Genomic DNA, 52,274 nt, shown 5'->3' on the forward strand with positions numbered 1-52,274 from the left:
CCCGCTGGAAGCGCTCGTCGTCCATCACCCCGACCGCGGTGTCGTGATAGCCCGTCACCACCACGCCCGCCTCCGCGCACAGGTGCAGATACCAGAGCATGTGGCAGTCCGACAGCGCCCCCACCAGCAGCTGCTCCGGATTCCAGCGCTCCTTGCTCCCGCGGAACTTCGGGTCGGAGGTAGCGGGAATCGGCGGCCGTCCCGCCGCGAGCACCTCGTGATCCCGCGAATAGGACCGATACCCGGTGGTCTCGCCCGACCACGTCACCTCGACCTCGTACACATGCTCTCCCATACGGCGACCATGTCACATCCGTCACCCGGCCGCGCGCCGTTTTTCGCACTCGCCCAGGTCCCCGCCGATCGAATGTCCAGCATGCGGTGGGGTTGGGCAATGCGGGCTCGCCGGGCGGGTACGGTGGGAGTCTTGAACCGTCCATAGCGTCCAGGAGACCTTCCGCGTTGAATGCCGAACCATCGATCCAGGCCAAGCTGCTCGACCTCGCCGCTGTCGACGCCGAGCTGACGAGGATCGAGCATCGCCGCAAGGTGCTGCCCGAGGAGCAGGAGGTGCGGCAGCTGGAGGCGGAACGGACGACCCGCAAGGATGCCGCGGTCAAGGTGGAGATCCTCATCGACGATCTCGACCGCGATATCCGCAAGCTCGAGGGTGAGATCGACGCCGTCCGCAAGCGCGAGGAGCGCGACAAGGGCATGCTGACCGCCGGTTCGGTCGGCGCCAAGCAGCTTTCCGAGCTGCAGCACGAGCTCACCAGCCTGGAACGCCGCCGCAATGTCCTCGAGGACGACCTCATCGAGGTCATGGAGCGCCGCGAGGCCGCCGCCGCCGATCACGACCACGCCGGCGCCAACCTGGACAAGGCCGAACAGGACCTCGTCGACGCCGAACGCCGCCGCGACGACGCCCTGGCCGACCTGACCGTCGCCCAGCAGCGCTGCGATTCCGACCGCGCCGCCCTCGCCAAGACCTTCCCCGCCGACCTGCTCGCTGCCTACGACAAGCAGCGCGCCGGTTACGGCGTCGGCGCCGGCCTGCTACAGGCCCGCCGCTGCGGCGCCTGCCGCATGGAACTCGACCGCGGCGAGATCGCCCGCATTGCCAAGACCGCCCCCGACGTGGTCGTCCGCTGCCCGGAATGCAACGCGATCCTGGTGCGCACCAAGCAATCAGGACTGTGAATCACCGCGCGCTCCGCGCGGTACAGGAATCGACAGCAGGTCGGAATGCACTGGCGGCCCGCGAGTTCCGGGTCGCCCGCCGGCATGGAGGGTGAGCGGTGACGGACAAGGTGATCGTCGAAGCGGACGGCGGCTCGCGCGGTAATCCCGGGCCGGCCGGCTACGGCGCGGTGGTGTGGGATGCCGACCGAACGCAAGTGCTGGCCGAGCGCAAGGAGTTCCTCGGCGTCACCACCAACAATGTGGCCGAATACCGTGGCCTGATCGCGGGTTTGGAGGCGGCGGCCGAGTTGGGGGCGCGCGAGGTGTCGGTGCGCATGGACTCCAAGCTGGTGGTCGAGCAGATGTCCGGGCGCTGGAAGATCAAGCACGAGGCCATGATTCCGCTCGCCGAGCGGGCCCGGCAGCTGGTGGCCGGGTTCGACCGGGTGAGTTACGCGTGGATTCCGCGCAAGGAGAACTCGTACGCCGACCGCCTGGCCAACGAGGCCATGGACGACGCGCATCTCGTCGACGAGGTGCGGACCGCCCTGTCGACGCAGGAGTCGTCCGCGGCCGCCGGCGCGCCGACGGTGGTGGGCTCGGCACCCGGCAGTGCGGACTCGACAGGCTCCGAAGGCAACTCGGCGGTCGGCGCGGGTGGCGTGGAGAGCAGCTCGACCGGGATCCCTTCGGCAGGCGGTGCGGCGACGGTTTCCGTAGGAGCTGGGGCCCCCGCCGATCAGCGTGCCGCCGCGCCGGGATGGACCGGGGCGGTCGGGCGGCCCACCCGATTGCTGCTGCTGCGGCACGGGCAGACCGAACTCTCGGTGCAGCGGCGGTATTCGGGGCGGGGAAACCCGGCTCTGACCGCGCTGGGCCGGGAGCAGGCGGCGCGCGCCGCGAAAATGCTTGCCGCCAAGGGCGGTATCGAGGCGATCGTATGCTCGCCGCTGGGCCGGGCCCGGGAGACGGCCGAGGCCGCGGGGCAGGCGCTCGGGTTGCCCGTGCGCGTGCTGGACGGGTTGATCGAGACGGATTTCGGGGAGTGGGAAGGGCTTACGTTCCTGGAGGCGCGGGAGCGGGATCCGGAGCTGCACACGCGGTGGCTGGGGGATCCGTCGCTGCCGGCGCCGGGCGGGGAGAGCTTCGATCAGGTGCGGGAGCGCGTCGAAGGGGTGCGGCGGGATCTGGTGGCGTTGTATCCGGGCGCGAATGTGCTTGTGGTCAGCCATGTCACGCCGATCAAGACGCTGCTGCAACTGGCTCTCGGTGTGGGGCCGTCGCTGCTGTATCGGCTGCACCTGGACCTGGCGTCGCTGTCGATCGCGGAGTTCTACCCGGACGGCGGGTCCTCGGTGCGGCTGGTGAACGACACCTCCTACCTGTGATCACCGCCTGACGCCGGTGTTTGCGGCCGGCGCCGCCGGGTATGTCGGCGGCGTCGGAGGTGACGCACATGCGGGAAGCGGTTGTGGGCGAGTCCGGAGCGCCGCACGGTCCGTCGGATCTGAGCGGGCGGTCGTGGTGGGGTGTGCTGCGGCGCACCGCCGCCGAGTTCCAGAAGGACAACATCACCGATTGGGCGGCGGCGCTGACGTATTACAGTGTGCTGTCGATCTTCCCGGGACTGCTGGTGCTCATCGCCGTGCTCGGGCTGCTCGGGCCGGAGCCGACGCAATCGCTGGTCGACACCGTGCGGGGTGTCGGGCCGGGTAGCGGCACCGATCTGGTCGTGTCTTCCATCGAGGAACTGCAGCAGGCGAAGCCGCTGGCCGGACCGCTCGCCATCGCCGGGGTGTTCATCGCCCTGTGGACGGCCTCCGGGTACATCGGCGCGTTCATGCGCGCGAGCAACGCCATCTACGAGATGCCCGAGGGCCGTCCGCTGTGGAAGCTGCTGCCCCTGCGGGTCGGATTGACGGCGCTGCTGGTCCTGCTGCTCGCCACGACCCTGGTGGGCGTGGTGGTGACGGGCGGGCTCGCCGACCGCATCGGCGACTGGCTGGGGCTGGGGGAGACGGCGGTCACGGTGTGGGGCATCGTGAAATGGCCGGTGCTCGCGGTCCTGATCAGCCTCGTCTTCGCCCTCTTGTACTGGGCCGCACCGAATGCCAGGCAGCTGGGCTTCCGCTGGCTGACGCCCGGCAGCGTGCTGGCGGTGCTGGTGTGGGTGGTCGCCTCGGCCGGATTCACCGTCTACATCGCGAATTTCGGCTCCTACAACAAGACCTACGGCTCGCTGGCGGGCGTGGTGGTGTTCCTGATCTGGTTGTGGCTCACCAATATCGCCGTCCTGCTCGGCGCGGAATTCGACGCCGAGCTGGCGCGGGCCCGCGGCATCGAGCGCGGCCTGCCGCCGGAGGAGGAACCGTTCCTACCGCCTCGCGATCCCGCCGATGACGAGAAATCCTGAGGCGCGGGCGATCACGGCCGCAGGACGGCGCTCAGGAATTCGGTCTGGTCGAAGACGGCCTTCTCGAACCAGTCGTCGAAGTAGATGTCGAAGTGCCCGATGGGGTATCGCTTCACGACGGCGTGCTTGGTGCGTTCGGCGGCCTTCAGCGTCGGGCCCGCCGGGGCGACGGTGTCGTTGTCGCAGATGGCGTAGAACACCGGCGCCTTGATGTCCTTGGTGCGCCGCGCGGGGGAGTCGAAGATCGTCGACACACCCACCCGGGCAGCGACTTTCGGCCGGTACTGACTGCTCTCCTCGGCCAGCCGGCCGAACCCCTCGGGCACGTCGGCGGCGCTCATGAGCGCGGCGGAATGCTTCTTGCCCGCCAGCCGCGCCTTGATCGGCTTGCGGATGATCGGCCCGATGATCAGGTCGGTCAGCGCGATCGTGCCCGTCTTGGTGAGGCTGATCGGCCCCTTCGCCATGGCCGAGGACCACCCGCTGGTGAACGGGCACTGCGCCACCACCGCGGCGATGTAATGATCGTCCGGCGCCACCGACAGCACGTGCCCGCCCCCGAAGGAACTGCCCCACAGCGCGATTCGCGTCGCGTCGATGCCCCGGACGGTGCGCGCGTAGGCGATGGCCGCATGCCAGTCCTCGCGCTGCCGCGCGATATTGATCACCTGCCGCGGCTCCCCGCCGCTCGCCCCGAACCCCCGATAGTCGAAGACCAGCACCGCCATTCCCGCCATGGCGAACCGGCGCGCGTAGCGGTCCAAGCCCATTTCCCGGTCGGCTCCTAGGCCGTGTCCCATGACGACGAGCGGGCGGGGTCTGGGCGGGCCGTCCGGGAGATACAGCCAGCCCGCACATTCATCACCACCGGAGGGGAACCCCACCTCGACACGCTCCATGGCCCATTACGGTACCTTGGGTCCCGCGGACGAGTCGGTCGGGCGGCCGCGGCGAAGGGAACGGGCATGCCAATGCCGCCGCCCGTCGCCGAGGAAAGTCCGGACTCCACAGAGCAGGGCGGTTGCTAACGGCAACCCGGGGCAACCCGCGGGACAGTGCCACAGAAAACAAACCGCTGGTGGTGACACCAGTAAGGGTGAAACGGTGCGGTAAGAGCGCACCAGCGCGCCGGGTGACCGGCGCGGCTCGGTAAACCCCGCCCGGAGCAAGGTCGAAGGTCGCATTCGCGAGAGTGCGGCTGCGCAGGCGTTCGAGGGCTGCTCGCCCGAGCCTGCGGGTGGACTGCTCGAGGCACCCGGCAACGGTGTGTCCAGATGGATGGTCGCCACCCGGTGCTCGCACCGGGGACAGGATCCGGCTTACAGACCGACTCGTCCGCCCCTTTCCGGGGGCCCCGCCCGGGTGCATGATGGATGGTGGGCCGCGGTCCGATATCCGTGGCACTGCGGGAAATTCGCGGGGCACGCGATGGAAATACTCATACTTATCGCATCCGGAGCGCTGGCCGGGGCGGCGGCGGCAATCGGCGCGGGCATGCGGGTGGTCACCCAATATGAGCGTGGCGTGGTGTTCCGGCTCGGCCGGGTCCGCGCCGTGCGGGATCCGGGACTGCGGCTGCTGATCCCGGCGGTGGACAAGATGCGCAAGGTGTCGATGCAGGTCGTCACCATGCCGGTGCCCGCGCAGGAGGGCATCACCCGCGACAATGTGACCGTGCGGGTCGACGCCGTCGTCTACTTCCGCGTCATCGACCCGCTGCGCGCCATCGTCGAGGTGGAGAACTATCTGTACGCCGTCGGCCAGGTCGCGCAGACCTCGCTGCGGTCGGTGATCGGCAAGAGCGATCTCGATGATCTGCTCTCCAATCGCGAACAGCTCAACAAGGGCCTGGAATTGATGATCGATTCGCCCGCCCTGGGCTGGGGCGTGCACATCGATCGCGTCGAGATCAAGGATGTGGCGCTGCCGGATTCGATGAAGCGCTCCATGTCGCGGCAGGCCGAGGCCGAACGCGAGCGGCGCGCCCGGGTCATCTCCGCCGACGGCGAATACCAGGCCTCGCAGAAGCTGGCCGATGCCGCCGCCCGCATGTCGCAGTCCCCGGCCGCGCTGCAGCTGCGGCTGCTGGAGACGGTCGTACAGGTTGCGGCCGAAAAGAATTCGACGCTGGTGCTGCCCTTCCCGGTGGAGTTGCTGCGGTTCCTGGAGCGGGCGACGCCGGGCCCCTCGGCGGGCGCGCAGGGTGCTGCCGAGCCGGAGACGGGCACAGCCGAATCGGTCACGGGCGCGGAATTCCCGGCCGTGGCAAACGATCCTGGGCGCGCGGGTTCCCCGGCCGCGCTCGGCGAATCTACTCCGGCGGAACTGCCCTCCGGAGCCAAACCGGACGGGCGGGACACCCAGCCGGTAATAGCCAATTCGAATGACAAAGCGGCGCCGCCGCGGGCAGCGGATCCCGGCGCGTCCGGCAATGAAGGATGAGGTGCGGATCGATGTCGGTGTCCATGTTGATCCAGCCGCTGGCGGTGCTCGTGCTGTTCGGCATCGCGTATCTGTTCAAGTGGCTGTCGGCGGTGCTGCCGGACGGGATTCGCGGCAGATAGGCGGGCCGCGAAGGGTTTAGCGGCGCGCGGCGGTGGGTAAGGCGCGCCGCCGCGGGCGCCTGTGCGGGCGGCGTGAGCGACGCCGCTCCCGTAACGATGTGCACAAACCGCCGGGTTGGACGACAATGGCGACGCGCCACATGATTCGTATCGGCGCGGCTCGGCGTGTCGAGCGGGCGATCTGCTCGGAACTGGCCCCGGACGTGATCGTCGTCATAAAGTGTTGCGCGTTGGAAAGTTCCGTTGCGAAGGGCAACGGGCAAGGGTGTCAACGAACGTCGGAAAGCAGGTCTCGTCTATATGCGAATTGCTCGCAAACTGGCAGCGGGTGCGCTCCTCGCCGCTGCTGCTTCCGTTTCGGTTGTGCTGGGCGCCGGATCCGCTTCGGCGGTCGCGGTGACCCCGCTGCCGGGTGGATGGCAGGTTGATCTCAGCCCCGCGGATACGCAGTGGGTGGCGAACAACCACCTCGGTATGGCTATCGCGGGCCTGCCGCATCCCTCGGCCGCATCGTTCGGCGCCTCGCTGGATTCGGCGGCGATCCTGTCGTCGCAGTATCCGGCCGGCCGGGTGGTGTTCACCGTGTACGGTCCGTTCGATCAGCTGAACGGGACCATGCTGGCCCTGCAGTAAGGGACAGCGACAGCGCAGTGGAACTGCATCAGAGGATCGTGTCGGCGCCGGTCGATTTCGGCGCCGTCCGAACCGAATTCGGATTGGCCTCGGACTACCCGTCCGAGGCCGTCTCGGAGGCCCGCGACGCGGTGGACGCGTTCGCGGGGTCCCGAACGGACCGGCGTGACATTCCGCTGGTCACCATCGACCCGCCCGGCGCCATGGATCTGGATCAGGCGCTGTATCTGGAGCGCACCGCCACCGGGTTCCTGCTGCACTACGCGATCGCCGACGTCGCCGCGTTCGTGACACCCGACGGGCCGCTCGCCCGTGAATCCCTGGCCCGCGGCCAGACCTTCTACTTCCCCGACGGCACCGTGCCGCTGCATCCCCGGGTCCTGTCCGAGGATCGCGCCAGCCTGCTGCCCGACGTCGACCGCGCCGCCGCCCTGTGGACCATCGAACTCGACGAGAACGCCGAGCCGCGCCGGTATTCGGTCGAGCGCGCCCTGGTGCGCTCCCGCGCCCGCCTCGACTACACCACCGTGCAGGCCGACGCCGACGCCGGCCGCCTGCACCCGTCCATCACCGCCCTGCCGGAGTTCGGCCGGCTGCGCATCGAGGCGGGATTGCAGCGCGGCGCCATCAGCCTGCGCCTGCCCGCCCAGAGCGTCGTCCGCCACGACGAGGACGGCAAGGACAACCACTGGCAGCTGGTGATCGAACCCCGCACCGCCGCCGACGACTGGAACGAACAGGTCTCCCTGCTCACCGGCATCTGCGCCGCCCGAATCATGCTCGACGGCAATGGTTCCGACCACCTCGGCCTGCTGCGCACCATGCCCCCGCCCGCCCCCGCCACCATCGAATCCATGCGCCGCACCGCCGCCGCCGTCGGCGTCGACTGGCCCGCCGACGTCCCCGTAGGCCGCATGCTCGCCGGCCTCGACCCGAACACCCCACCGGCCCTCGTCCTCATGTCCGAGGCCACCGGCCTGCTCCGCGGCGCCTCCTACACCCTCCTCAACGGCCAGGAACCGGACACGGTGCAACACAGCGGAATCGGCGCTCCCTACGCCCACGTCACCGCCCCCCTCCGCCGCCTGTCCGACCGCTACGCCACCGAAATCTGCCTCTCCCACTGCGCGAAAACCCCCGTCCCCCAATGGGTCCGCGACGGCCTGACCACCGCCGCCGAAACCATGCGCCGCAGCGACGCCACCGCCGGCAAGGTCGAACGCGCCTGCCTCGACCTCACCGAATCCACCGTCCTGGCCCAACGCCTCGGCACCGACTTCGACGCCGTAGTCCTCCGCGAAGCCAACGGCACCCGCCCCGCCGAAATCTTCGTCTCCGACCCGCCCGTGCTGTCCAAGTGCACCGGCTCCCCGCCCGAAGGCAAACAGGTCCGAGTCCGCCTCACCGTCTCCGACCCCACCACCCGCACCGTCACCTTCGCCTTCCCAGCCGAGCCCGGCGGGGGCTCGGTGCCATACTCGAAGCCATGACCGTCGAACCGTTTCCGCAGTGGCTGCGCCCGCCGCCCGGGGGGGTTCGTTGCCGAGGATCTAGACCGACTGCCCGATCTGCCGCCGCACACTGAGCTGATCGACGGGAGTCTCGTTTTCGTGAGTCCGCAGGCGCAGTTCCGCGTATTGGCGGTGAGCATGTTCGAATCCGCGCTGCGCCGCCGGGCGCCGGAATCAATGCGAATTCGTCGCGAAATGACCGTCACACTTGGCCGGGATCAACGGCCGGAACCAGATGTCATCGCCGTACGCGCCGATCGGGTGGGTGGTCCCGACCTGACGACCTACACGGCCGATGATGTTCTGCTGGCGGTCGAAGTGGTGTCACCCGAGTCCCGCTACCGGGACCGGGAACGCAAGCCGCAACTGTATGCGAAGGCCGGGATCCCCCACTTCTGGCGAGTGGAGAATGCCCACGGTCGGGCGGTGGTCTATGTCTACGAGCTCGATCCCGCGACCGGCTGCTATGCCCTCACCGGGATTCACCACGACAGGTTGCTGCTGGGCGTCCCCTTCGAAATCGATATCGATCTCGCGGAAATCGACAGCATGTGATCGGCGGAGGTCAGAGCGGGCGGTGGCGAAGGAATTCGATGGCCGCCGGGTACTGCTCCAAGGCCTTGGCGGCGGCCGCCTCCTCCGCGTCGCAGAGGCGTTGGTAGCCGGCTTCGTCGGCGTCGGCGGCGTGGGTGCGGAGGGTTTCCAGGGCTTCGATGGCGTCGCGGTGGTCGCCGAGGACGGTTTGCAGGCGTTTGGCGTTCTTGGACAGGGTGGTGGCCGGATCGCCGAGGATTTTGGCGGCGGCGTCCGCGGAGTAGCGCAATCGTTTGGCGGCCTTGCGGATGTCGTGCAGGTGTTCCACGCGCTCGGCTTCGGAGAGGGCGGGTTCGGCGCGGACCAGGCGGCGTAGGTCGCGGAAGTCGTGTTTGAGGACGCTGGTGAAGAAATCGGCGGCGGGTTTGTCGGCGTGGGCGGGGCGCAGGGTGGGGTCGTCGACCATGGTGTGGAGGCGGTCGGTGAGGGTGCGGTAGCGGCGACTGTCGAAGGCCCGCACCGCTTCCCGGTGTCCCTCGGCGTAGCGGGCCCGCTGCTCGGCGATCAGCTGGGCGCCGAAATCGGGGTGGGGTGCGGACTTCTCGCCCAGGGGGACCGTCTTCTCGTCGAACGGGACGCCGTTCTGGCCGAGCAGGGCGGCGAAACGGTCGGCGCGCACCTCGGCGTCCCGGGCGACGCCGAGCAGCCCGGCCAGCCAGCGCAATTCGTCGCGGATCTCGGTGACCTGCTTGCGGTGGAACAGCTGCCGGTAGGAGCGCAGCACGCTGCGCAGGCGCCGGGTCGCCACGCGCATCTGGTGCACCGAGTCCGGAAGGTCCGCGCGCACATCGGGTTCGGCATCGCACAGCCGGTCCACATCGTCGTTGAGGGCGGCGATCAGGGCGGGACCGGCTGTGGTGCTCATCTATGTCCTGTACTTGTCCGTGGCTTCCACCAGGTGGTGGGTGATACCGGGTTCGGCGGCGGCGTGGCCGGCGTCGGGGACCAGGTGCAGTTCCGAATTCGGCCAGGCCCGGTGCAGGTCCCAGGCGCTCACGGCCGGGCACACCATGTCGTGGCGGCCCTGCACGATGACGCCGGGAATGTGGGCGATGCGGTCGATATCGCGCAGCAGCTGGCCCTCGTCGAGGAAGCCGCGATGCTGGAAGTAGTGGTTCTCGATGCGGGCGAAGGCCAGCGCGAAGCGCGGATCGGCCGATTCCGCGACCCGATCCGGTTGGGGCAGCAGGGAACTCGTCGCGCCCTCCCAGGTTGACCACGCGACCGCCGCGTCGGTGGCGAGTTTCTCGTCGGAGGAATGTAGCAAGCGGTGGTAGACCTCGACCAGATCCTTGCCGCGCTCGGATTCCGGCACCGGCGCCAGGAACTTCTCCCACTCGTCGGGATACACGAATCCCGCGGCACCATTGTAGTACCAGTCGATTTCCTTGCGCCGCAACAGGAATATGCCGCGCAGGATCAGCTCGGTGACACGGTCGGGATGGGTCTGCGCATAGGACAGCGCCAGCGTCGAACCCCAGGAGCCGCCGAACACCTGCCAGCGCTCCACACCCAGATGCGTGCGCAGCGCCTCGATATCGCGCACCAGATGCCAGGTGGTGTTGGCCTCCAGCGTCGCCCCGTCGGCAATGTGCGGCACCGACCGCCCGCAGCCGCGCTGATCGAACAGCACGATCCGGTACGCCTCGGGATCGAAGAACTGCCGATGGAACGGCGCGGTGCCGCCGCCCGGCCCGCCGTGCAGGAACACCACCGGCTTGCCGGCCGGATTCCCGCTGACCTCCCAATAGATCTGCTGGCCGTCGCCGACATCGAGCAGGCCCTGCTCGTACGGTTCGATCGGCGGATACAGGGTGCGCATCAGAACGCGATTCCCGAGGCCATGGTCTGCAGGTTCAACGCCGACAGCGCCTGATCCCGCACGTCCGGGCAGTTGGCGATCATGAGGCGATCCACCACGTCCTTGTCACCCAGCACCTGCACATTGATGCCGCCATTGCGCAGCGCCCACTCGTGCACGGTGGTGTTGAGCGCGATGGAGCCCAGGGTCGGGCCCTGCACCCGCCAATCCGAGAGCTGCGGGCGGATCAGATCGCAGAGCTGCACGGCGGCCGCATCGGAGACGCTGACCTTGCCGCCCTCGGTGGTGGGCGCGCCCGATGTGCTGCCGGTGGTCGGCGCCTTCGAGGTGCTGGGCGCGCTCGACCCGCTCGGCTGCCCGGACCCGGTGGTCGTACCGCCTCCACAGCCGGCGGTCAGGGCGACGGCCGCCGCCGTGGCCACCAGCAACAACGGCGTACGCCGGTTCCGGAGGATGCTCGTCCAACGGGTTTTCGACATTGGTTCCCTTTGATCGATCGACGACTCTGTGGAATCGAGTCTGCCACCGATTTCTCGCCGGAGCCCGGGTATGCACGCCGAACGCCCGCGTTCATAGCGAGAGGCTATGAAAGCGGGCGCTCGGGTTCGATCAGAAGCTGTGTTCCGGTCCCGGGAACACGCCGCGCCGCACCTCGTCGGCGTAAGTGGCTGCGGCGCTGCGCAATTCGCCACCCACATTGCCGAACTGCTTGACGAACTTGGCGGTCTTGCCGCTGGTGTAGCCGACCATGTCCTGCCAGACCAGCACCTGCGCGTCGCAGTCCGCGCCCGCGCCGATGCCGACGGTCGGGATGGTGAGCTTGCGGGTGACCTGACCGGCCAGCTCGGCCGGGACCATCTCCATCACGACCGAGAAGGCGCCCGCCTCCTGCACCGCGATGGCATCGGCGATGAGCTGCTCGGCGCCGTCGCCGCGGCCCTGCACCCGGAAGCCGCCCAGGGTGTTGACGCTCTGCGGGGTGAAGCCGATGTGCGCCATGACCGGGATGCCGGCGGCGGTGATCTTGTGGATGTGGTCGGCGACGCGTTCGCCGCCCTCCAGCTTCACCGCGTGCGCGCCGCCCTCCTTCATGAAGCGCACGGCCGTCGCGAGCGCCTGCTCCGGAGAGGACTCGTAGGAGCCGAACGGCAGATCGGCCACCACCAGCGCGTGCGGCGCGCCCTTGACCACGCCGCGCACCAGCGGAATGAGCTCGTCGACCGACACCGCGACCGTGGTGTCGTAGCCGTAGACGACATTGGCGGCCGAATCGCCGACCAGCAGCACCGGAATGCCGGCCTCTTCGAACAGCCGGGCCGTGGAGTAGTCGTAGGCGGTGAGCATGGACCACTTCTCACCGGCCTGCTTCATCTGCTGCAGATGATGCACGCGCGTCTTGCGCTTCGCGGGAGTCTTGGTCGGTGCGGCGCCGTAGGCAGGGGTTTCCGCATCGGATACGGACATCATCGTCCCTCTTTCGTCGTTCCTCGAGGCCCATGCGCGGGTCCCCGGGTTTGTCTGACGTTCCTCAGTGTGCCACCGGCAGCGCCCTGCTCGAGGATGGATTTCCTCACACTTCGCGGGGTTCGCCGGGGTGGGACAGCCGGGCCGGGTCCGGCTTCGAACTCCTTCCGTTATGTCCCGCTCGTTGCGGGTATGTGGAGCGGGCGCGATCTATCAGGAGACGTGCGCGGTAACCGGAGGGATGCAGGGGTGCGAAACGTGGGATGGCACGATCGGGGCATGGCGTTGATGCGAACCGGCCGGGCCGCGCTCCTTGCGCTGGCACTGGCGCTGGCGGCGACATCCTGCTCCCTTGCAGTGGACGGGAACCCGACAGCCACCTCACCCGCGGGACTCGGGCAGTACTACAGCCAGAAACTGGATTGGGGGAGTTGCGCCGATTTCGTCGAGGAGGAGATGCCCGCCGACGCCCTGTGCACGCGCGTGAAAGTGCCGGTGGATTACGAGAATCCGGACGGGGCGCAGGCGCAGATCGCCATCTCGCGAATCAAGGCCACCGGCAGCAAGATCGGCTCGCTGCTGTTCAACCCCGGCGGTCCGGGCGTGCCCGGCCTGTCCATGGCCGGCATCGCCGACGGCACCGAACTGTCCGAGCGCTTCGACCGGATCGGCTTCGACCCGCGCGGCATCGGCGCCTCGCTGCCCGCCATCACCTGCCTGACCGCCACCGAGAACGACGCCGAACGCGCCGAACCGAACACCGACAATTCACCCGCCGGCATCGCCGCCGCCGAGGCCGACAACAAGCAGTACGCCGACAAATGCGTCGAGCGCACCGGCAAGGACTTCCTCGCCCACGTCGGCACCCGCGAGGTCGTGCAGGACATGGACGTGATCCGCGCCGCCCTCGGCGACGAGAAGCTGAGCTACGTCGGCTACTCCTACGGCACCCGCCTCGGCTACTCCTACGCCGAGAAGTTTCCGGACAAGGTGCGCGCCATGGTGCTCGACGGCGCGCTCGACCCGGAGCAGGACCCGGTCGAGGAATCGGTGCTGCAGGCCGCCAGCTTCCAGAAGGCCTTCGACGCCTACGCCGCCGAATGCACCACCAAGCCCGCCTGCCCCCTCGGCCAGGACCCCACCCAGGCCGTCGCCAAATTCCGCGAACTCGTGAACCCGCTGTGGGACAAGCCCGTTCCCACCGAGGACGGCCGCGGCCTGCACTACGGCGACGCCATCACCGGCGTCCAGCAGACCCTCTACTCCACCCGCTTCTGGCCCGCCCTCACCAAGGGCCTGAACGAACTCGCCCAGGGCCGCGGCGAAACCCTGCTCGCCCTCGCCGACATGTACGACGGCCGCCGCGAGGACGGCACCTACGACAACAGCGGCGACGCCTTCAACGCCATCCGCTGCGTCGACGACCCGCCCGTCACCGACCGCGCCGTCGCCGCCAAACAGGATGCCGAATACCGCCGCGTGGCCCCCTTCATCGACGACGGCCACGGCAGCGACGCGGCCCCCCTGGAACTCTGCGCCACCTGGCCGGTCCCCAATACGAGCACCCCCCACCGCATCTCGATCCCCGGCCTCCCCAAACTGGTCGTGATCTCCACCACGGAGGACCCGGCCACCCCCTACCAGGCCGGCGTCGACCTGGCCGACCAACTCGGCGCCTCGCTGATCACCTACAAGGGCACCCGCCACACCATCGCCCTCTCGGGCGAGTCGTGCGTAGACGACCCGGTGATCGCCTACCTCGTAGACCTGAAAGAACCCGCCCAGGGCCTCACCTGCTGAGGCGGCCCCGGGTCCGCTCCGCCCGTGCTCGCGGGCGGAGCGACGATTCGGGAGCGTGGCGCTTGGGGGCGGAGCGACGAGTTCGAGGGGTTCGGGAGCGTGACGCTCGCGGGCGGAGCGACGGGTTCGGCGGGGTTCGGGGGCGCAGCCCCCGAGAGCGCAGCGACTGGTTCTTGGGGGTTCGGGGGCGAAGCCCCTGAGAGTCCCGAGAGTTGGTCCTCCCATGTAACACGGATTTAACTCCGGTTCCCTACGCTCGCGGTCATGGACCGTCAGAAGGAATTCGTCCTCCGCACGCTCGAAGAGCGCGACATCCGATTCGTGCGGCTGTGGTTCACCGATGTGCTGGGCTATCTGAAGTCCGTCGCCATCGCGCCCGCCGAGCTGGAGGGCGCGTTCGAGGAGGGCATCGGCTTCGACGGTTCCGCCATCGAGGGGTTTGCCCGGGTGTCCGAGGCGGACATGGTGGCCAAGCCGGACCCGTCCACCTTCCAGGTGCTGCCGTGGTCCACCTCCAAGGGCCACCAGCACTCCGCGCGCATGTTCTGCGATATCGCCATGCCCGACGGCTCCCCGTCCTGGGCCGATCCGCGGCACGTGCTGCGCCGTCAGCTGAACAAGGCCGCCGATCTCGGCTTCAGCTGCTACGTGCACCCGGAGATCGAGTTCTTCCTGCTCAAGCCCGGCCCGCTGGACGGCTCCACCCCCATCCCGGTGGATCAGGGCGGCTTCTTCGACCAGGCCGTGCACGACGAGGCCCCGAACTTCCGCCGCCACGCCATCGACGCGCTGGAGTCCATGGGCATCTCGGTGGAGTTCAGCCATCACGAGGGCGCACCCGGCCAGCAGGAGATCGACCTGCGCTACGCCGACGCGCTGTCCATGGCCGACAATGTCATGACCTTCCGCTACCTGATCAAGGAAGTGGCCATCGACGAGAACGTGCGCGCCACGTTCATGCCGAAGCCCTTCGCCGAGCACCCCGGCTCGGCCATGCACACCCACATGAGCCTGTTCGAGGGCGAGCAGAACGCCTTCCACGATCCCGACGATCCGATCAACCTGTCGGAGACCGCGCGCGCCTTCATCGCCGGCATTCTCGAGCACGCGCACGAGATCAGCGCCGTCACCAACCAGTGGGTGAACTCCTACAAGCGACTCGTGCACGGCGGCGAAGCCCCGACGGCCGCATCCTGGGGCCGCTCCAACCGCTCCGCGCTGGTCCGCGTCCCGATGTACACCCCGAACAAGGCGTCCTCGCGCCGCGTCGAGATCCGCAGCCCCGACAGCGCCTGCAACCCGTACCTCGCGTTCGCGGTCCTGCTGGCCGCCGGCCTGCGCGGTATCGAAAAGGGCTACACCCTGCCCCCGGAGGCCGAGGACGACGTCTGGTCGCTCACCGCCGCCGAGCGCCGCGCCATGGGCTTCCGCGAACTCCCCGCCAGCCTGGACGAGGCCCTGAAGAACATGGAGAAGTCCGAACTGGTCGCCGAAACCCTCGGCGAACACGTCTTCGACTTCTTCCTCCGCAACAAGCGCCGCGAATGGGCGGGCTACCGCAACCAGGTGACCCCCTACGAGCTCAAGGAGTACCTGGGCCTGTAGCCCTCCCCGTCCCCGGATTCCCCTAGAAGGGGGTTCCGGGGCGCAGCCCCGGCGGGGGTGCGGGGGCGGCGCCCCTGCGGGGGTGTGGGGGTGTCCCCCACAGATCAAACACAGCCCCAACACCTCTTGCGAAGCAAACCGCCGCAGCCTCCTCCTCCGCCCCACCCCAGCGAAGTTCCCTCCGCCGCATCAACCCGGCGGCGAACCGGCAACGATGTCCCATATGAGAGGGTTGCCCAGGACGCTCCCAGTAGGTGACATGTAATTTGATGGACATGGTCCGGCCACCGACTGCCCGTTCCGCTGTCCCAGGTGTTGGAAGGCTCGGCCTGCTCGAGCCGACTGCCGCCGACTCGCTGCGAGAGTTGGCCTGGGACAACGTAGAGAGCGTTCCGCTGCTGTGGGCGCTGTCGCGCTCGCCAGACGCCGATCTGGCATTGCTGACGCTCATCCGTTTACGGGAACGGCTCGGAAACGACTGGAAGGCCCTGGATTCCGCACTCCGCACCGATGCCGCGCTGCGCGGCCGGCTGCTGGCGCTGATCGGATCCTCCAGCGCGTTCGCCGATCATCTGGTGGCCGACCCCGGGGCCTGGCATTCGCTGCGGCACGATCTGCCCTCGCGCGAGGAGTTGCTGGCGGACCTGCTGGCCGCGGTGCAGGCGGAACCGGAGACCGGGCCCAATGCCGGGCCCATGATGTTCCGCGCCGGGATCTCCGGGCCGGAGGCTATCGCGCTGTTGCGCAAGCAGTATCGCGATCAGCTCATGCTGCTGGCCGCCATCGATCTGGCGGCCACCGTCGAGAACGAACCGGTACTGCCGTACCAGCGGGTGGGCCGGCATCTCACCGATCTGGCCGACGCGGCGCTGACCGCCGCGCTGTCGGTGGCCGTTTCCCGGGTCTGCGCGGAGCGGCCGGTGCCGTCGCAGCTGGCGGTCATCGCCATGGGCAAATGCGGTGCGCGGGAACTGAATTACGTCTCCGACGTGGATGTCATCTTCGTCGCCGAACCGGCCGACACCACCGCCACCCGGCTGGCCGCGGAAATGATGACCGTGGCGAGCTCGGCCTTCTTCGAGGTCGATGCGGCACTGCGCCCGGAGGGCAAGGCCGGCGCCCTGGTGCGCACCCTCGACTCGCACATCGCCTACTACAAGCGCTGGGCCCGCACCTGGGAATTCCAGGCGCTGCTCAAGATGCGGCCCGCCACCGGCGATCTCGAACTCGGCGAGAAGTACCGCGACGCTCTCATGCCGATGGTGTGGGCGGCCTCCGAACGCCCGGACTTCGTCGCCGACGTGCAGGCCATGCGCCGCCGCGTCGAGGATCTGGTGCCCGCCGATCTGCGCGAGCGGGAGCTGAAACTCGGGCACGGCAGCCTGCGCGATGTCGAATTCGCCGTGCAGCTCCTGCAATTGGTGCACGGCAAGGCCGATGAATCGCTGCACGTGCAGGGGACCGTGGAGGCGCTGACCGCGCTGGCCGCGGGCGGTTACGTCGGCCGCGACGATGCCGCCAACCTCACCGCCTCCTACGAATTCCTGCGCCTGCTCGAACACCGCTTGCAGTTGCAGCGGCTCAAGCGCACCCACACCCTGCCCGCCCCCGAGGACGAGGAGGGCATGCGCTGGCTGGCGCGCGCCGCGCACATGCGGCCCGACGGGCGGCAGGACGCCGTCGGGGTGCTCACCAGCGAGATCAAGCGCAATGCCATGCGGGTGCGGCGGCTGCACGCCAAACTCTTCTACCGGCCGCTGCTGGAATCGGTTGCGCGCCTTGATGCCGACAATCTGCGGCTCAGCCCGCAGGCGGCGGTGCGGCAGCTGGCGGCGCTGGGATATGTCGCGCCGGAGAACGCGCTCGGTCATCTGAAGGCGCTCACCGGTGAGGTCGGGCGCAAGGGCCGCATCCAGGCGCTGCTGCTGCCCACCCTGCTCGAATGGCTCGGTGAGACACCGAATCCCGATGCGGGTCTGCTCGCCTACCGGCGCGTCTCGGAGGGGCTCGACAACGAGATCTGGTTCCTGCGCGAACTCCGCGACGAGGGCGCGATCGCGCAGCGGCTGATGATCGTGCTCGGCTCCTCGGCGTACCTGCCGGATCTGCTCATCAATGCGCCCGAGACCATCCGCATGTACGCCGACGGACCGGACGGTCCGCTGCTGCTGGCGCCCGCGCCCAGCGATGTGGCGCGCGGAATCCTTTCCGGCACCGGTCGTTACAACGATCCCAAACGCGCCGTCGCGACCGCCCGCTCACTGCGCCGCCACGAACTGGCGCGCGTGGCCTCCGCCGACGTGCTCGGCATGCTCGACGTCCCGCAGGTCTGCGCGGCGCTGTCCTCGGTGTGGATCGCGACCCTCGAGGCCGCGCTGCAGGCCGCCATCCGCGCCAGCGAGGTGGAGCTCGGCAAGCCCGCGCCCGCCGATTTCGCGGTCATCGGCATGGGCCGCCTGGGCGGTATGGAACTCGGCTACGGCTCCGACGCCGACGTCCTGTTCGTTTGCGACCCGCGCCCCGGGCAGGACGAAACCGTCGCCGTCAAATGGGCCATCGGCATTGCCGAACAAGTCCAGCGGCTGCTCGGCGCACCCAGCACCGACCCGCCGCTGCAGGTCGACGCCGCCCTGCGCCCCGAGGGCCGCAACGGCGCACTCGTCCGCACCCTCGCCGCCTACGCCGCCTACTACGAGCAATGGGCCCAGCCCTGGGAGGTCCAGGCCCTGCTGCGCGCCCACCAGGTGGCGGGCGACCGTGACCTCGGCGTGCGCTTCCTGCACACCATCGATCCCATCCGCTACCCCGCGGGCGGCATGTCCCCCGAAGGGGTCCGCGAGATCCGCCGCATCAAGGCCCGTGTCGATTCCGAACGCCTACCCCGCGGCGCCAATCCGGCCACCCACACCAAACTCGGCCGCGGCGGCCTGGCAGATATCGAATGGACCGTGCAACTGCTGCAACTCCAGCACGCCCACGAGGTCCCGGCCCTGCACAACACCTCGACCCTGGAATCCCTCGACGCCATCGAAGCGGCCGAACTCATCGACTCCGCCGACGCCGAATTGCTCCGCGACGCCTGGCTCACCGCCACCAAGGCCCGCAATGCCCTGGTCCTGGTCCGTGGCAAACCCGCCGACCAGCTACCCGGTCCGGGCCGCCTGCTCTCGGCCATCGCCCGGGTGGCCGGCTGGCCCAATGACGACGGCAGCGAATTCCTGGACCACTACATGCGCGTCACCCGCCGCGCGAAAACGGTGGTGGAGCGGGTCTTCGGCGGCGAGAACTAACCCTCCGCCAGTCCCGCCCCGGCCGCGACGAGCACCGCCGGCAGCGCGAAAGCCCATGCCGGCGCAACCTTGTGCAGCGCGATCCCGCCGATCGCCCCGGCCACCAGCGCCGCCAGCCGCGCCGCCGCCGACCGGTCGAGGCTGCGCACGGCGACCATATCGCTGACGAAGCCAGTGAGCGTACTGGTCAAATACGTTGTCGGCGCGCCGTGCCCGCCGGCCAGCAAGGCAGCGGACTGCATCCCCATGGCCACGGCGGCCACCGGGACGAGCACCGACTGCCACCCGCCCGTGAGCTCGCCTCCGGCGATGCCCCAGCCAATGGCGATTGCCGCGACGAGGACGGCCTCCGCCGCAAGGCACACCCGCACCCGTCCGGCCCGCACCCGCCCCGTCGAGTCCGGCCGCCGACACCATGCGGCGGCCACCAGTATCCCGACGAGATAACCGCCCAACCCGAGCGCCGGCAGCCGAATCTCGCTGGCCCCCAACTCCGCCGCTGCAATGCCGAGCAACACCAGATTCCCGGTCACCACACTCGCGAAGACCTGCCCGAGCTGGGTGAACACCAGCGCATCCAGCGCACCCGCCCCACCGGCCAGTACCACCAGCCACGCCAGCCGATTCGTGGACGGGATATCGGCCGGGACGACAACGTCATCGGGGGTCACAGCGTCGAACCGTACCCAACGCCCTCGGTCCGGCCACGGACCTGCGCTGTCGTGCCTGTCACCCCGGCCTTCGATTCGCGGTCGGCCGGTGCACCGGTGAGCTTGCGTCGAGAGAAGACTTCGTTCTCTTGCGTGCGCAGAGCTACAAGGAAGAGGGGTCACCTCGCCTGCCGTACCCGGCGCCGGCTCCCCGGTCGGGAGCCGTATCGCACCTTTCGTACGGGGAGACCGGCCGTGGTTACGTTCAAAGATCAAACCCCGAGAACGAGACGTGAAACGCTCCAGCGGGGTAATGACGTCGCGGCACGCCCTGCGGGGGTGAGGCTGATCGACGGTCAGCGCGCGGCCGCGGGTGGAGTGCACAGGCGGGTGAGTTCCTCCGTGAGAGTTGTTGGGGTACACGGGGATATAGCGAAGCGCTGGCCGTTGTAGCGGTAGGTGTAGCGGCCGTCGGCGGTGACGTCGAACCAGCTCAGATATTCGGGCGGGGCGGGGGTCGGGGTTCGGAGGGCGTGGTGGACTGCGATGTGGCCGGTTGCGCCTCGCGGGGCGGTGAGCAGTTTTCGAAGCCCGGCTGCGGGTGGCTTGGAGGCAGGGTGGATTCGAGGAGGCGGCGGAGGGATTCGCGGCTTTCGGTGTGAGCGGGCAGGCGCCCTGCGGGAGTGGGACCCGCTACGGCCGTGAACACTTTCGGCACGAGGACAGGGGTACCCGCCTCGATGACAATGTTCGCGCCGATGTCGGTGTCCCGACTGGGACGCTGGACCAACGTAACAGCGGCATTCCTGTCGATGGCGGCGTAGGCGCGCAGCGGGTGGCGGCGGGTGCCGGTGAGGGACAGCGAGATTGCGGGGTTGGCCGCGAGGTGCAAGGCGGTGGTGAGGTCGCGGTCTGCGCCGACGGGGTGGCGGGCGGACAAGGCACGAGTGAGGTGATCGTGGTCGTCCTGCCAGACGCAGGACGAGCGCAGGCGCAGGGGAAACGGGTAGCGGTCGGTGCGGGTTTCCTGCCAGAGGTGGATGAATTCGTCGGGGGTGAGTTCCCATTTCACGCTGGTTCTTCCTCGGTGGTGTGATTGGTTCGGGCGAGGGGATACCGCCGGGTGGCGGAGAGGTATAGGGAGAGTGTGGTTTTGCTGCGAGGTTCGCGAAGGTGACGAGGCTGCGGCGAGCTGAGGGGAAGGGCTGTGGTCGGTGCGGGCTTCTTGCCCGAGATGGATGAAGTCGTTAGGGGGGAGGTGCGATTTCATACTGGTTCGTCCTCGGTGGTGAGGTCGGTTCGGGCGCAGGGGATGTCGGCGCCGAGGACGGTGGGGACGGCTGAGGGAGGGGTGCCGAGGAGCTCCTGTTCGCGGTTGCGGATGAGCCAGGCGGGGGTGGTGTGGGCGGTGTCGGAGTCGGTGGTGGGGCGGGCCGCGGGTGGGTACATGCCGGGCATCCAGCCCATGGCGGGGTTTGCGGTGCGTGGGGGAGTGCTGGAAAGGGGTGGGGTGGAGGGCGTTCCGGGGTTGGCGGGGCCGGGGAGGCTGCGGCCGGGGTCGCGTGGGGACGGAGTGCCGCCGGGGGATCCGGGGGTGGACGGAGTGCCCGTCGGGACCGGGGTGAGTGGGGAAAGCGGGCGGCCGCCGTCGGCGATGCTTGCGGGTTTGGTGGTCGCTTCGCGATCGCGCGATGGGGAGTAGGAGTCCATATCGGCATGGCTTGCGCGGGGAATCGACTGCGCGGGGGCCGGTTCCGGGGCGGCGGCCGTTGCGGCGGTGGGGCTGGTGGCCGAGCCGTTCGTGCCGTCGTAGCCGATCGGTTCGGAGGGGTCGAGGCGCGGCCGAACGGGGCTCACGAATGCGGGTGAGGTGGCGAGGCTTCCGGAGGAGTCGGGCGCAGAGCCTGCGGAGTCGTCACCGTTCGCTCCGGGCATCTCTATGGGTGAGAACGCGGGGACGCCTGACCCGGCGGGTGGGTAGATCGGGACGTAGTTGGATTCCAGGGCGGCGAGGGCGAGGCGATACTGCTCCTCGCGGGCGGCTTCGAAGGTGTGGGTGTCGCCGGGTGAGCCGAGGATCAGGGCGAGATAGGTTGCGGTGGGGTCGGATTGGTCGCCTTGCAGGGGGGCCGGGGGTGGGGGAACGGTTTTTCGTAAGGCTTCGGCTCCGTAGGCGGCGGCTGTCATGCGATGGCCGGTGCTGTGCAGGATCTCCGCCACGTCCATGGCTTGGCTCGCGAATTGGCGGGCCGCGATTTCGGCCGCGTCGGCGATGCGGCCCGTGAGACCGTCGGCGAGTGCGCCCTGCACGGTGATGATCAGGCCGTGGATGTCACCGCAGAGGTTGTCCGCGATATCCACCCACTGCTCGGCGGCGGCGTGCATGTCGCCTGGATTCATGGCTTGGACGCAGGCGTAGATACGCTCGTGCGAGAGGCCGCCGAAATGTTCCAGGCGCTGCACGTAATCCGGGTCCACCGCGCTGCCCGATATCCGCCGCTGTTCTTGTTCCGCCCCGCGCTGGCTCTGTTGTGCGGTGCGGCGCAATGCCTCCGGATCCATCGGCGTCCTCCCGTCGCCTCGGCCATTCACCGGAATTGGACGCGCGGAATCGGCACCCGGTTCCGGTGCGCGCCCGGATCGGTGGTGATTCGTTCGGGAGGCGGGTGCGGATGCCTAGTCGGTCGGCGTGCCGATGCGCAGCCGGTTCCCGTCGATATCCTTCAGCTCGATCTCCCGCGCCCACGGCATCTCTTCGGGTTCGACGCCGAATTCCTTTGCGATGGCGTCGATATCGCGGACGCGCAGGTACACCAGGGTGTCCGGACGGGCGTCGCCGGTGTGCTCGGAGAGGAACAGCGCCACCTTGCCCCGGGCGACCTCGACGAATGCGGGGAATCCGGGTTCGAAGCGGTGCTCCCACTGCTTGGTGAAACCGAGACGCTCGTACCAGCGGACTGCTTCCGCCGCATCGGCGACGCGCAGGATCGGGATGACGGCCTCGTTCACGGTGTGTCCTTTCACGGTGGCGGTTCTGGCGAGCGGCGTCGGTCTGCGCCCACGCGATCGACTCTGCCACGACCGCCGCCGGGCGTGCAGGGGCATTGCCCGGCAGGTCGTGAGCGGACCGGCGAGGCGCCGCGCTCCAGGTAGGGTGGTCGGCGATCAGGTGGAGGTGGCGAGTGGTTCGAGTGCTGGCGCAGGGTCAGCTTTTCGCCGGCTATCGAATCGAGCGGTTGCTCGGGGCGGGTGGGATGGGGGAGGTCTATCTCGCGCAGGACCGGGATCTGCCGCGCATGATCGCCCTGAAGGTGCTCGGGCGCGGGGTCTCCGATGATGCGCACGTGCGGATGCGGTTCCTGCGCGAGGCGGACACCGTGGCGCGGCTGGCACACCCGAATATCGTCGACGTGTACGCCCGCGGCGAGGAGCACGGGCAGTTGTGGATGGCCATGCAGTACGTCGACGGGACGGATCTGTCGGCGGTCCTGCGGGACGGGCCCGTCCAGCCGGATCGGGCGGTGCACGTCATTGCGCAGGTCGCGCGTGCGCTGGATCACGCGCATGCCGCCGGGGTGCTGCATCGTGATGTGAAACCCGCGAACATCCTGCTGGCGCGCAGCGCCGGGGAGCAGGTCTTTCTCGCCGATTTCGGTATCGCCAAGGTGCTCGATCAAGTCGGCGACGCCACCCGGACCGGGCAGCTGTACGCCAGCTTCCGGTATGCCGCACCGGAACAGTTCGACACCACGCGCGGCGTGGACCGGCGAGCCGATGTGTACGCCCTCGGCGGCACCCTCTATCACCTGCTGACCGGCACGCCGCCGTATCCGGGCGACAATGCGGGGCAGCTGCTGCACGGGCATCTGAATCTTCCTGTGCCACAGCCGAGTTCCCTGCGCTCCGGTCTGCCCGCCGGTTTCGATGCCGTCATTGCCGCGGCGCTGGCCAAGAACCCGGATCACCGCTTCGCCTCCTGCGCCGATCTCGCCATCGCCGCGCAGCAGGCCCTTGCGGGCCACCCGGTGCACACCCCGCTCGCTGCCCAACAGGGTGCCGGGACCGCCGGCCCGATGAACGGCACTGCCGCACACAGTGGTTCGTTCCCGGGCGGTCGAGACGGCCAAGCTGGGGTCGCGCATCAATCGTTCTCCGGCGGCGGAGTAGCCGTCGGAGATCCACCCGCGGGAGGCCCGCCCGGCGCGGGAAGCGGTGCGCCCGAAAAGCATCCGGCCCGCAGCTGGCCCCGGCGGATCCTGGCGTTCTTCGCCTGGATCGCACTGCTGACCGGCATTGCCGGTGTCGCACTGCATTACGGTTCGTGGCCGTACATGACCTTCGTGCTGGCCGCGTCCTTCGCCTCCTACCTCATGGTCGCCGCCCCGATCGCCGGTGTGCTGTTCGCCTTCGCCCGGCGCTGGCGCGGCGCCCTGGCCGCACTGCTGGTGACGGCCGCCGCCGTCTGGTCGCAACTGCCCATGGCCCTGCCGGACGGTTCCGCGCCGCCCGGCGTGGATGTGGCTGTCATGCAGTCGAATCTGCTCTTCGGCGGCGCGGATGTGGACGCCGTCGTACAGACCGTCCGGGACAATGAGATCGACGTCCTGACCCTGGAGGAACTCACATCGGAGGCTTTCCCGCGCCTGCAAGCGGCCGGGCTCCTCGACGAACTGCCGTACTACTACGTGGAGACCGCCGGCGGCGGCGCGGGCGGCGGCATCTTCAGCCGCTACGAGCTGACCGGCGCCGAGAACCTCACGGGCTTCCTGAACCGGAACGTGCGCGTCACCATGATCCATCCCGACCTCGGCCCGGTCACCGTCTTCCAATTCCACCCCATGCCACCGAATCTGGACTTCGACGCCTGGCGCCGCGAGCTCCGCACCATCCGCGATCTGCTTGACCAGACGCCGGGCAAGGTCATCGTCGGCGGCGATTTCAATGCCACCTACGACCATGCCCCCTACCGTGACCTGCTGCGCGGCCGCTACGCCGATTCCGCCGAACTGCTCGGCGTCGGCGCGCTGCCGACCTGGCCGGACGGCGACTCCATGGGCGCGCTGACCGATTCCGGCCCGTTCATCGGCATCGACCGGGTGCTGGTCGCGGGCGGGCACGCCACCGAAATCCGATCGATCACCATCCCCGGCACCGATCATCGCGCCGTCGTTGCGAGACTGCGACTTTGAGCGATAAACCGGGGGATACTCGAAGACGCCGGGTTTGCTGAGTCCGCCGTCCCGAGTTCCCGGGCCGGTGCGGGGCCTGCCCGGAGCGGTACTCGGGAGGCGAGATGCGGATTTCGCGACTGCGGGCCGGGCTGGTCGCGTTTCTGCTGGTGGCGGGGGTTGCCCTCACCGGTTGTGACGCGATAAAGCAAGGCGCCGAGAATCTTTCGGGCGGGATGGACAATCCGTTCGATATCAACGGTGCCTCCTCGGCGACCGGACCGAGCGGTCTACGCCCCGATGTTCCGGACACCACGCTCACCGCGGTGAATGCCGACGGCGGCCTGGAAGACCGGCTGGCCCTCAATGCCATGGCCGATCTCCAGGAGTTCTGGAGCGCGGAGTATTCGAAGTTCTTCCCCGGCAGCTTCGAACCGCCCAGCGGATTCATCTCCTGGGATGCCACCGCCGCGCGCGGCCGGGCCCCGGACTTCTGCCGCGAGACCACCTTCGAGCAGATCAATGCCGCCTACTGCACCCTGGACCGGTCCATCGGCTGGGACCGCGGCGTGCTGCTGCCGGAACTGGTGAGCAAGTTCGGCCAGATGGCGGTGGTCATGGTCATGGCCCACGAATACGGTCACGCCCTGCAGGCCATGGCCCGGCTCAATGGCATGCTCACCCCGACGGTGGTGCTCGAACAACAGGCCGACTGCTTCGAAGGCGTGTTCCTCCGCCATGTGGCGGAAGGGAATTCGCGGCACTTCACCATCAACACCACCGATGGTTTGAACGGCGTGCTCGGCGCGACCATCGCGGTGCGCGATCAGGAGCCGGGCGCTTCGGAGAACGAGCACGGCACCGCCTTCGAGCGCGTGACAGCTGTGCAGATCGGCTACACCGACGGCGCTCAGGCGTGCATCGAGATCGACCGCGCCGAACTGGAACAGCGCCGCGGCACGCTGCCCACCAGCTTCCTGCCGGGCGAGGAATCCGCGCAGCTGCTGGTGGACCGCCAGTCCCTGGATCTGGTCGGCCAGTCCCTGGCGCGCGCCTATCCGATCCAGTCGCAACTGCTGTTCGACTACGGCGGCGTCGACCGCTGCGCGAATGTGACTGCCACGAACCCGGTTTCGTACTGCCCGGCCACCGGAACGATCGGCATGGACGTGCCCGATTTGGCCAGGCTCTCCCGGGGCAATGACAGCGGGGAGATCCTGTCCGCCGAGGTCTCCGGCGACTACACCGCCTTCATCCTGCTCATCTCCCGGTACATGCTTGCGGTACAACAGGATCGGAACCTGGGCGTCACCGGCGCGGACACCGCGGGCCTGCGCGCCGCCTGCATGTCCGGGGCGTTCACCACCAAACTCAGTGAGCCCGGCAGCGATATCCGGCTCTCCGCAGACGATCTCGATGAGGCGGTGTCCGGATTGCTGTCGGATGGCCTGGCCGCCAGCGACGTCAACGGCGAAGTCGTCTCCAGCGGATTCGTGCGCCTGGAAGCCTTCCGCACGGGTGTGCTCGATGGTGAGCAGACGTGCCTCAGCACCTTCAACTGAGGCACGTGTAGCGGAGGCGAATCCTCCTGTGCCGCAATCTCACCCGGCGGCGGGAATGTGCGCGTCCAGCCAGTTGACGAGATCGGTGAGCACCTTGTCCTGCTCGGGCTCGTTGTAGATCTCGTGGTAAAGCCCGTCATAGCGCAGCACGGTCTTGTCCTTGGACCCCGCGCCCTGTTCGAGCACATCGCTGCTCGTGATCGACACCAGCCCGTCGGCGGTGCCCTGCTGCACCAGCAGCGGCGCCGTCAGCTGACTCGCGTGCGCCTTGACGAAGTCGCCCGCCTTCAGCATCTCGGTGGCCGTGCGCGCCGGCGCCCCGCCGTGATAGTTCAGCGGATCCGCATCGTAGGCGCGCACCACCTCGGGATCCCGGCTCACCAGCTTCGAATCGATCTTCAGCACGGGCAGATTCGGCGTGAACCGGGACAGCAGCGGCGCGACGAGCTTCTGCACGGCATTGCCGGTGTCGATATCGACCGCCGGCGCCGACAGCGCGATACCGGTCACGTCGAGCGGCGCCCGCGTGGCCAGGTACGCGGTGATCAGCCCGCCCATGCTGTGCGCGATGAGGAACTTCGGCAGTCCGGGATGCCGCCGCGCCGCCGTCGACAGCATGGTCGCCACATTGTCGGCCGCCGCATCCGCCGACTCGATATTGGCGTTCACCCCGCCGTCCGAGCGCCCGTGCCCGATGTGGTCCAGCGCGTACGCCGCGATCCCGGCGTCGTTCAATCGCCCGGCCACATGGGCGTACCGCCCCGAATGCTCCGCGTACCCGTGCACGATCACCGCCACCGCGCGCGGCTCCCCCTCGGGCAGCCACGCCTGCCAGAACACGCGCCCCCCGTTGCCCTGGAATTCGCCGGTCTCGGTCCGGGTCATCGTCGCTCCCTTTCGTCGCGCGTCCGCCAAGCAAGTGCCGCCCGAATTGTCGCACTATTGCGGATCAGGAGTGGGCGAGGCGGTCGATGAGACGGCGGTTGAAGGTGATCAGCCGGGCGTAGTTGGCGCGGGAGATGCGTTCATCGGTGCCGTGAATGCGCTCGAGATCGGCCGCGGTGAGAATGATCGGCGCGAAATTGCAGCGGGTCAGGGCCAGGCCGTCGTAGTGGCGGGAGTCGGTGGCGCCGGGGACGATGCCGACCGTGACCGCGATACCGGGCACGACCTCGCGCGCCAGCTCGGCCACCAGATCGAAGGCGGGCCCGGCCGACGGGGCGGGGGAGGGCTCGGAGGCGGAGCCGAGCAGCTCGATCGCCACCTGCTTGTCGCGAATCACGCGGCGGCAGTGCGCCAGCACATCCGCGACCGAATCACCCGGCAGGATGCGGAAATTCACGAAGGCCTCGGCCTGCTGCGGCAGCACATTGGGTTTGACGCCGCCGTGGATCACGGTGGGTGCGGTGGTGGTGCGGACCATGGCCTCGGTCTGCGGTCGCATGGCGAGAATGCGGGTGATGGCGGGCCCGGCCACCTTCGCCAGCCCGAGCAGGGTGCGCTGCGGCTCGGACATCACCTGCCGCAGACGCGTGACCATATCGACCGTCACGGGCGTCAATCGCAGCGGGAACGGGTTGTCCTGAATCCGCGCGACGGCCCGAGCCAGCCGGCCGACGGCGGTCTGGCGTCCCGGCATGGAGGAGTGCCCGCCGACCGCCGACACCGACAGCCGCACGGTCGCGAAACCCTTCTCGCCCACCATGATCGTGGCCACCGGGCGCTCGATGCCGACCGCGACGCCCGTGGTGATCACGCCGCCCTCGTCGAGCAGCAGTTCGGCCTGCACGCCCGTCTCCCGCAGCCGCTCGGCCATGCGCGCGGCGCCGCCGTCGCCGACGACCTCCTCGTCGTGGCCGAAGGCCAGGTAGATGGTGCGCTCCGGCTGCACGCCGTCGGCCAGCGCCGCTTCGACGGCCTCCAGGATCGCCAGCACGCGACTCTTGTCGTCGATCGCCCCACGGCCCCAGATGAATTCGTCGTCCACGGTTCCGGCGAACGGCGGATGCGTCCAGCCCTGTTCGTCGTCGACCGGCACCACGTCCATATGCGCCAGCAGGATCGCCGCCACCTTGCTGGTGTCGGGCGTGCCCGCCCACCGGTACAACCGGCTGTGGCCGAAGGTCTCCCAGGTCAGATGGGTGTGCACCAGCGGGAACGCGGTTTCGAGATGTTCGGCGAGCCGGTCGAACTCGACCAGGTTGGTCTCCGCCGGATCCTCGCGCGAAATGGTGACGCAGCGCAGGGCCGTGGCCAGGCGTTCGGCGACGGCGTCGTCGACGGTGGGGGTGGCGGGTGCGGTTCGGGTCATCGGTCACCGGTCCTCGGCGGGAAGTTGACGGTCACCGTTGCATTGTCGATCAGATTCGGCGCGAGCGTGGTCGACCGCTCGGCGCGCCACTTGGTAATGCCCTCGGTGAGACCGCCCTGCAGATCCGGCGTGCGCACCTCGGACAGCAGCGGCAGCCGCAGCTGGGCCGAGGTCACGGTGACGCGGGCGAAGGCCGGGGTGTGCGACCAGACGTCGTCCACCACGTCGGTGATCCGGAATCCGAGGCGATGCCCGGCGGCGACCGGCCAGTCCTGCGCCAGCAGCCGCACCTGGGTGGTGGCCGTCGCGGGCGCGATACCGCGGGTGATATTGGTGGCCCGGCCGTCCGGGGCGATGTCGTACACCTCGACCGTGACCGTGGCGGCCTGCGGGGGATTGTCCAGGGTCAGGGTCGCCGAGGCCGCGCCGGAGATGTGCTGGTCCGTTTCCAGCGGCTGCGAGACGGTCCAGATCTCCCGATCGGCTCCGGGCACCAGGCCGCGGTCCATGTAGTCACCGGGGCGCAGGTCGACGGTCAGCTCGCGGCTGTCGGCCGGCGGCCACGCCTGTTCCGAGCGCCAGCCGCCGTCGAACTGGCTGACCGTGATGCGCGGTCCGGGGATCGTCACATCCTTGCCGGCCACGTGCTTGTCGAAGAACGCCAGCAGTTCGGTGTCGAAATGCGGTGTGCCGCACTTGGTGTGGCAGGTGCGATGCCCCCACTGCCCGAACCACGCCTTGTGATCGCCCGCGCCGAGGCCGTTCCACACCTGGAAGACTCGGTCCGCGCGGGTGTTGTAGTCCACGAATCCCTGGCCGAGGAACAGCGGAATCGTATTGCCGCGCAGGCGATCCACCAGGTCGCGGTCACGCCAGAACGCGGAGGACCCGTCGTGATTGGTGGTGTCGTTCAGGTACTTCGAGTAGCAGGCGGTGTCGAAGTTGATCGCATTCGCCTGGTACTCGGCCGAATCCGCCCAATGCGCGGGCGTCGTCGCGATCAGCAGATGCTCCAAGCCCGCGAAATCACCCGGCCGCACACCGTATTCGGTGATCGGCTTCCCGGAGAACTTCCACGACACGCCCTGCATGTACAGGTAGGCGTACGGATCCACCACCGGCTCGAACGAGCCCACCGCCGCCAGGCCCTTCGGCTTCTCGGCCAGCCCCATGAGGCCGGTCCAGCCCTCGTACGAGACCCCGAACATGCCGACCTTGCCGGTCGACCACGGTTGCTCCGCCGCCCACTCCACGGCCGTCTTCACATCCGACCGCTCGCCCGGGCCGCCGAAGTCCGGGCAGCCATTGGATCCGCCGAAGCCGCGCAGGTCCACGATCACGAAGGTGTAGCCTGCGGCGAGGAACATCCCCACTTCGAGGTTCTCCGTCGACGGCCCGCCCTTCGGCCGCGGGTCGCTCAGATACGCCAGATGCGCCCGGTACGGACTCACGGTCATGATCACCGGAGTCCGCACGTCGTCGGCGATCCCCGCCGGCCGCAGCACATCGGCGTGCAGCCGGGTTCCGTCGGCCGCGGTGATGTACTCCTGCCGCCACTGATAGCCGCTCTCGGCGGCCGCCTGCCCCGGTACCGTCACAACCCCCGCCACCAGCAACAGGCCAACCAGGGCCCGCCACAACACCATCCGCATGCTCACCATAGTGACCTTGGTGGGTATCGCCCCCGCAGGCCAGCCCCCGGAACCAGGGTGTAACGCCCGCTAGACCGGCCGCAGGTCGATCATCTTGCGCAGGCGGGCGCGGTCACGCTCCAGGCGGCGGGCCTCGTAGGCGATGGGGAAGTAGCGGACGCGCTCGGGCAGCAGCGGCACGGTGTGGCCGATCAGCCGGCCGAGGGCGCGCAGCGTGCGTTCGTCGTTGTCGGTCCACTCCAGGCCGAGCTTTTCGCGGATGACCTCGGGAGTCGTGCCGACGGTGAAGAAGTACTGGAGCCGGCCGACCGGGCGGGCGGCGGCGCGCCAGACCGGGCGCAGGGGAGCGGGGATCTGCTTGGGCGGGGCCAGGGTCCGGGCCGTCTTCAAGTAGTCGTAGGCCACGTTCGTGGGAACGAGATGGTTCTCCAGCTGATCCTCGAACCATGGCAGCCACTCGGCGTACGTGGCGGGAATCTCCTTGGGCGCCACCGAGAAATTGCGCATGAGCTGCACCACTTCCTGGTAGTACGCCTCGATCTCGGCCTCGGTCAGCTTCTCGCTGGAGAAGTAGCGGTTGCCCTCGGTGAAGGCGAAGACGGCGGTGTGCAGCACCCACGCCCACGGACCGGAGGCCAGCGCGCGGTGCTTGACGCCGTGCGCGTCGGTGGAGTTCAGGGTGGCGTGCATCGTGCGCAGCCGGTCGGCTTCGGCGAGCGCCTCCTCACCGCCGTAGATCCACATCATGACCGAGGCGATGCTGCGCGCCGCGCGGCCCATGGCGTCGGTGCGGAAGGTCGAGTGCTCGTCCACCACCGCGGCGATGGTCGGCTCCATGGTCTGCAACAGGAAGGCGGACCCGGCGGTGAGCGAGAACGTGATGAGGCCGGTGTCCTGCCACATCCGGGAGTCCGGGCCGAACGGGCGGCGTTCCGGGCGGGTTGCCCGGGTCTCATGATCGGTCTGCGCGAGTGCGGCGGTCACGGTGAGCTCCTTTGATCACTGTCCTGGCGGGCGCCATCCCGACAGGCTGAGAGAGTTACGTTCAAATCTTCTCACTCTATCGACGCGGTGGCAACCGTCACAGCGTGGCGAGGGCTCCCCGGGCATGCGCGCGAGCTCGGTGCAGTGCCCCCGGGGCGGAAACCGAAAAGGAAACGTAAATCCGGCGGCGCGAATCTTGCGCGCCCGCCGCCCACTCCGGTTCGGTGTAGACATGGCCCACACATGCGCAGCGTCCGTCGCGCTGAACCGCGCCTCCGGAATATCCGGACGCCGCGGCGCATGGCCTGTTTCCCGGGACGTCGTGCCATCGGAGTTGGAACGCACCGGATTCGGCAGCGAGGACGAGCCTCCTCGATCCGGTTTCCGGCTCCTCTGATTTCCGCGCACTCCCGCATCGCCTGACCCGGTTCGCCATTCGGCGATTTCCGCAATTCCTTGCGCGTGGCCGCGGGCCGCATTCTCGTGCGGTTCGCTGCGCCGTGCGCCGACCCCTCATGGATGGAGTCATGTCCGAATTCCCGCACCCGACCCGCACGGTGCTCGTCACCGGCGCCACCTCCGGCATCGGCTTCGCCCTCGCGCGCCGCCTGGTCGACGACGGCGCCACCGTCCTCGTGCACGCCCGCAGCCAGGCCGAGGGCGATCTGGCCCTGGAAGAACTGGTCAAGGACGGCGCCGAACCGCTGCGCCTGCGCCTGGTGGTCGCCGACTTCGCGCGGCTGAGCGAGGTGCGCGAGCTGGCCGACACCGTGATCAAGACGACCGAGCGGCTCGATACGCTCGTCAACAATGCCGCCATGGCGGGCCCGCAGGGCCGCACCCTCACCGAGGACGGTCACGAGATCACCCTGCAGGTCGGCTATCTCGCGCCGGTGCTGCTGAGCACCCTGCTCGCGCCCCTGCTGGCGGAGGTAGGCGGCCGCATCGTGAACGTGTCCTCCGACATGCACAAGGCCGGCAGCATCGGCTGGAACGACCTGGCGCGCAACAAGTTCTACCTGCCGCTGCCGGTGTACACCCAGGCCAAGCTGGCGCTGACCATGTTCGGCCGCACCTTCGCCGAGCAGCGCAATGGCGAGATCAGCGTGGTCAGCGTGAATCCGGGCACGGTGCGCACACCGCTGCTGCGGATCTACGACACGCGAGGCACGGCGCCCGCGGAGGCCGCCGAGATCCTGGCCGAGTACTGCCCGCCGGAGCGTCCGGTGATCAGCGGCGGCTACTACGACCGCCGCGAACCGGCGAAACCGGCTGCGCTGGTGGACAACGCGACCGCGCGGACCCGGCTCGCCAAACTCACCGGCCAGCTGCTCGGCTGAAACCGAGCGGCAGCTCATACGACTGAACGGAGTGGAACAACCATGTCCAAGCGTGCCTCCAAGAAGCGGGCCCGCCGCAAGAAGAAGGCCAACCACGGCAAACGGCCCGGTGCCTGACGGTGCGCTGATTTTCACGAGAGATTTACGGCCACCGGATCGCTTCGTTGGAAGAATGGTTGGCCAGATGTCGTGAAATCACAATTGGGAGAGTGCAATGAGCGGAATGTCTGTTGTCGTTCGCACTGCGCCGGCGTCCTCGGTGTTCGAGACGCTGCGCCGTGAGATTCGGGAATTCGCTGCGCGCCATACCCTCACCCGGGAGGAACGCGACGCACGGCTGGCCGGATACGCGCCGACCGCGATCCTCGGCGCCGCGCGACGGTAGCCGATCATGCGGGAGCCGCGGCTGCACAGTCGACGCAGCCGCGGCTCCCGCTTTGTGATTTACTCCAGAACTCGCAGTGACCCAGACGATTTGACGGCGTAGGATCGGCCCCGATGGGCATCATGCGGGGGCAGAGCGAGCGGGCAGTGACAACGGAATGGGATAGGTTCGTCCAGGCACTGGCTCGATTACTCGCTGAATTACCCTCGCGGGCGACGGTGGTCATCGCCGCGACGGGCAACCGCTACGTGCAGTTTCAGCAGTTCGACATCAAGCTATCGGCCGAGTTGACCGGCAATTACTATCTCGCGGAACCGATTCCGGAATCCGCAGCGCAGCGATTACGCGATCTGGGCTGGTCCGCCCCGGTTATGAACCGGGAAATCGAGAATTGGCGCCGCACCCTGCTGTGGCCCCGCCCGCCCAGCAGCCTGATCGACCTGGCCCGCTCCGCCGCCATCGGCCTGCACGACGCGCTCGGCGTCGGCTCCCCGGACGAGCTGCACGCCACCGGATGGACCGAGGCCGCAGGCGATCTCGACCTCAGCATCCTCGGGCCCATAGCCCGCCCGGGGTTCGGCTGATTCAGCCGACCAGGTTCTTCCGCAGCTTCAGAATGGTCCAGGCGTCCAGGCCCAGTCCGTCGGTGAGGAAATCCCCGAAGTCGCCGTACTCCTGCTCCACTTGCTGGACCGCGATATCGAGGTACTCGTCGCGCACCTCCTGCAAGGGGATGAGCAGATCCGGATTCTGCATGATCCCGCCCTGCTTCAGCTGGTCACGCAGCGCCGCGTCGGCGGCCTGACGGTACTGGTTGGACAGCAGATAATCCTGCCGCGCCACCGTTTCCGGCACACCGACCGCGCGCAGCACCACATAGGTCAGCCAGCCCGTTCGGTCCTTGCCCGCCGTGCAGTGGACCAGCGTGACGGTATTCGTCTCCGCGATATCTTTCACGGTCTGCCCGAACTTGCTCAGCGAATCCGCGGTGAAGAAGCTGCGGTACACATCGCCCATGATCTGCTCGGCCTTGCCGTCACCGAGCAGATCCTGCTGCTTCTGCGGATCCCGCGACGAAATCGCCTCGAACATCTTCACGAACATGCCGGTGTCGTCGATCGGCCGCGCCACCAGCGGAACGCCCGCGGGCAGCCGATCCGCGCCCATGCCCTGCACCTCCGCGGGGGTGCGCAGATCGATCACCTTCTGCAGCTTCAAAGTCCCCAGTTTGGCCACATCGGCATCGGTGAGCTTACCCAGCGCATCCGATCGAATAACTTTCCCGGACTTTGTCTTGGACCCGTCATAAGTCCAATAGCCCCCGATATCACGGACATTCACCGCGCCTTGCAAATCGATCCTCGTCGCCGCCGTCATTACCGGCTCGGCCGTCGCGGTCGGCATGGGAACGGCCGCAACCACCCCGCATACCGCTAGTGCCGCAACCGTCAGGGAAACAATCGAAAATTTAACGCGTACAAGCGAACTGAAATTCATGCGCGGGACAGTAGGAGTGTGATCCGCGTTACGGGACGGTTCTGTCGGTCAGCGAGACCATCCGGCCGCTGACCGGGACTGGACGTAACTGCGCTATTGACAGTAACTCTCACATCTGGAGATACTCTCACCATGCGATCCGATCGCACACAATGGGAGGAGCGCCGATGTCACTGCGTGAACGGCAACGACAGCAGATCCGCGCCGACATCCAGCACGCGGCCTTCACCCTGTTCGCCGACAACGGATTCGACGCCGTCACCACCGAGCAGATCGCGGCCGCCGCCGGCATCTCACCCAGCACCTACTTCCGCCACGTCCGCAGCAAGGAAGACCTGCTCCTGGACCCGGTGCGCGAGGGCGGCGCCGGCATCGCCGGCCTGCTCGAGGCCCGCCCGGCCACCGAACCCGCCGATGTGGCTCTCGCCCAATCGATCCTGACCCGCTCCACCACCCTCGCCCCCGCCGAGCTCGAGCAATGGCGCGCCGCCTTCCGCACCGCCCCCCACCTGCTGGACCGCGTCGCCCTCATCTCCCCCGAACACCGCACCCGCCTGGTCGACCTCATCGCCCAGCGCATGTCCCGCGACCCGGAAACCGACAGCAATCCCGGCCTGCTGGTCCACCTCATGCTCGCCGCCGCCGAATACGGCTACCTCCAATGGCTGCGCACCCCAGCCGATTCCGCAGCCTCGCTGGCAGTGTGTGTCGAGGGCGCACTGGCCGCCGTCCTCGACGACCGTTGGCGCGCTTGACTTCCTGATCGACGGGCCGCACGGCTTGCCGCGACGCGCTCGTCGGCGGCGAACCGGCCACAATGATCATGAGCTCGGGCCGTCGCTGGGCGGCCGCGGAGCGCCGCCCTCTCGGACCCGCCGTCATTTTCGCGGCAAAATCCACTGCCGCACTTCACGAACGAACCTGGAGCTCCACATGCACCACGATCAAGCCCCTGCCGACAGTTTCGACCTCGTCGTGGTCGGCTCGGGCGCAGCCGGCATGGCCGCGGCCCTCACCGCCGCCCACCACGGCCTGACCACCGTCATCATCGAAAAGGCCACGCACTGGGGCGGTTCCACGGCCCGATCGGGCGGCGGCGTCTGGATCCCCGGCAACTCCGTGCTCGAACGCGATAACCCCGGTGACGATATCGAAGCCGCCCGCAAATACCTCACGCACATCATCGGCGAGTACGGCGACGCGGACCGGATCAACACCTACATCGATCGCGGCCCCGAAGCGCTCGACTTCCTGCTGGCCCACTCACCGCTGCAATTGCAATGGGTTCCAGGCTATTCCGACTACTACCCGGAAGCCCCCGGCGGCCGCGCTTCCGGCCGCTCGGTCGAGCCCAGAATCTACAACGCCAAGTCTCTCGGCCCGGAACTGGCCACGCTGGAACCGGACTACGCCCCCTCCCCGAAGAATGTCGCCCTCACCCAAGCCGACTTCCGCCAGCTGCACCTGGGCCTGCGCAACCCCCGCGCACCCTTCCGCGGCCTGCGCCTGGCCGGTCGCTGGCTCAAGGGCCATCTGCTCCGTCAGCACCTCCTGGCCCGCGGCCAAGCCCTGAGCGCCATGCTCCGCGCCGGCCTGCTACACGCGAACGTCCCGCTGTGGCTTGAGACCCCGCTACTGGACCTGCACACCACCGGCGACCGCGTAACCGGAGTCATGGTGCGCCGCAACGGCATCGAGCAGCTCATCACCGCCCGCCGCGGCGTGCTCATCGCCAGCGGCGGCTTCGAGCACAACGAGTCCATGCGCACGCACTACCAGCGCGACCCGATCGGAACGGAATGGACGGTAGGCGCCGCATCCAATACCGGCGACGGCATCCGCGCCGCCCAATCCCTGGGTGCCGCAACAGCCTTCATGTCCGACGCCTGGTGGGGCCCCTCCATCCCGCTCCCGCGCCAACCCTGGTTCTGCCTCTCCGAACGCAACCTCCCCGGCAGCCTCATCGTCAACGCCCGCGCCGAACGCTTCATGAACGAATCCCTCCCCTACGTAGAGGCCACCCACCGCATGTACGGCGGCGAAAACGGCGAAGGCGAAGGCCCAGCCGAAAACCTCCCAGCCTGGCTCATCTTCGACCAGCGCTACCGCAACCGCTACTCCTTCGCCGGCCTCCCACCCCGCCGGCCCCTCCCCGGCGCCTGGTTCAAATCCGGCGCCCTCACCACCGCACCCACCCTGGCGGAACTGGCCAACAAGATCGGCGTCCCCGCAGACCACCTGACCTCAACAGTCCACCGCTTCAACGACTTCGCCCAATCGGGCCAAGACACTGACTTCCACCGAGGCGCCAGCGCCTACGACCGCTACTACGGCGACCCCCGCCAACACCCCAACCCCAACCTCGGCGCTCTGGAAGTAGGCCCCTACTACGCCGCCAAACTGGTCCCCGGCGACCTGGGCACCAAGGGCGGCCTGACCACCGACGTCACCGGCCGCGTTCTCCGCCAAGACGGTTCGATAATCGACGGCCTCTACGCAGCAGGCAACGCCAGCGCCCCCGTCATGGCCCATACCTACGCGGGCCCCGGCGCTACCATCGGCCCCGCCCTCGTCTTCGCCTACCTCGCCGCCCGCCACGCCGCCGACCGCTCATAGAGCTTCGTGCCCAAGGCGCGTGAGAGGGACACCGCCCAACACGCCCGAAACCGGCTGCGCCCAACACGCCCGAATCGGGCTGTGCCCAAGACGCCCGGAAAGGGCGAAGCCCCCACCCGCCGAGGCGGGTGGGGGCTCCCACAAGAACGCTTGCGCTCCAGACGATTTACACGTCGAAGTACAGCTCGAACTCGTACGGGTGCGGCCGCAGGTTGACGGGCGCGATTTCCTGGGTGCGCTTGATGTCGATCCAGGTCTCGATCAGGTCCTCGGTGAACACGCCGCCCTCGGTGAGGTAGTCGTGGTCGGCCTCGAGGCGGTCGATGACCGACGCCAGCGAGGTGGGGGCCTGCGGGATGTTCTTGGCCTCCTCCGGCGGGAGCTCGTAGAGGTCCTTGTCGACCGGAGCGAGGGGCTCGATCTTCTTCTTGATGCCGTCGATGCCGGCCATCAGCATGGCGGCGAAGGCCAGGTACGGGTTGCCCGAGGAGTCCGGCGCGCGGAACTCGATGCGCTTGGCCTTCGGGTTGGAGCCGGTCACCGGGATGCGCACGGCAGCCGAGCGGTTGCGCTGCGAGTACACCAGGTTGATGGGGGCCTCGTAGCCCGGCACCAGACGGTGGTAGGAGTTGATGGTCGGGTTGGTGAACGCCAGCAGCGACGGGGCGTGGTGCAGGATGCCGCCGATGTAGTGACGCGCCAGATCCGACAGGCCCGCGTAACCGGCCTCGTCGTGGAACAGCGGCTTGCCGTCCTTCCACAGCGACTGGTGGGCGTGCATGCCCGAGCCGTTGTCGCCGAACAGCGGCTTCGGCATGAAGGTAACGGTCTTACCCTCCTGCCACGCGGTGTTCTTCACGATGTACTTGAACAGCTGCAGATCGTCCGCCGCGCCCAGCAGGGTGTTGAAGCGGTAGTTGATCTCGGCCTGACCGGCGGTGCCGACCTCGTGGTGGCCGCGCTCCAGCTCGAAGCCCGCGTTCTGCAGGTTGGTCGAGATCTTGTCGCGCAGGTCGACGTAGTGGTCGTATGGGGCGACGGGGAAGTAGCCGCCCTTGTTGCGCACCTTGTAGCCGCGGTTGGGGGTGCCGTCCGGGTTGTACTCGGCGCCGGTGTTCCAGGAGCCCGAGATCGACTCGATCTCGTAGAAGGCGCCGTTCATGGCCGAGTCGTAGCGGATCGAGTCGAAGATGTAGAACTCCGCCTCGGCGCCGAAGTAGCAGGTGTCGGCGATACCGGTCGACCGCAGGTACTCCTCCGCCTTGCGCGCGATATTGCGCGGGTCGCGGGAGTACGCCTCACGGGTGAACGGGTCGTGGACGAAGAAGTTCAGGTTCAGAGTCTTCGCGGCACGGAAGGGATCCAGGCGAGCGGTGCTGAAGTCGGGGAGCAGGAGCATGTCCGACTCGTCGATCGACTGGAAGCCGCGGACGGACGAACCGTCGAACGCGAGGCCTTCCTCAGCGAGGTCGGCGGTGAACGCCTTTGCCGGGATCGAGAAGTGCTGCTGCACACCGGGGAGGTCGGTGAAACGAACGTCGACGTATTCGACGTCCTCCTCCTTGATGTACTTGATGACCTCGTCGGCAGTGCTGAATGCCACGTAGTACTCCTTACGGATCGGTTCCCAGCCAGTGTGGTGACTGCATGGGTTCGTCGCGACCAGACGGTATGGACGCGAAGTTTCCCCGCAATCAAGACTGTGTTTCGCCAGTGTTACACGTAGTGCCGGCCCCGAGGCCGACGGTGTCTCCGGGTTCGCGAGACAGCCGCTTCGGTCATCGAAAGATGCTCGACCAGCACCGACATCCTGCCACCGACCTCGGCGGGAAGGCTGTTAAGACGCTGAAAAGATAGGGGCCTTACCGTGTGTCGGCCGGTCACGGTGAGAATTTTCACCGTTGGGCAGCTTTCCGGTTACTTTCGGATGCCCGGAGTTTGCCCGCGACCGGATCGCGAGGGCCCTGCGGCCACCGCCCGCCCGCCGAATAAGGTGGAGGTCATGGCACGCATCACCGGCTCCTGGCTGTCCGGACCCAACGCCAATTCCGGCAACGATCCGAACGACTATCAGGGCAAGGAGCTGGGGCTGCCGAAATCCGGAGTGGGCGCCCTCGCCCCGATGGTGCGCCGCGTGCCCGCGCTGCTGGTGGACTGGTTCATCGCCATGGGACTCGCGGCCCTGATCATCCGGCCCGATGCCGATGAGCTGGTGAGCAAGATGAACCTGCAGCCCGGTGAGGCGCCGCCGCCGGACTTCCTGGTCGTCATGGGCTCGCTGTCGACGCCGACGCTGCTGGTCTGGTTCGTCCTCGGCATCGCCGCGGTGACCCTGTTCGGATTCACTCCCGGCCAGTACTTCCTCAAGATTCGCGTCATCCGCGTGGATGCCGCCGTGGCCGTCGGCTTCGTACGCGCCCTGGCCCGGCAGGTGATTCTGGTCTTCGTCGTCCCCGCCCTGTTCACCGATGGCGACGGCCGCGGCATGCACGACCGCGCCACCGGCACCGCACTGGTGTACGGGCGCTGACGGTTAGCCGTAGCCGAATGTTCACCACGCGTTGCTTTCGATAGGTATCGTGGCGGCCGTCTGCCGTGGCCGGGCCGCTGAGCTCGGGTCACGGCAGATAGCTGTTGCTGTGCTGTTGGAGGATCAATGGGTGAGAACTATCGGGCTGCCGCGCGAAAGATCAGCAGGCGGTCGCTGTTCGCATCCACGGGGCTGCTCGGTCTGGCCGCGGCCGGAGCGGCGGTGAGCGCCGGCGGGAATGCCGCGACCGGCGGCGACGGCGTGCGCCGGGTGCTGCACGCGGGACACATCTCGGACGGCCCGGGGCAGACGCTGCTCGGCATCGCGCCGATCATCCGCTCCGAGCGCCTGCACTCCGCCGCGCGCGGGCGGGCGGTCAATGTCGTCACCATCCTGCCGCCGGGCGTGCGCACCGAGGGCCTGCCGATGTCGCTGCTGCTGCACGGCCTGCACGGCAATGCCCACGAGGCGGCCGTCGGCGACCTCGGCGGCGTGCTGGCCGCCATGGTCGCCGCGCGTTTGGTGCCCGCCTTCGGCTTCATGGCCATCGACGGCGGCGACAACTACTGGCACGAACACCACAGCGGCGACGACCCCATGCGCATGCTCCTGGACGATGCCCCGCGCTGGCTGGCCGAACGCGGCCTCGGCGGACCCGGCGGCGAACCGTTCGCCTGCACCGGCACCTCCATGGGCGGATTCGGCGCGCTGCTGTACTCGCGCCGCCGCACCGAACGCGGCCGCCCGGCCAAGGCCATCGCCACCATCTCGCCCGGGCTGATCACCTCGTGGTCGGAGATGCGCAAGCGCAATGCCTTCGACAATGCCGACGAATGGGCCGCCCTCGACCCGCTGCGCAATATCGACAAGCTCGGCCCGGCGCCGATCGGCCTGTGGGTCGGCGACCGCGACAAGTTCGTCGAGGGCGGCCGCCAATTCATCGCCAACGCACGCCCCGAGGTCGGCCTCGTCTCACCTGGCGGCCACACCGAGGAGTACTGGCGCACCATCACCCCCGACGTGGTCCGCTTCCTCGGTCGGCACGTCGGCTGACCACTTCTTCGTCATCCCGGCGTGCTTTGGCCGGGATCCAAACCGGCCCTGGTCGAGCAGACGTGGATTCCGGCCCAAGAGCACGCCGGAATGACGGGTGGCGTCGCGTCCGATTGGCCCGGTTTTTCGGGGGTCGCGGCGTACGCTGACTCCCAGCGCCAGATCCATGCAGTGACCTGCCGTTCTCCGGAGGAGCGATCGCATGAGCATCTTTTCGCCCGGCTTCCAGGGCCGCCCGCGCCCGCCCAGCGACCGGACGCCGCCCGGCCAATACCTCACCGAGGACTTCCCGGTTCTGTCGGCCGGCCCCACCCCGAGCATCGACCTGAACCGCTGGCAGTTCAGCATCACCAATGAACTCGGCCGCCAATACAGCTGGAGCTGGCCGCAATTCATGTCCCTGCCACAGGACCGGCCGCACGTCGACATCCACTGCGTGACCCGCTGGTCCAAACTCGACACCGACTGGCAGGGCGTCTCCTTCGACACCCTCCTCGAAAACGTCGAAACCCAAGCCGAATTCGCCTACATCACCAGCTACGGCGGCTACACCACCAACCTGCCCCTCGAAGACCTGACCGACGGTCGGGCGTGGATCGTGCACACCTACGGCGGCCAGGACCTGCACCCCGAACACGGCGGCCCCGCCCGCCTGCTCGTCCCGCACCTCTACCTCTGGAAATCCGCCAAGTGGGTCAAATCGATCCAGCTCCTCGACCACGACGAATCCGGATTCTGGGAGACCGCCGGCTACCACAGCTACGGCGACCCCTGGCGCGAACAGCGATACCAGGGCGACTGATGCGCTGGCAGCCCGCCGAACTCCTCGCGGCCCACGTCGAAACCCCCTCCGCCCGCACCCTCACCCTCCGCATCCCCGGCTGGCCGGGCCACCTCCCCGGCCAGCACCTCGACGTCCGCCTCACCGCCCCCGACGGCTACCGCGCCGAACGCAGCTACTCCCTCTCGGCCCCCGCCGCCGGCGACACCGTCGAGATCACCATCCAACGCGTCCCCGACGGCGAAGTCTCCGGCTACCTGGTCGACCATTTCCCTGTCGGCGCCTTGATAGAAGTCCGCGGCCCCATCGGCGGCTGGTTCGTCTGGAACCCCGCCGCCGACGGCCCCGTCACCCTCGTCGCGGGCGGCTCCGGCATCGTCCCACTGGCCGCCATGCTCCGCGCCCGCCGAAAGTCGGCCAACCCCAGCAGATTCCGCCTGATCTACTCCCTGCGAGACCCCGACGATCTGTACTTCCGAGAAGAACTGCTCGGCACCGACACACCGGACCTCGACCTGTTCCTCGCCTACACCCGTAGCACGCCACCCGGATTCACCAGACCCGCCGGCCGCCTCACCGCCGAGGAGATCGCCGCATACGCCCTGCCTCCTGCCCCCGATGTCACCTGCTTCGTCTGCGGCCCCACTCCTTTCGTTGAATTCGCCGCCGCAGCACTGGTTTCCGCTGGGCACGATCCGGCCATGATCAAGACCGAACGCTTCGGACCGACAGGGAAGTGACCATGCCGACCCCTTACACCTACGCCACCGGAGCCCATGAGCCGTCCCACCTGGACGGCAATGCCCTGGCCGGCGCTCTCTCGGAGGTCTTCGCCGCCGACCTCACCGGCTGCGGATGTCGTTGCGGTGCATGCGGTGTCATCGAGCCGTTGGCCCGCGCCCTCGTCTACATCCACTGCCCCGGCACAGTGGCCCGCTGCACGCATTGCTCCGCAGTCGTCCTCCGCCTGACCACCACCCCCACAGGCCGCTGGCTCGACTTCGGCCCCGGCGCCTCCCTCTGCCTCCCCGTCCCCGAAGAGTGAAACGACGCCGACCGGGAACTGGTGGCGGGGTTCTGCGGCGTGTCGCCGCCACCAGTTCCCGGTCGATGATGTTTCACATTCGGGGTTAGGCTGCGGGGCATGTCGCTCAATCCCGTGATGCTCGGTGTGCGGTTCCTGCTCGAGCTGGTCGCGCTCGGGTCGTTCGCCGTGCTCGGGTGGCGGGTGGTCGATGCCCCGTGGAAGTTCGTTCTCGTTGTGCTGCTGCCGTTTCTGGCGGCGATGGCGTGGGGTGTTTTCGCGGTGCCGGGCGATCCGAGCCGGAGTGGGGAGGCGAGCGTGGCCGTGAGCGGGCCGGTGCGGCTGCTCGTCGAGGTGCTCGTGCTCGGGGGCGGGGTGGCCGCGCTGTGGCTGGCGGGATTGCCGCGGTGGGCTCTGGTGTCCGCGGCGATCCTCATCGTCTATCAGGTGCTCGCCTATGACCGGATCGGCTGGCTGCTCGGCGACCGGTCATAGCGCGACGGGCGGTCAGGCGAGCTTGCGGGTCAGGAAATCGTGGATGAGACCGGCGATTTCGGTTCCGTGGGTTTCCAGGGCGAAGTGGCCCGCGTCGAGCAGGTTGAGCTCGGCGTCGGGGAGGTCGCGCAGGTAGGCGCGGGCGCCGTCGGCGCCGAAGATCTCGTCGTGCTCGCCCCAGGCGATGAGGACCGGCGGGCGGTGCTCGGCGAAGTACTTCTGGAACCCGGGGTACTTGTCGAGGTTGAACTTGTAGTCGCGGAACAGCTTCAGCTGGATTTCCTTGTTGCCGGGGCGATCCAGGTAGGCCTGATCGAGGGTCCAGGTGTCGGGGCTGAGCAGCGGCAGTCGGTCGGCCGGGACGCCGTGCCGGTACTGCCATTCGGTGGCGTCGAGTTCGAGCAGTTTGCGGGCCGCGGGTTCGTGGGTGACGTGATCCTCGGCGTGGGCGAACAGCAGTTCCCAGAACGGCGTGAAGCCCTCCAGGTACGCATTGCCGCTCTGGGTGATGATCGCGGTGACCCGCTCCGGATTGCGCGAGGCGATGCTCAGGCCGATGGGTGCGCCGTAGTCCTGGATGTAGAGGGCGAATCGGTCGAGGCCGAGAGTGTCGAGCAGTTCCAGCGTGATCTCGGTGAGTTTGTCGAAGGTGTAATCGAATTCGTCGACGCTGGGCATGGCCGACCGACCGAAGCCGATGTGGTCCGGGGCGATGAGGTGGTAATGCTCGCCGAGGTCGCGCAGCAGATTGCGGAACATCGCCGAACTGGTGGGGAATCCGTGCAGCAGCACCAGTGTCGGGTTGGCCGGGTCGCCGGCTTCGCGGTAGAAGACCTGCCGGCCCTGGATCTGCACGGTGTTGTGGCGCACGTTGGTCATCGCTTCGTCCTATCGTCCGAGCCGATCAGCATCTCTAACCGACTATCGACTTATAGAAGGTTAGAAACGAGGGCTTTGTTCCCGCCCCCGCGAAATTTTTCGCGAGAACCGCACGGCGACAGGTGAATCCGTCCTCGACCAGCGGTTATGCGCACAAAAAAGAGGCCCGCGTCCAGTGGACGCGGGCCTCGGAACCGTTCGTCAGCGGCGGCGGATGGTGCGCTGCACGCCCTTCATCTTGGCGCCGGTGGGCAGCGGACCCTTGGGCAGTGCCGGGCCGCCGCGGGTCGCCAGCGCGGAGAGCCGGCCCTCGATGAGGTCCATCCGCTTGGCGTCGATATTGCGCGGCAGCTTGGTCAGGTAGCGCTGCAGATCCTTGATCTGCACCTGATCCTTCTCGGTGCCGATGACCACGTCGTAGATCGGGGTATCGCCGACCAGTCGCGCGACCTTCTTCTTCTCCTGTGCCAGCAGCGACTTCACGCGCTGCGGGGAGCCCTCGGCGACCAGGATGACACCCGGCAGCCCGACCACGCGGTGCACGGCGTCGAGCTGGGTGGTGGCGGCGACGCCCGGGGTGACCCGCCACTTGCCCTGCAGATTGTCGAGTACCCAGGCGGCCGCGCCGGCCTGGCCCTCCGCCTTGGCGTACACGTTCTTCTGCACGCGGCGTCCGAAGATGATGAACGCGGCCAGCGCGCCCAGCAGCAGGCCGATCGGCAGCAGGAACCACTGCAATCCGAAGATGAGGCCGATCACCAGGAAGAGCACCGTCACGCCGACGAACGCGCCGATCATCAGCGGCAGCAGCGCCTTGTCTTCCTTGCGCTGCATCTGGAACGCCTGCCAGAGCTGCTGGCGGCGCTCCTTCGACGCCTGTTTGCGCGCCGCCTTCGCCGCGGCCTTCGCTTCCTTCGACGGCTTGGCGCCGCCCTTACCTGCTGCCATGGCACCCAGGATAGTGGCCGGGTACCGGCAGCTCGGCAGCGACCTATCCGCCGGCCGATTCGAAATCCGGCGAAGAAAGCCACAGTGCTCAGAATGAAGAAGATCGTGACCGGATTCGGTGCCATCGCGACCATCGCCGCCGCCACTGTGCTGGGTGCGCAGAGCGCCGGCGCCGAGGAGGTCTACTACCAGAACTGCTCCGAGGCGCGCGCCGCCGGCGCCGCCCCGATCCTGCGGGGCCAGCCGGGCTACCGACCGGCCCTCGATCGCGATGGCGACGGCGTCGCCTGCGAGAAGTAGTCAGCTCTTCGATTTCTCACGCATCGAGTCCGCCAGCTGGGCGGGCATCGGTTCGTGCCGCACGTAGGTGCGGGTGAACGTCGCTGCACCGTGGGCCAGACTGCGGAGGTCCACGGCGTAGCGGCTCAGCTCCAATTCCGGGACCTCGGCCCGGATGGCGGTGCGGCCCAGGCTGTCCGGTTCGGTGCCGAGGACGCGACCGCGGCGGCTGGACAGATCGCCCAGGACGGGACCGACATAACTGTCGGCGACCAGCACCCGGACCTCGGCGAGGGGCTCGAGCAGGCTGATGCGGGCGGCCGCGGCCGCTTCGCGCAATGCCAGGCCGCCGGCCATCTGGAAGGCGGCGTCGGAGGAATCCACCGAGTGCGCCTTGCCGTCGAACAGCGTGACCCGCACATCGACCAGCGGATACCCGGCCACCACACCGCGCAGGGCCTGTGCGCGCACGCCCTTCTCGACCGAGGGGATGAACTGGCGCGGCACCACGCCGCCGACCACCTTGTCCACGAACTCGATTCCGGACCCCTCCGGCAGGGGCGCGACCTCGATCTCACAGATGGCGTACTGGCCGTGACCACCGGACTGCTTCACATGCCGTCCGCGGCCGGAGGCCGAGGTGGCGAAGGTTTCCCGCAGCGCCACCTTGTGATCGATGACGTCGACCTGGACGCCGAAGCGTGAGCGGAGGCGCTCCAGGGCGACGTCGCGGTGCGCCTCGCCCAGGCACCACAGCACCAGCTGATGGGTATCGGGATTCTGCTCCAGCCGCACCGTCGGGTCCTCCGCCACCAGGCGGCCCAGGCTCTGGGAGAGCTTGTCCTCATCGGCCTTGCCGTGCGCCTTGATGGCCACCGGCAGCAGTGGATCGGGCATGGACCACGGTTCGATGAGCAGCGGAGAGTCCTTGGCGGACAGGGTGTCCCCGGTTTCGGCCCGGGAGAGTTTGGTGACGTAGGCGATATCGCCGGCGATGGCCTCGCCGAGCGGGCGCTGTTGCTTGCCGAAGGGAGCGGTGACCGCGCCGATGCGTTCGTCGGCATCGTGATTCGCGGTTTCGGTGGGGCCGTGACCGCACACGTGCACGGTGTCGTCCGCATGCAGGGTGCCGGAGAAGACCCGCACCAACGATACTCGGCCCACGTAGGGGTCGGAGGCGGTGCGGATGACTTCGGCGGCCAACGGCGCCTTGGGATCGCAGACCAGGGGAGCGGACTTGCCCGTCGCACCGGTGGCGGACACCGGATGTTCTGCGGGGGTGGGGAATCCGCGCGCGATGAGGTCGAGAATCTCGATCGTCCCCAGCCCCTGCTTGGCCCCCTCCGGCGGCGGCGCCGCGATCAGCACCGGATGGAAACTGCCACGCGCGACGGCCTTTTCGAGATCGGCCTCCAGCGTGGCGAGATCGATCTCCGCACCGCTGATGTAGCGATCCATGAGGGTCTCGTCCTCGCTCTCGGCGATGATGCCCTCGATGAGCCGATTGCGCGCCTCCGCCATCAACTCCAGTTGTTCCTCGGAGGCCGGGGTTTCGGTGTGCTCGCCCGCGGAATAGTCGTACACGTGCTGGGTCAGCAGATCGATGAGCCCGGTCACCGGCCGGTGCCCGTCGGCGCTCTTGGGTCCGTACACCGGAAGATGCAGCGGCAGCATGCTTTCCGCCGCCCCGCCGCCGAGAATCTCCCGGCAGGTATCGGTCATATCCTCGAAATCGGCGCGCGCGGTATCCAAATGGGTCAGCACGATGGCGCGCGGCATGCCGACCATTGCGCATTCCTCCCACAATGCCAGCGTCGCCCCACTCACCCCCTCGATGCCGGCCGCGGCGGAGAGCACGAAAAGGGCCGCGTCCGCTGCCCGCAGACCGGCCCTGAGTTCCCCGACGAAATCCGCATAGCCGGGGGTGTCGAGTAGGTTGACCTTTATCTGATCCCATCGCATCGGCACCACCGAAAGCTGTACGGACCGATGTTGTCGCTGCTCGATATCGTCGTAGTCCGACACGCAGGTGCCGTCCTCGACTCTGCCCGCTCTGGGCACCGCTCCGGTCGCCACGGCGAGGGCCTCCACCAGTGTGGTTTTCCCTGATCCGCTGTGCCCGACCAGCACCACATTGCGTATGTCTTCCGGCCGTTCGGCCGTTATTGCCCTGCCGTTGGCGCCTGCCGGCGCACTCGTCCTCTCGACCATCTGGCTCGCTCCGGGGTCGATTGATGCCGTACTTCGAGCTTCCCACCGCCGGGCCGATCGCGTCCACGATTCCGGCCAGATGGCGTTAACCGGCATTCCCTCGGCGTGTTTCCCCCTACGAGCCGAAGCGCGCGAGAACGCTGGTGGCTTCCTGCGAAGCGGTGCCCTCATCGGCCAAATGCGCCATCTCCGGCGCGATTTCGCGACCGTGGTGCCGCATGGCCTGCGCGTAGAGGCGACCCGCGCGGTAGGACGAGCGCACCAGCGGCCCGGCCATGACGCCCGCGAAGCCCATCTCCTCGGCGGCCCGCGAATGCTCGACGAATTCCTCCGGCTTGACCCAGCGGTCCACCGGATGATGCAGCGGCGAGGGCCGCAGATACTGCGTGATGGTGAGGATGTCGCACCCGGCCTCGTGCAGATCGCGCATGGCCTGGGTGACCTCCTCCGGCGTCTCGCCCATGCCGAGGATGAGGTTGGACTTGGTGACCAGGCCGGCCTCGCGGGCGGCGGTGATCACGGCGAGCGAGCGCTCGTAGCGGAAGGCCGGGCGAATGCGCTTGAAGATGCGCGGCACCGTCTCCACATTGTGGGCCAGCACCTCCGGCCGCGAGGAGAACACCTCGGCCAGCTGTTCGGGCACGGCGTTGAAGTCGGGGATGAGCAGCTCGACGCCGGTGTTCGGGTTCAGCTGCTTGATGGCGCGCACCGTCTCGGCGTAGAGCCAGGCGCCGCCGTCCTCGAGGTCGTCGCGGGCCACGCCGGTGATGGTGGAGTAGCGCAGGCCCATGGCCTGCACGCTCTCGGCCACGCGCCGCGGCTCGTCGCGGTCCAGCGCGGCGGGCTTGCCGGTGTCGATCTGGCAGAAGTCGCAGCGCCGGGTGCACTGCTCACCGCCGATGAGGAAGGTGGCCTCGCGGTCCTCCCAGCATTCGAAAATGTTGGGACAGCCTGCTTCTTCGCAGACCGTGTGCAGCCCTTCGCGTTTCACCAGGCCCTTGAGCTCGGAATACTCCGGGCCCATGGTGGCGCGGGTGCGAATCCACTTGGGCTTGCGCTCGATCGGGGTCTCGGCGTTGCGCGCCTCGATGCGGAGCAGTTTGCGGCCGGCGGGCGCAGCGGCAGGCCCGGAGGCGGCAGCTTGCGTAACCACGGAGGGACCCGCGGAGGCCGCGTTCGGGTCAGCTGCGGCCGGGTTGTTCGATGTCGGGGTATCGACGGAGGTCACTTTGTCCACCCTACGCTCGTGATCATTCGGCCTTGGCGGGCACCGCTGCGGCGAGGGGCATCGAGCAGTCGACAGTGTCCTCGGTGACCGCCTTGGGGCGGGTCACGATGTGCTCGGCGACCGGCAGATCGCCGTTCAGCGCCCGGATGATGGCGTCGGCGGCCAGCGGGCGCACCTCTTCGACGGTCACCTCGCGGCCCAGTTCCCGGCTCAGCGTGGTGACGCCCGCGTCCCGGATTCCGCACGGCACGATGGCGTTGAAGCCGTCCAGGGTCGAATTGCAGTTCAGCGAGATGCCGTGCAGGGTGACGCCGCGCTGGACGCGCACGCCGATGGCCGCGACCTTGCGTTCGGGCCGGAACTCGTCGGCGGCGACCCACACGCCCGAGCGCCCGTCCACCCGGCCGGTTTCCAGGCCGAGGGTGGCGCACACGGTGATCAGCGCTTCCTCCAGGCGGCGCACATAGGCGACCACGTCGACCGGTTCGGCCAGCCGGATGATCGGGTAGCCGACCAGCTGCCCGGGACCGTGCCAGGTGATCTTGCCGCCCCGGTCCACCTCGATGACCGGACTGCCGTCCATCGGCATGTCCTGTGCCTCGGTGCGCCGGCCCGCGGTGAAGACGAAGGGATGCTCGAGCAGCAGCAGCCGATCCTGGCCGCGTCCCTCGGCGCGTTCGGCGGCGATCTCGCGCTGGTGATCCCACGCCCGCTGGTAGTCGATGAGGCCCAGATTCTCGACGATCATGGGTGTTTCGTCGAAGCGGGCCGATGCCCCACGGGATAACGGGGCCGTGGCCGTAGTGCTTTCGCTCACGATTGCGACGTTACTCCCTCGGCGAAGACGATCTGCATCAGTGTCAGATCCATCCAGCGGCCGAACTTCAGTCCGACCTCGGGCAGCTGCCCGACCACCCGGAATCCGAACTTCTCGTGCAGGGCGATGGAGGTGGTGTTGCTGGACTCGATGGCGGCGATCATGGCGTGCACCTCGTCGCCGCGCGCCCGCGCCAGCAGTTCGGTCATGAGCGCCGTCGCCACGCCGCGCCGGTGGAACTCATCGGCCACGTACACCGAATTCTCCACGGAGAACCGGTATCCCGACTTCGGCCGGAACTGGCCGTAGCTGGCGTAGCCCGCCACCCGCCCGTCGATCTCGGCGACCAGGATGGGGCAGCCGGCGGCGTGGCGCGCCTCGAACCAGGCGCGGCGCTCGGCCAGGTCGGCCAATTCGGTATCCCAGATGGCGGTGGTCTCGGCGATCGCGTTGTTGTGGATCGCCAGGATCTCCGGCAGATCGTTCTCGCGTGCGTCGCGCACCAGCAGATCGGCGGGCGCGAGCACGGTCGGGTCGTTGCTCACGGTGAACACGGTATCGATACGGGGGGTGTGATGTGCGACGCGGTCAGTCGTCCAGGCATTGCAGCAGCTTGCCCGGAGTCATGATGAGCCCCGCGCAGTGAACCGGGTCGTCGACGTTCGCCATGGCGTTGCCCGCGAACAGCACGCCCAATGCGACGACGAGCTCGGCGATGATCGATTTGATCATGAAGTACCCCCTTGTTCGGTGGCCCGTACGAACCTCGGGTCCGGTAAAAGGAGTTATCGACAATCGCTATGACCAGGTTACTCGGGCGTCCGTCCAGTGTGAAACAGGGGCACCTCTAGGTCGGATTCAGTGCGGGGACGCGACCGTGGCGGCGAGCGCGGCGCCGATGGTGGGGTGCTGGAAGTGGTAGCCCGCGTCCTCGAGCACGGTGGGAATCGCCCTGGGGCCGTGCAGGATTCCCTCCTCCGCGAACTCGCCCACCGCCAGCCGCAGCGCGAAGCCGGGCACCACCAGGGGAGTGGGGCGATGCAGCGCGCGGCCGAGCGCGCGGGTGAACTCGGCATTGGTGACCGGCGCGGGACCGCACAGGTTCACCGGACCGGAGATCGACTCGTGAGTGAGGGCGTAGAGGATGGCGCCCACCTCGTCGTCGAGGGAGATCCACGGCTGATACTGGCGGCCGTTGCCCAGCCGCCCGCCGAGGCCGAGCGAATACAACGGGTACAGCATGCCGAGCAGGCCGCCGTGCCGCGCCAGCACGATGGCGCTGCGCAACAGCACGGTCCGCACCCCGGCATCGCCGGCCGGATGGGTGGCGGCCTCCCAGTCCCGGCACAGGCTCGCCAGGAATCCCGTTCCGGCGGGCGAGGTTTCGGTGACCACGCGATCGCCGCTGTCGCCCCCGTAGTAGCCCACGGCGCTGGCGTTCACCAGCGTCGGCACGCCCGCGGTGGCCGCCGCGGAGGCCAGCACATCGGTGGGCACGATGCGGCTGTCGCGCAATTCCTGCTTGAAGCTGCCGTTCCAGCGCCGCCGCCCGACGCCGACGCCGCAGAGATTCACCACGGCGTCGGCGCCGCGCAGCGCGCGGTCGTCCAGATCGGCACTGGCCGGGTCCCAGCGGAATTCGTCCCGGGCCTGGGCGGGACGGCGCACCAGGCGGGTGACCTCGTGCCCGTCGCGGCGCAATGCCGCGACGAGCGCCGTCCCGATCAACCCGGACGAGCCGGCGACCACGACCTTCATACGGCTGCCGCCTACAGGCCGAGGTCGCCCTCGAACGCCGCCTCTTCCAGCCGGTGCTTGATGGTGGTGAGGAAGCGGCCGGCGTCGGCGCCGTCGATGAGGCGGTGATCGTAGGTCAGCGGCAGGTAGGCCATCGAGCGGATGCCGATGAACTCGTTGCCGTTGTCGCTGATCACGATGGGGCGCTTGACGATCGCGCCGGTACCCAGCATGGCCGCCTGCGGCGGGAGCAGGATCGGGGTGTCGAACAGCGCGCCCTGCGAACCGATATTGGTGATGGTGAAGGTGCCGCCCGACAGCTCGTCCGGCTTCAGCCCGCCATTGCGCGCTCGGTTGGCGATATCGGCGATGGCCCGCGCCAGCCCGGCCAGCGACAGGTCGTTGGCATTGTGGATGACCGGCGAGAGCAGGCCCTGCTCGGTGTCGACCGCGATGCCCAGGTTGACCACCGAGTGGTAGGTGATCTCCTTGGTGTCCTCGTTGTAGGACGCGTTCACGTTCGGGTGCACCGCCAGGGCCTCGATGGCGGCCTTGGCGTAGAAGGACAGGAACGTGATGTTCACGCCCTCACGCTGCTGGAACGCCGACTTGGCGCGGGCGCGGAGCGCGGCCACCTTGGTCATGTCGACCTCGTGGACCTGGGTGAGCTGCGCGGTGGTGAGCAGCGACTCCCGGGTCTTGGTGGCGGTGATCTGCCGGATGCGGCTGGCCTTCTGGGTGGTGCCGGGCAGATGCGACAGGGCCGGGCGCGGGGCCGCGGTGGCGGCGGGCGCGGCCGGGGCGGCGGCGGCCGGAGCGGCAGCGGCGGGAGCCGGAGCCTTCTTGGCCTCGGCGGCGGCGAGCACATCCTGCTTGCGGATGCGGCCGCCGACGCCGGAACCCTGGAGGGTGTTCAGGTCGACGCCGTTCTCCGCGGCCAGCTTTCGCACCAGCGGGGTGACGTAGGGGCCGCCGTTGGAGGACGGCTCGTCGGCCGGGGTGGCGCCGGCCGGAACCGGAGCGGGCTTCTGGGCCGGAGCCGGCGCGGGCGCGGGAGCCGGGGCAGGCGCCGGAGCGGCGGCGGCCGGAGCCGGGGCCGGTGCGGGAGCCGGGGCGGGCGCGGGAGCCGGAGCAGGCGCGGGGGCCGGCGCCCGCGCCGGCGCCCGGGCGGCGGCCCGGGAGCCGCAGCCCAAAACCCCGAGGTGACCGCCCACCGTAACCACCTCGTAGTGCAGCGCGGGGATCGACA

The 52,274-nt window shown here is 68.6% G+C and carries 48 protein-coding genes, 1 other RNA gene and 2 pseudogenes (1 of these 51 cut by a window edge); 26 read left to right on the forward strand and 25 right to left on the reverse strand.

Annotated elements, in window-relative coordinates; translation table 11 throughout:
- Positions 1-295: the 5' portion of an OsmC family protein gene (locus tag ACFVIV_RS14615; protein WP_379196260.1), read on the reverse strand. Its footprint begins 152 nt before the window's first position; 295 of the gene's 447 nt are visible here — the first part of the coding sequence; it begins with the start codon at positions 293-295; its stop codon lies beyond the left edge, outside the window.
- A gap of 167 nt (positions 296-462) precedes the next feature.
- Between ACFVIV_RS14615 and ACFVIV_RS14620 the strand changes: the two genes are divergently transcribed.
- From ACFVIV_RS14620 to ACFVIV_RS14630, 3 genes are all read left to right on the forward strand, one after another.
- Positions 463-1,200, forward strand: coding sequence for a zinc ribbon domain-containing protein (locus ACFVIV_RS14620; RefSeq protein WP_379196262.1), 738 nt, complete (start codon positions 463-465; stop codon positions 1,198-1,200).
- A gap of 98 nt (positions 1,201-1,298) precedes the next feature.
- Entirely contained in the window at positions 1,299-2,570 is a 1,272-nt protein-coding gene (locus ACFVIV_RS14625; RefSeq protein WP_379196264.1) for a bifunctional RNase H/acid phosphatase, read from the forward strand.
- 68 nt (positions 2,571-2,638) lie between these two features.
- Positions 2,639-3,595: a YihY/virulence factor BrkB family protein gene (locus tag ACFVIV_RS14630; protein ID WP_379196266.1), complete on the forward strand. Its 957-nt coding sequence runs from the start codon at positions 2,639-2,641 to the stop codon at positions 3,593-3,595.
- An 11-nt stretch (positions 3,596-3,606) separates the two neighbouring features.
- Here ACFVIV_RS14630 and ACFVIV_RS14635 read toward each other — a convergent pair whose 3' ends face one another.
- Positions 3,607-4,494: an alpha/beta hydrolase gene (locus ACFVIV_RS14635; RefSeq protein WP_379196268.1), complete on the reverse strand. Its 888-nt coding sequence runs from the start codon at positions 4,492-4,494 to the stop codon at positions 3,607-3,609.
- Between the two features lie 30 nt (positions 4,495-4,524).
- Between ACFVIV_RS14635 and rnpB the strand changes: the two genes are divergently transcribed.
- From rnpB to ACFVIV_RS14660, 5 genes and pseudogenes are all read left to right on the forward strand, one after another.
- Positions 4,525-4,933, forward strand: an RNA gene (rnpB, locus tag ACFVIV_RS14640) — RNase P RNA component class A.
- A gap of 90 nt (positions 4,934-5,023) precedes the next feature.
- Positions 5,024-6,037: a slipin family protein gene (locus ACFVIV_RS14645; RefSeq protein WP_379196270.1), complete on the forward strand. Its 1,014-nt coding sequence runs from the start codon at positions 5,024-5,026 to the stop codon at positions 6,035-6,037.
- A gap of 422 nt (positions 6,038-6,459) precedes the next feature.
- Complete coding sequence (locus ACFVIV_RS14650; RefSeq protein ID WP_379196272.1) at positions 6,460-6,792, forward strand: hypothetical protein; 333 nt, start codon at positions 6,460-6,462, stop codon at positions 6,790-6,792.
- Positions 6,793-6,809: 17 nt separating this feature from the next.
- On the forward strand, positions 6,810-8,282 hold the full coding sequence (locus ACFVIV_RS14655) for an RNB domain-containing ribonuclease (protein ID WP_379196274.1): 1,473 nt from the start codon (positions 6,810-6,812) through the stop codon (positions 8,280-8,282).
- A gap of 66 nt (positions 8,283-8,348) precedes the next feature.
- Positions 8,349-8,858, forward strand: a pseudogene (locus ACFVIV_RS14660) (Uma2 family endonuclease); the annotation flags it as partial.
- Positions 8,859-8,868: 10 nt separating this feature from the next.
- On the opposite strand, the gene ACFVIV_RS14665 reads toward ACFVIV_RS14660, so the two are convergent.
- The 4 genes from ACFVIV_RS14665 to panB form a co-directional block, all read right to left on the reverse strand.
- Complete coding sequence (locus ACFVIV_RS14665) at positions 8,869-9,762, reverse strand: CHAD domain-containing protein (RefSeq protein ID WP_379196276.1); 894 nt, start codon at positions 9,760-9,762, stop codon at positions 8,869-8,871.
- Positions 9,763-10,719, reverse strand: a complete 957-nt coding sequence (gene pip / locus ACFVIV_RS14670; protein ID WP_379196278.1) for a prolyl aminopeptidase — start codon at positions 10,717-10,719, stop codon at positions 9,763-9,765.
- Positions 10,719-11,198, reverse strand: coding sequence for a hypothetical protein (locus ACFVIV_RS14675; protein WP_379196280.1), 480 nt, complete (start codon positions 11,196-11,198; stop codon positions 10,719-10,721). The genes pip and ACFVIV_RS14675 overlap by 1 nt, the downstream gene beginning before the upstream one ends.
- A 130-nt stretch (positions 11,199-11,328) precedes the next feature.
- Positions 11,329-12,183, reverse strand: a complete 855-nt coding sequence (gene panB / locus ACFVIV_RS14680; protein ID WP_379196388.1) for a 3-methyl-2-oxobutanoate hydroxymethyltransferase — start codon at positions 12,181-12,183, stop codon at positions 11,329-11,331.
- Between the two features lie 279 nt (positions 12,184-12,462).
- On the opposite strand from panB, the gene ACFVIV_RS14685 reads away from it, so the two are divergent.
- From ACFVIV_RS14685 to ACFVIV_RS14695, 3 genes are all read left to right on the forward strand, one after another.
- The gene (locus tag ACFVIV_RS14685; RefSeq protein WP_379196282.1) at positions 12,463-13,983 is read left to right on the forward strand and encodes an alpha/beta fold hydrolase; all 1,521 of its coding nucleotides are present in this window, start codon (positions 12,463-12,465) and stop codon (positions 13,981-13,983) included.
- A gap of 264 nt (positions 13,984-14,247) precedes the next feature.
- Entirely contained in the window at positions 14,248-15,588 is a 1,341-nt protein-coding gene (locus tag ACFVIV_RS14690) for a glutamine synthetase family protein (RefSeq protein ID WP_379196284.1), read from the forward strand.
- A 275-nt stretch (positions 15,589-15,863) separates the two neighbouring features.
- Complete coding sequence (locus tag ACFVIV_RS14695) at positions 15,864-18,878, forward strand: bifunctional [glutamine synthetase] adenylyltransferase/[glutamine synthetase]-adenylyl-L-tyrosine phosphorylase (protein WP_379196286.1); 3,015 nt, start codon at positions 15,864-15,866, stop codon at positions 18,876-18,878.
- Here ACFVIV_RS14695 and ACFVIV_RS14700 read toward each other — a convergent pair.
- From ACFVIV_RS14700 to ACFVIV_RS14715, 4 genes are all read right to left on the reverse strand, one after another.
- Positions 18,875-19,549: a YoaK family protein gene (locus tag ACFVIV_RS14700; RefSeq protein WP_379196288.1), complete on the reverse strand. Its 675-nt coding sequence runs from the start codon at positions 19,547-19,549 to the stop codon at positions 18,875-18,877. The two genes, ACFVIV_RS14695 and ACFVIV_RS14700, sit on opposite strands and share 4 nt — an antisense overlap.
- A gap of 472 nt (positions 19,550-20,021) precedes the next feature.
- Entirely contained in the window at positions 20,022-20,600 is a 579-nt protein-coding gene (locus ACFVIV_RS14705) for an ESX secretion-associated protein EspG (protein ID WP_379196290.1), read from the reverse strand.
- A 194-nt stretch (positions 20,601-20,794) separates the two neighbouring features.
- On the reverse strand, positions 20,795-22,090 hold the full coding sequence (locus ACFVIV_RS14710) for a hypothetical protein (RefSeq protein WP_379196292.1): 1,296 nt from the start codon (positions 22,088-22,090) through the stop codon (positions 20,795-20,797).
- Between the two features lie 114 nt (positions 22,091-22,204).
- Complete coding sequence (locus tag ACFVIV_RS14715; RefSeq protein ID WP_379196294.1) at positions 22,205-22,537, reverse strand: glyoxalase superfamily protein; 333 nt, start codon at positions 22,535-22,537, stop codon at positions 22,205-22,207.
- A 173-nt stretch (positions 22,538-22,710) separates the two neighbouring features.
- Here ACFVIV_RS14715 and ACFVIV_RS14720 point away from each other — a divergent pair, with 173 nt between their 5' ends.
- Together ACFVIV_RS14720 and ACFVIV_RS14725 are read left to right on the forward strand one after the other, a co-directional pair.
- The gene (locus ACFVIV_RS14720) at positions 22,711-24,717 is read left to right on the forward strand and encodes a protein kinase (protein ID WP_379196296.1); all 2,007 of its coding nucleotides are present in this window, start codon (positions 22,711-22,713) and stop codon (positions 24,715-24,717) included.
- Positions 24,718-24,821: 104 nt separating this feature from the next.
- A complete protein-coding gene (locus tag ACFVIV_RS14725) occupies positions 24,822-26,258 on the forward strand; it encodes a metallopeptidase (protein WP_379196298.1) in 1,437 nt (478 codons plus the stop codon).
- Between the two features lie 39 nt (positions 26,259-26,297).
- Here the strand turns inward: ACFVIV_RS14725 and ACFVIV_RS14730 are convergent, their stop codons facing one another.
- The 4 genes from ACFVIV_RS14730 to ACFVIV_RS14745 form a co-directional block, all read right to left on the reverse strand.
- Positions 26,298-27,143, reverse strand: coding sequence for an alpha/beta hydrolase (locus tag ACFVIV_RS14730; protein WP_379196300.1), 846 nt, complete (start codon positions 27,141-27,143; stop codon positions 26,298-26,300).
- A 64-nt stretch (positions 27,144-27,207) separates the two neighbouring features.
- Complete coding sequence (locus ACFVIV_RS14735; protein WP_379196302.1) at positions 27,208-28,569, reverse strand: M20/M25/M40 family metallo-hydrolase; 1,362 nt, start codon at positions 28,567-28,569, stop codon at positions 27,208-27,210.
- Complete coding sequence (locus ACFVIV_RS14740) at positions 28,566-30,221, reverse strand: CocE/NonD family hydrolase (RefSeq protein ID WP_379196304.1); 1,656 nt, start codon at positions 30,219-30,221, stop codon at positions 28,566-28,568. Before ACFVIV_RS14740 ends, ACFVIV_RS14735 begins: the two co-directional genes overlap by 4 nt.
- Positions 30,222-30,290: 69 nt before the next feature.
- Complete coding sequence (locus ACFVIV_RS14745; RefSeq protein ID WP_379196306.1) at positions 30,291-31,205, reverse strand: oxygenase MpaB family protein; 915 nt, start codon at positions 31,203-31,205, stop codon at positions 30,291-30,293.
- A 527-nt stretch (positions 31,206-31,732) separates the two neighbouring features.
- On the opposite strand from ACFVIV_RS14745, the gene ACFVIV_RS14750 reads away from it, so the two are divergent.
- From ACFVIV_RS14750 to ACFVIV_RS14765, 4 genes are all read left to right on the forward strand, one after another.
- Positions 31,733-32,545, forward strand: coding sequence for an SDR family NAD(P)-dependent oxidoreductase (locus ACFVIV_RS14750; RefSeq protein WP_379196308.1), 813 nt, complete (start codon positions 31,733-31,735; stop codon positions 32,543-32,545).
- Between the two features lie 42 nt (positions 32,546-32,587).
- Positions 32,588-32,662: a 50S ribosomal protein bL37 gene (locus ACFVIV_RS14755; protein ID WP_371852076.1), complete on the forward strand. Its 75-nt coding sequence runs from the start codon at positions 32,588-32,590 to the stop codon at positions 32,660-32,662.
- A gap of 106 nt (positions 32,663-32,768) precedes the next feature.
- A complete protein-coding gene (locus ACFVIV_RS14760) occupies positions 32,769-32,930 on the forward strand; it encodes a hypothetical protein (RefSeq protein ID WP_379196310.1) in 162 nt (53 codons plus the stop codon).
- 122 nt (positions 32,931-33,052) lie between these two features.
- Positions 33,053-33,514, forward strand: a complete 462-nt coding sequence (locus ACFVIV_RS14765; RefSeq protein WP_379196390.1) for a hypothetical protein — start codon at positions 33,053-33,055, stop codon at positions 33,512-33,514.
- Position 33,515: 1 nt separating this feature from the next.
- On the opposite strand, the gene ACFVIV_RS14770 is transcribed toward ACFVIV_RS14765, so the two are convergent.
- Positions 33,516-34,334 (reverse strand): tyrosine-protein phosphatase, encoded by an 819-nt coding sequence (locus tag ACFVIV_RS14770; protein ID WP_379196312.1) that lies wholly within the window; start codon positions 34,332-34,334, stop codon positions 33,516-33,518.
- Positions 34,335-34,594: 260 nt separating this feature from the next.
- Between ACFVIV_RS14770 and ACFVIV_RS14775 the strand changes: the two genes are divergently transcribed.
- Entirely contained in the window at positions 34,595-35,182 is a 588-nt protein-coding gene (locus ACFVIV_RS14775) for a TetR/AcrR family transcriptional regulator (RefSeq protein WP_379196314.1), read from the forward strand.
- Between the two features lie 178 nt (positions 35,183-35,360).
- Positions 35,361-37,043 (forward strand): 3-oxosteroid 1-dehydrogenase, encoded by a 1,683-nt coding sequence (gene kstD / locus ACFVIV_RS14780; RefSeq protein ID WP_379196316.1) that lies wholly within the window; start codon positions 35,361-35,363, stop codon positions 37,041-37,043.
- Positions 37,044-37,209: 166 nt separating this feature from the next.
- On the opposite strand, the gene glnA is transcribed toward kstD, so the two are convergent.
- Positions 37,210-38,646 carry a type I glutamate--ammonia ligase gene (gene glnA, locus ACFVIV_RS14785; protein ID WP_379196318.1) on the reverse strand — a complete coding sequence of 479 codons (1,437 nt, stop codon included), beginning with the start codon at positions 38,644-38,646 and terminating at the stop codon, positions 37,210-37,212.
- 399 nt (positions 38,647-39,045) lie between these two features.
- Between glnA and ACFVIV_RS14790 the strand changes: the two genes are divergently transcribed.
- The 6 genes from ACFVIV_RS14790 to ACFVIV_RS14815 all read left to right on the forward strand — a co-directional run bounded on the left by ACFVIV_RS14790 (position 39,046) and on the right by ACFVIV_RS14815 (position 42,926).
- Positions 39,046-39,573 carry an RDD family protein gene (locus ACFVIV_RS14790; protein WP_379196320.1) on the forward strand — a complete coding sequence of 176 codons (528 nt, stop codon included), beginning with the start codon at positions 39,046-39,048 and terminating at the stop codon, positions 39,571-39,573.
- Between the two features lie 126 nt (positions 39,574-39,699).
- Entirely contained in the window at positions 39,700-40,626 is a 927-nt protein-coding gene (locus ACFVIV_RS14795; RefSeq protein ID WP_379196322.1) for an alpha/beta hydrolase, read from the forward strand.
- 202 nt (positions 40,627-40,828) lie between these two features.
- Positions 40,829-41,428, forward strand: a complete 600-nt coding sequence (locus ACFVIV_RS14800) for a molybdopterin-dependent oxidoreductase (protein ID WP_379196324.1) — start codon at positions 40,829-40,831, stop codon at positions 41,426-41,428.
- Positions 41,428-42,147, forward strand: a complete 720-nt coding sequence (locus ACFVIV_RS14805; RefSeq protein WP_379196326.1) for a ferredoxin reductase — start codon at positions 41,428-41,430, stop codon at positions 42,145-42,147. The genes ACFVIV_RS14800 and ACFVIV_RS14805 overlap by 1 nt, the downstream gene beginning before the upstream one ends.
- A 2-nt stretch (positions 42,148-42,149) precedes the next feature.
- Positions 42,150-42,452, forward strand: a complete 303-nt coding sequence (locus ACFVIV_RS14810; RefSeq protein ID WP_379196328.1) for a DUF6510 family protein — start codon at positions 42,150-42,152, stop codon at positions 42,450-42,452.
- 99 nt (positions 42,453-42,551) lie between these two features.
- A complete protein-coding gene (locus ACFVIV_RS14815) occupies positions 42,552-42,926 on the forward strand; it encodes a YrdB family protein (protein ID WP_379196330.1) in 375 nt (124 codons plus the stop codon).
- A 12-nt stretch (positions 42,927-42,938) separates the two neighbouring features.
- On the opposite strand, the gene ACFVIV_RS14820 is transcribed toward ACFVIV_RS14815, so the two are convergent.
- On the reverse strand, positions 42,939-43,805 hold the full coding sequence (locus ACFVIV_RS14820) for an alpha/beta fold hydrolase (RefSeq protein ID WP_379196332.1): 867 nt from the start codon (positions 43,803-43,805) through the stop codon (positions 42,939-42,941).
- Between the two features lie 201 nt (positions 43,806-44,006).
- Complete coding sequence (locus ACFVIV_RS14825) at positions 44,007-44,753, reverse strand: DUF4191 domain-containing protein (protein ID WP_379196334.1); 747 nt, start codon at positions 44,751-44,753, stop codon at positions 44,007-44,009.
- A 177-nt stretch (positions 44,754-44,930) separates the two neighbouring features.
- Between ACFVIV_RS14825 and ACFVIV_RS14830 the strand changes: the two are divergent.
- A pseudogene (locus tag ACFVIV_RS14830) lies at positions 44,931-45,053 on the forward strand (excalibur calcium-binding domain-containing protein); the annotation flags it as partial.
- On the opposite strand, the gene ACFVIV_RS14835 reads toward ACFVIV_RS14830, so the two are convergent.
- From ACFVIV_RS14835 to sucB, 7 genes are all read right to left on the reverse strand, one after another.
- The gene (locus tag ACFVIV_RS14835) at positions 45,054-47,243 is read right to left on the reverse strand and encodes an elongation factor G-like protein EF-G2 (protein ID WP_379196336.1); all 2,190 of its coding nucleotides are present in this window, start codon (positions 47,241-47,243) and stop codon (positions 45,054-45,056) included.
- Positions 47,244-47,358: 115 nt separating this feature from the next.
- Positions 47,359-48,396: a lipoyl synthase gene (gene lipA, locus ACFVIV_RS14840; RefSeq protein ID WP_379196338.1), complete on the reverse strand. Its 1,038-nt coding sequence runs from the start codon at positions 48,394-48,396 to the stop codon at positions 47,359-47,361.
- Positions 48,397-48,493: 97 nt separating this feature from the next.
- Entirely contained in the window at positions 48,494-49,288 is a 795-nt protein-coding gene (gene lipB, locus ACFVIV_RS14845; protein ID WP_379196340.1) for a lipoyl(octanoyl) transferase LipB, read from the reverse strand.
- Entirely contained in the window at positions 49,285-49,797 is a 513-nt protein-coding gene (locus tag ACFVIV_RS14850) for a GNAT family N-acetyltransferase (RefSeq protein WP_379196392.1), read from the reverse strand. The genes lipB and ACFVIV_RS14850 overlap by 4 nt, the downstream gene beginning before the upstream one ends.
- A 79-nt stretch (positions 49,798-49,876) precedes the next feature.
- A complete protein-coding gene (locus ACFVIV_RS14855) occupies positions 49,877-50,020 on the reverse strand; it encodes a hypothetical protein (protein ID WP_379196342.1) in 144 nt (47 codons plus the stop codon).
- 126 nt (positions 50,021-50,146) lie between these two features.
- Complete coding sequence (locus ACFVIV_RS14860) at positions 50,147-51,046, reverse strand: TIGR01777 family oxidoreductase (protein ID WP_379196344.1); 900 nt, start codon at positions 51,044-51,046, stop codon at positions 50,147-50,149.
- Positions 51,047-51,057: 11 nt separating this feature from the next.
- On the reverse strand, positions 51,058-52,274 hold a 1,217-nt coding region (sucB, locus tag ACFVIV_RS14865), incomplete at its 5' end, for a 2-oxoglutarate dehydrogenase, E2 component, dihydrolipoamide succinyltransferase (RefSeq protein ID WP_379196346.1).

It is taken from the genome of Nocardia sp. NPDC127526 (genome assembly GCF_042672265.1).
Lineage (GTDB): Bacteria > Actinomycetota > Actinomycetes > Mycobacteriales > Mycobacteriaceae > Nocardia.

Excerpts from the sequence above, each read along its gene's own strand:
- ACFVIV_RS14795 (WP_379196322.1), top strand. The coding sequence starts at position 39,700 with ATGGGTGAGAACTATCGGGCTGCCGCGCGAAAGATCAGCAGGCGGTCG.
- ACFVIV_RS14675 (WP_379196280.1), bottom strand. The coding sequence starts at position 11,198 with ATGTCGAAAACCCGTTGGACGAGCATCCTCCGGAACCGGCGTACGCCG.
- ACFVIV_RS14825 (WP_379196334.1), bottom strand. The coding sequence starts at position 44,753 with ATGGCAGCAGGTAAGGGCGGCGCCAAGCCGTCGAAGGAAGCGAAGGCC.
- ACFVIV_RS14650 (WP_379196272.1), top strand. The coding sequence starts at position 6,460 with ATGCGAATTGCTCGCAAACTGGCAGCGGGTGCGCTCCTCGCCGCTGCT.
- ACFVIV_RS14730 (WP_379196300.1), bottom strand. The coding sequence starts at position 27,143 with ATGACCCGGACCGAGACCGGCGAATTCCAGGGCAACGGGGGGCGCGTG.
- ACFVIV_RS14770 (WP_379196312.1), bottom strand. The coding sequence starts at position 34,334 with ATGCCGACCGCGACGGCCGAGCCGGTAATGACGGCGGCGACGAGGATC.
- ACFVIV_RS14810 (WP_379196328.1), top strand. The coding sequence starts at position 42,150 with ATGCCGACCCCTTACACCTACGCCACCGGAGCCCATGAGCCGTCCCAC.
- ACFVIV_RS14645 (WP_379196270.1), top strand. The coding sequence starts at position 5,024 with ATGGAAATACTCATACTTATCGCATCCGGAGCGCTGGCCGGGGCGGCG.
- ACFVIV_RS14765 (WP_379196390.1), top strand. The coding sequence starts at position 33,053 with ATGCGGGGGCAGAGCGAGCGGGCAGTGACAACGGAATGGGATAGGTTC.
- ACFVIV_RS14800 (WP_379196324.1), top strand. The coding sequence starts at position 40,829 with ATGAGCATCTTTTCGCCCGGCTTCCAGGGCCGCCCGCGCCCGCCCAGC.
- ACFVIV_RS14815 (WP_379196330.1), top strand. The coding sequence starts at position 42,552 with ATGTCGCTCAATCCCGTGATGCTCGGTGTGCGGTTCCTGCTCGAGCTG.
- ACFVIV_RS14635 (WP_379196268.1), bottom strand. The coding sequence starts at position 4,494 with ATGGAGCGTGTCGAGGTGGGGTTCCCCTCCGGTGGTGATGAATGTGCG.
- panB (WP_379196388.1), bottom strand. The coding sequence starts at position 12,183 with ATGTCCGTATCCGATGCGGAAACCCCTGCCTACGGCGCCGCACCGACC.
- ACFVIV_RS14695 (WP_379196286.1), top strand. The coding sequence starts at position 15,864 with ATGGTCCGGCCACCGACTGCCCGTTCCGCTGTCCCAGGTGTTGGAAGG.
- ACFVIV_RS14855 (WP_379196342.1), bottom strand. The coding sequence starts at position 50,020 with ATGATCAAATCGATCATCGCCGAGCTCGTCGTCGCATTGGGCGTGCTG.
- ACFVIV_RS14710 (WP_379196292.1), bottom strand. The coding sequence starts at position 22,090 with ATGGATCCGGAGGCATTGCGCCGCACCGCACAACAGAGCCAGCGCGGG.
- ACFVIV_RS14860 (WP_379196344.1), bottom strand. The coding sequence starts at position 51,046 with ATGAAGGTCGTGGTCGCCGGCTCGTCCGGGTTGATCGGGACGGCGCTC.
- ACFVIV_RS14665 (WP_379196276.1), bottom strand. The coding sequence starts at position 9,762 with ATGAGCACCACAGCCGGTCCCGCCCTGATCGCCGCCCTCAACGACGAT.
- ACFVIV_RS14690 (WP_379196284.1), top strand. The coding sequence starts at position 14,248 with ATGGACCGTCAGAAGGAATTCGTCCTCCGCACGCTCGAAGAGCGCGAC.
- ACFVIV_RS14820 (WP_379196332.1), bottom strand. The coding sequence starts at position 43,805 with ATGACCAACGTGCGCCACAACACCGTGCAGATCCAGGGCCGGCAGGTC.
- ACFVIV_RS14805 (WP_379196326.1), top strand. The coding sequence starts at position 41,428 with ATGCGCTGGCAGCCCGCCGAACTCCTCGCGGCCCACGTCGAAACCCCC.
- ACFVIV_RS14685 (WP_379196282.1), top strand. The coding sequence starts at position 12,463 with ATGGCGTTGATGCGAACCGGCCGGGCCGCGCTCCTTGCGCTGGCACTG.
- kstD (WP_379196316.1), top strand. The coding sequence starts at position 35,361 with ATGCACCACGATCAAGCCCCTGCCGACAGTTTCGACCTCGTCGTGGTC.
- ACFVIV_RS14630 (WP_379196266.1), top strand. The coding sequence starts at position 2,639 with ATGCGGGAAGCGGTTGTGGGCGAGTCCGGAGCGCCGCACGGTCCGTCG.
- ACFVIV_RS14735 (WP_379196302.1), bottom strand. The coding sequence starts at position 28,569 with ATGACCCGAACCGCACCCGCCACCCCCACCGTCGACGACGCCGTCGCC.
- ACFVIV_RS14750 (WP_379196308.1), top strand. The coding sequence starts at position 31,733 with ATGTCCGAATTCCCGCACCCGACCCGCACGGTGCTCGTCACCGGCGCC.
- ACFVIV_RS14835 (WP_379196336.1), bottom strand. The coding sequence starts at position 47,243 with ATGGTCGAGAGGACGAGTGCGCCGGCAGGCGCCAACGGCAGGGCAATA.
- ACFVIV_RS14775 (WP_379196314.1), top strand. The coding sequence starts at position 34,595 with ATGTCACTGCGTGAACGGCAACGACAGCAGATCCGCGCCGACATCCAG.
- ACFVIV_RS14760 (WP_379196310.1), top strand. The coding sequence starts at position 32,769 with ATGTCTGTTGTCGTTCGCACTGCGCCGGCGTCCTCGGTGTTCGAGACG.
- pip (WP_379196278.1), bottom strand. The coding sequence starts at position 10,719 with ATGCGCACCCTGTATCCGCCGATCGAACCGTACGAGCAGGGCCTGCTC.
- ACFVIV_RS14790 (WP_379196320.1), top strand. The coding sequence starts at position 39,046 with ATGGCACGCATCACCGGCTCCTGGCTGTCCGGACCCAACGCCAATTCC.
- ACFVIV_RS14725 (WP_379196298.1), top strand. The coding sequence starts at position 24,822 with ATGCGGATTTCGCGACTGCGGGCCGGGCTGGTCGCGTTTCTGCTGGTG.
- ACFVIV_RS14740 (WP_379196304.1), bottom strand. The coding sequence starts at position 30,221 with ATGCGGATGGTGTTGTGGCGGGCCCTGGTTGGCCTGTTGCTGGTGGCG.